This window comes from Paraburkholderia sp. J67 (assembly GCF_905220265.1).
In the GTDB taxonomy this organism is placed as follows: domain Bacteria; phylum Pseudomonadota; class Gammaproteobacteria; order Burkholderiales; family Burkholderiaceae; genus Paraburkholderia.
This window is the reverse complement of the sequence record NZ_CAJMZK010000010.1, coordinates 57,672-115,342: the sequence shown is the minus strand read 5'-3', so window position 1 is coordinate 115,342 and position 57,671 is coordinate 57,672. Positions and strand designations below refer to the sequence as shown.

Annotated in this window: 49 protein-coding genes and 1 riboswitch (2 of these 50 cut by a window edge); of the genes, 25 read left to right on the top strand and 24 right to left on the bottom strand. The window is 65.2% G+C overall.

The features are described from left to right. Positions 1-1,032: the 3' portion of an exonuclease subunit SbcD gene (gene sbcD, locus U5782_RS19780; protein ID WP_322045568.1), read on the top strand. Its footprint begins 219 nt before the window's first position; 1,032 of the gene's 1,251 nt are visible here — the last part of the coding sequence; its start codon lies off the left edge, out of view; its stop codon occupies positions 1,030-1,032. Continuing rightward, positions 1,029-4,523: an AAA family ATPase gene (locus U5782_RS19775; protein WP_322045567.1), complete on the top strand. Its 3,495-nt coding sequence runs from the start codon at positions 1,029-1,031 to the stop codon at positions 4,521-4,523. The genes sbcD and U5782_RS19775 overlap by 4 nt, the downstream gene beginning before the upstream one ends. 17 nt (positions 4,524-4,540) lie before the next feature. On the opposite strand, the gene U5782_RS19770 is transcribed toward U5782_RS19775, so the two are convergent. The 6 genes from U5782_RS19770 to U5782_RS19745 form a co-directional block, all read right to left on the bottom strand. After that, positions 4,541-5,203 carry an FMN-binding negative transcriptional regulator gene (locus U5782_RS19770; RefSeq protein ID WP_322045566.1) on the bottom strand — a complete coding sequence of 221 codons (663 nt, stop codon included), beginning with the start codon at positions 5,201-5,203 and terminating at the stop codon, positions 4,541-4,543. 141 nt (positions 5,204-5,344) lie between these two features. Next, positions 5,345-6,127 carry a DeoR/GlpR family DNA-binding transcription regulator gene (locus tag U5782_RS19765; RefSeq protein WP_322045565.1) on the bottom strand — a complete coding sequence of 261 codons (783 nt, stop codon included), beginning with the start codon at positions 6,125-6,127 and terminating at the stop codon, positions 5,345-5,347. An 85-nt stretch (positions 6,128-6,212) separates the two neighbouring features. After that, positions 6,213-7,211, bottom strand: a complete 999-nt coding sequence (gene pdxA, locus U5782_RS19760) for a 4-hydroxythreonine-4-phosphate dehydrogenase PdxA (RefSeq protein ID WP_322045564.1) — start codon at positions 7,209-7,211, stop codon at positions 6,213-6,215. A gap of 79 nt (positions 7,212-7,290) precedes the next feature. Continuing rightward, complete coding sequence (locus tag U5782_RS19755; RefSeq protein ID WP_322045563.1) at positions 7,291-8,673, bottom strand: four-carbon acid sugar kinase family protein; 1,383 nt, start codon at positions 8,671-8,673, stop codon at positions 7,291-7,293. Continuing rightward, positions 8,670-9,683: a 2-keto-3-deoxygluconate permease gene (locus U5782_RS19750; protein WP_322045562.1), complete on the bottom strand. Its 1,014-nt coding sequence runs from the start codon at positions 9,681-9,683 to the stop codon at positions 8,670-8,672. The genes U5782_RS19755 and U5782_RS19750 overlap by 4 nt, the downstream gene beginning before the upstream one ends. A 522-nt stretch (positions 9,684-10,205) precedes the next feature. Continuing rightward, positions 10,206-10,505, bottom strand: a complete 300-nt coding sequence (locus U5782_RS19745) for a hypothetical protein (RefSeq protein ID WP_322045561.1) — start codon at positions 10,503-10,505, stop codon at positions 10,206-10,208. An 800-nt stretch (positions 10,506-11,305) separates the two neighbouring features. Here U5782_RS19745 and U5782_RS19740 point away from each other — a divergent pair. Beyond that, positions 11,306-12,310: an acyl-CoA dehydrogenase family protein gene (locus U5782_RS19740; RefSeq protein WP_322045560.1), complete on the top strand. Its 1,005-nt coding sequence runs from the start codon at positions 11,306-11,308 to the stop codon at positions 12,308-12,310. A gap of 89 nt (positions 12,311-12,399) precedes the next feature. Here the strand turns inward: U5782_RS19740 and U5782_RS19735 are convergent, their stop codons facing one another. The 3 genes from U5782_RS19735 to U5782_RS19725 form a co-directional block, all read right to left on the bottom strand. Next, positions 12,400-12,942, bottom strand: a complete 543-nt coding sequence (locus tag U5782_RS19735; protein ID WP_322045559.1) for a cysteine hydrolase family protein — start codon at positions 12,940-12,942, stop codon at positions 12,400-12,402. Between the two features lie 225 nt (positions 12,943-13,167). After that, positions 13,168-13,935 carry an SDR family NAD(P)-dependent oxidoreductase gene (locus U5782_RS19730; RefSeq protein WP_322045558.1) on the bottom strand — a complete coding sequence of 256 codons (768 nt, stop codon included), beginning with the start codon at positions 13,933-13,935 and terminating at the stop codon, positions 13,168-13,170. A gap of 38 nt (positions 13,936-13,973) precedes the next feature. Beyond that, positions 13,974-15,164: a thiolase family protein gene (locus U5782_RS19725; protein ID WP_322045705.1), complete on the bottom strand. Its 1,191-nt coding sequence runs from the start codon at positions 15,162-15,164 to the stop codon at positions 13,974-13,976. 413 nt (positions 15,165-15,577) lie between these two features. Here U5782_RS19725 and U5782_RS19720 point away from each other — a divergent pair, with 413 nt between their 5' ends. The 4 genes from U5782_RS19720 to U5782_RS19705 are packed head-to-tail and all read left to right on the top strand — an operon-like array spanning position 15,578 to position 20,201. Next, complete coding sequence (locus U5782_RS19720; RefSeq protein ID WP_322045557.1) at positions 15,578-16,456, top strand: IclR family transcriptional regulator; 879 nt, start codon at positions 15,578-15,580, stop codon at positions 16,454-16,456. Continuing rightward, entirely contained in the window at positions 16,435-17,994 is a 1,560-nt protein-coding gene (locus U5782_RS19715) for an AMP-binding protein (protein ID WP_322045556.1), read from the top strand. Before U5782_RS19720 ends, U5782_RS19715 begins: the two co-directional genes overlap by 22 nt. 42 nt (positions 17,995-18,036) lie before the next feature. Then, a complete protein-coding gene (locus tag U5782_RS19710) occupies positions 18,037-19,167 on the top strand; it encodes an acyl-CoA dehydrogenase family protein (RefSeq protein ID WP_322045555.1) in 1,131 nt (376 codons plus the stop codon). A 29-nt stretch (positions 19,168-19,196) separates the two neighbouring features. Next, a complete protein-coding gene (locus U5782_RS19705) occupies positions 19,197-20,201 on the top strand; it encodes a CaiB/BaiF CoA-transferase family protein (protein WP_322045554.1) in 1,005 nt (334 codons plus the stop codon). Between the two features lie 30 nt (positions 20,202-20,231). Here the strand turns inward: U5782_RS19705 and U5782_RS19700 are convergent, their stop codons facing one another. Continuing rightward, positions 20,232-22,334, bottom strand: a complete 2,103-nt coding sequence (locus U5782_RS19700; RefSeq protein ID WP_322045553.1) for a putative bifunctional diguanylate cyclase/phosphodiesterase — start codon at positions 22,332-22,334, stop codon at positions 20,232-20,234. A gap of 571 nt (positions 22,335-22,905) precedes the next feature. Between U5782_RS19700 and U5782_RS19695 the strand changes: the two genes are divergently transcribed. Then, the gene (locus tag U5782_RS19695; RefSeq protein WP_322045704.1) at positions 22,906-24,009 is read left to right on the top strand and encodes an alpha/beta hydrolase family protein; all 1,104 of its coding nucleotides are present in this window, start codon (positions 22,906-22,908) and stop codon (positions 24,007-24,009) included. Positions 24,010-24,026: 17 nt separating this feature from the next. Here the strand turns inward: U5782_RS19695 and U5782_RS19690 are convergent, their stop codons facing one another. Next, positions 24,027-24,548 (bottom strand): cysteine hydrolase family protein, encoded by a 522-nt coding sequence (locus U5782_RS19690; RefSeq protein ID WP_322045552.1) that lies wholly within the window; start codon positions 24,546-24,548, stop codon positions 24,027-24,029. A gap of 226 nt (positions 24,549-24,774) precedes the next feature. Here U5782_RS19690 and U5782_RS19685 point away from each other — a divergent pair, with 226 nt between their 5' ends. Continuing rightward, the gene (locus U5782_RS19685) at positions 24,775-26,625 is read left to right on the top strand and encodes an acyl-CoA dehydrogenase (RefSeq protein ID WP_322045551.1); all 1,851 of its coding nucleotides are present in this window, start codon (positions 24,775-24,777) and stop codon (positions 26,623-26,625) included. 270 nt (positions 26,626-26,895) lie between these two features. On the opposite strand, the gene U5782_RS19680 is transcribed toward U5782_RS19685, so the two are convergent. The 6 genes from U5782_RS19680 to U5782_RS19655 all read right to left on the bottom strand — a co-directional run bounded on the left by U5782_RS19680 (position 26,896) and on the right by U5782_RS19655 (position 30,488). Continuing rightward, positions 26,896-28,074, bottom strand: a complete 1,179-nt coding sequence (locus U5782_RS19680; RefSeq protein ID WP_322045550.1) for a porin — start codon at positions 28,072-28,074, stop codon at positions 26,896-26,898. Between the two features lie 478 nt (positions 28,075-28,552). Then, positions 28,553-28,948, bottom strand: coding sequence for a VOC family protein (locus U5782_RS19675; protein WP_322045549.1), 396 nt, complete (start codon positions 28,946-28,948; stop codon positions 28,553-28,555). Continuing rightward, positions 28,945-29,649, bottom strand: a complete 705-nt coding sequence (locus tag U5782_RS19670; protein WP_322045548.1) for a class I SAM-dependent methyltransferase — start codon at positions 29,647-29,649, stop codon at positions 28,945-28,947. Before U5782_RS19670 ends, U5782_RS19675 begins: the two co-directional genes overlap by 4 nt. A 136-nt stretch (positions 29,650-29,785) precedes the next feature. Continuing rightward, a complete protein-coding gene (locus U5782_RS19665; protein WP_322045547.1) occupies positions 29,786-29,941 on the bottom strand; it encodes a hypothetical protein in 156 nt (51 codons plus the stop codon). Positions 29,942-30,040: 99 nt separating this feature from the next. Continuing rightward, a complete protein-coding gene (locus tag U5782_RS19660; RefSeq protein ID WP_322045546.1) occupies positions 30,041-30,322 on the bottom strand; it encodes a DUF4148 domain-containing protein in 282 nt (93 codons plus the stop codon). Between the two features lie 43 nt (positions 30,323-30,365). Further along, entirely contained in the window at positions 30,366-30,488 is a 123-nt protein-coding gene (locus tag U5782_RS19655) for a hypothetical protein (RefSeq protein ID WP_322045545.1), read from the bottom strand. A 354-nt stretch (positions 30,489-30,842) separates the two neighbouring features. Between U5782_RS19655 and U5782_RS19650 the strand changes: the two genes are divergently transcribed. Further along, the gene (locus U5782_RS19650) at positions 30,843-32,015 is read left to right on the top strand and encodes a porin (protein WP_322045544.1); all 1,173 of its coding nucleotides are present in this window, start codon (positions 30,843-30,845) and stop codon (positions 32,013-32,015) included. Positions 32,016-32,190: 175 nt separating this feature from the next. Further along, a riboswitch (yybP-ykoY riboswitch) is annotated at positions 32,191-32,382 on the top strand. A gap of 50 nt (positions 32,383-32,432) precedes the next feature. Beyond that, the gene (locus tag U5782_RS19645; protein ID WP_322045543.1) at positions 32,433-33,443 is read left to right on the top strand and encodes a sodium:calcium antiporter; all 1,011 of its coding nucleotides are present in this window, start codon (positions 32,433-32,435) and stop codon (positions 33,441-33,443) included. Positions 33,444-33,491: 48 nt separating this feature from the next. On the opposite strand, the gene U5782_RS19640 is transcribed toward U5782_RS19645, so the two are convergent. After that, positions 33,492-34,880, bottom strand: a complete 1,389-nt coding sequence (locus U5782_RS19640) for a HAMP domain-containing sensor histidine kinase (protein ID WP_322045542.1) — start codon at positions 34,878-34,880, stop codon at positions 33,492-33,494. Positions 34,881-35,144: 264 nt separating this feature from the next. Between U5782_RS19640 and U5782_RS19635 the strand changes: the two genes are divergently transcribed. The 7 genes from U5782_RS19635 (at position 35,145) to U5782_RS19605 (ending at position 42,496) form a co-directional block, all read left to right on the top strand. Further along, positions 35,145-35,444 carry a hypothetical protein gene (locus U5782_RS19635; protein ID WP_322045541.1) on the top strand — a complete coding sequence of 100 codons (300 nt, stop codon included), beginning with the start codon at positions 35,145-35,147 and terminating at the stop codon, positions 35,442-35,444. 282 nt (positions 35,445-35,726) lie between these two features. Then, the gene (locus U5782_RS19630) at positions 35,727-36,752 is read left to right on the top strand and encodes an iron ABC transporter permease (RefSeq protein ID WP_322045540.1); all 1,026 of its coding nucleotides are present in this window, start codon (positions 35,727-35,729) and stop codon (positions 36,750-36,752) included. Beyond that, positions 36,742-37,566 (top strand): ABC transporter ATP-binding protein, encoded by an 825-nt coding sequence (locus U5782_RS19625; protein WP_322045539.1) that lies wholly within the window; start codon positions 36,742-36,744, stop codon positions 37,564-37,566. The genes U5782_RS19630 and U5782_RS19625 overlap by 11 nt, the downstream gene beginning before the upstream one ends. Continuing rightward, the gene (locus U5782_RS19620; RefSeq protein WP_322045538.1) at positions 37,563-39,749 is read left to right on the top strand and encodes a TonB-dependent siderophore receptor; all 2,187 of its coding nucleotides are present in this window, start codon (positions 37,563-37,565) and stop codon (positions 39,747-39,749) included. The genes U5782_RS19625 and U5782_RS19620 overlap by 4 nt, the downstream gene beginning before the upstream one ends. Beyond that, positions 39,746-40,717, top strand: a complete 972-nt coding sequence (locus U5782_RS19615) for an ABC transporter substrate-binding protein (RefSeq protein ID WP_322045537.1) — start codon at positions 39,746-39,748, stop codon at positions 40,715-40,717. The genes U5782_RS19620 and U5782_RS19615 overlap by 4 nt, the downstream gene beginning before the upstream one ends. A 172-nt stretch (positions 40,718-40,889) precedes the next feature. Then, a complete protein-coding gene (locus U5782_RS19610; RefSeq protein WP_322045536.1) occupies positions 40,890-42,092 on the top strand; it encodes an MFS transporter in 1,203 nt (400 codons plus the stop codon). Then, positions 42,089-42,496 (top strand): RidA family protein, encoded by a 408-nt coding sequence (locus U5782_RS19605; RefSeq protein WP_322045535.1) that lies wholly within the window; start codon positions 42,089-42,091, stop codon positions 42,494-42,496. The genes U5782_RS19610 and U5782_RS19605 overlap by 4 nt, the downstream gene beginning before the upstream one ends. A gap of 70 nt (positions 42,497-42,566) precedes the next feature. Here U5782_RS19605 and U5782_RS19600 read toward each other — a convergent pair whose 3' ends face one another. From U5782_RS19600 to U5782_RS19585, 4 genes are all read right to left on the bottom strand, one after another. After that, a complete protein-coding gene (locus U5782_RS19600) occupies positions 42,567-43,283 on the bottom strand; it encodes an MIP/aquaporin family protein (RefSeq protein WP_322045534.1) in 717 nt (238 codons plus the stop codon). Positions 43,284-43,440: 157 nt separating this feature from the next. Beyond that, on the bottom strand, positions 43,441-44,946 hold the full coding sequence (glpK, locus tag U5782_RS19595; RefSeq protein ID WP_322045533.1) for a glycerol kinase GlpK: 1,506 nt from the start codon (positions 44,944-44,946) through the stop codon (positions 43,441-43,443). A 126-nt stretch (positions 44,947-45,072) separates the two neighbouring features. Continuing rightward, entirely contained in the window at positions 45,073-46,620 is a 1,548-nt protein-coding gene (gene glpD / locus U5782_RS19590) for a glycerol-3-phosphate dehydrogenase (protein ID WP_322045532.1), read from the bottom strand. 172 nt (positions 46,621-46,792) lie between these two features. Beyond that, entirely contained in the window at positions 46,793-47,227 is a 435-nt protein-coding gene (locus tag U5782_RS19585; RefSeq protein ID WP_322045531.1) for a hypothetical protein, read from the bottom strand. Positions 47,228-47,357: 130 nt separating this feature from the next. On the opposite strand from U5782_RS19585, the gene acnB reads away from it, so the two are divergent. Beyond that, positions 47,358-49,943: a bifunctional aconitate hydratase 2/2-methylisocitrate dehydratase gene (gene acnB / locus U5782_RS19580; RefSeq protein WP_322045530.1), complete on the top strand. Its 2,586-nt coding sequence runs from the start codon at positions 47,358-47,360 to the stop codon at positions 49,941-49,943. A gap of 155 nt (positions 49,944-50,098) precedes the next feature. On the opposite strand, the gene U5782_RS19575 is transcribed toward acnB, so the two are convergent. Both U5782_RS19575 and U5782_RS19570 read right to left on the bottom strand, forming a co-directional pair. Further along, complete coding sequence (locus tag U5782_RS19575) at positions 50,099-50,440, bottom strand: helix-turn-helix domain-containing protein (protein WP_322045529.1); 342 nt, start codon at positions 50,438-50,440, stop codon at positions 50,099-50,101. A 12-nt stretch (positions 50,441-50,452) separates the two neighbouring features. Beyond that, the gene (locus tag U5782_RS19570; RefSeq protein WP_322045528.1) at positions 50,453-51,232 is read right to left on the bottom strand and encodes a DeoR/GlpR family DNA-binding transcription regulator; all 780 of its coding nucleotides are present in this window, start codon (positions 51,230-51,232) and stop codon (positions 50,453-50,455) included. A 169-nt stretch (positions 51,233-51,401) separates the two neighbouring features. Here U5782_RS19570 and U5782_RS19565 point away from each other — a divergent pair, with 169 nt between their 5' ends. From U5782_RS19565 to U5782_RS19540, 6 genes are all read left to right on the top strand, one after another. After that, positions 51,402-53,393: an arylsulfatase gene (locus tag U5782_RS19565; protein ID WP_322045527.1), complete on the top strand. Its 1,992-nt coding sequence runs from the start codon at positions 51,402-51,404 to the stop codon at positions 53,391-53,393. 9 nt (positions 53,394-53,402) lie between these two features. Further along, on the top strand, positions 53,403-54,458 hold the full coding sequence (locus tag U5782_RS19560; RefSeq protein ID WP_322045526.1) for a formylglycine-generating enzyme family protein: 1,056 nt from the start codon (positions 53,403-53,405) through the stop codon (positions 54,456-54,458). Continuing rightward, positions 54,455-55,282: a MetQ/NlpA family lipoprotein gene (locus U5782_RS19555; RefSeq protein WP_322045525.1), complete on the top strand. Its 828-nt coding sequence runs from the start codon at positions 54,455-54,457 to the stop codon at positions 55,280-55,282. Before U5782_RS19560 ends, U5782_RS19555 begins: the two co-directional genes overlap by 4 nt. Beyond that, entirely contained in the window at positions 55,276-56,211 is a 936-nt protein-coding gene (locus U5782_RS19550) for a flagellin N-methylase (protein ID WP_322045524.1), read from the top strand. The genes U5782_RS19555 and U5782_RS19550 overlap by 7 nt, the downstream gene beginning before the upstream one ends. Before the next feature lie 222 nt (positions 56,212-56,433). Then, on the top strand, positions 56,434-57,522 hold the full coding sequence (locus U5782_RS19545; protein WP_322045523.1) for an ABC transporter substrate-binding protein: 1,089 nt from the start codon (positions 56,434-56,436) through the stop codon (positions 57,520-57,522). Between the two features lie 124 nt (positions 57,523-57,646). Further along, positions 57,647-57,671 carry the start of an MFS transporter gene (locus tag U5782_RS19540; protein WP_322045522.1) on the top strand. It continues 1,271 nt past the right edge of the window, so 25 of the gene's 1,296 nt are visible here — the first part of the coding sequence; its start codon is at positions 57,647-57,649; its stop codon lies off the right edge, out of view.

The window sequence follows — 57,671 nt, the reverse complement described above, 5'->3', positions numbered from 1 at the left end:
GGCGTGACGCTGTTGCTGCTGGGCGGCAATCACGATTCGGTGGCGACCTTGCGCGAGAGCAGCGCGTTGCTGGAGCGGCTTTCCGCGCGCGTGGTGCCGCATGCCGATGCGCCCGAGGCGCAGGTGTGTGTGCTGCCGCTGCGTTCAAATGGCGCGGTAAACGCACGAAAGGCGCCGGGCTGCGTGGTGTGCGCCGTGCCGTTCATCCGGCCGCGCGACGTGATGCAAAGCGAGTATGGGCAGAGCGCGGAACAGAAGCAGCAATCCTTGCAGCTCGCGATTCAGGCCTATTATCAGGCTGTTTTCGCCGCCGCCGACGCGCGGCGCAAAGCCCTGGAAGCGGAACTCGGCCACGCCGTGCCGCTGATCGCGACGGGTCATCTCACCACGGTCGGCGCAAGCGCGAGCGAATCGGTGCGCGAGATTTATGTGGGCGCGCTCGAAGCGTTTCCTACCAGCGCGTTTCCGCCCGCGGATTACATCGCGCTCGGCCATATTCATCGGCCGCAAAAAGTGGGTGGCCTCACGCATATCCGCTATAGCGGCTCGCCCATCGCGCTGAGTTTCGATGAAGCCACGCAGCAAAAGGAAATGCTGCTGGTCGATCTGAACGAAACCGGCCTGCAGGCCGTCACGCCGCTGCCCGTGCCGGTCTTTCAGCCGCTCATTGCGCTCAAGGGCAATCTCAAGACGCTGCCGGCCAGCTTCGCTCAGGCCGCGCAGGACGCCACGCCCGAGTGTCCCGCGTGGCTCGAAGTGACGGTGGCCGAGGACGACTATCTGGCCGATCTGCCCGCGCGCATCCAGACCATGACGGAGGGCCTGCCGCTCGAAGTGTTGCGCATCCGTCGCGAACGCGGCAATGCCGTCGCACACTTGACGGCCGATGCGGGCGTCACGCTCGACGAACTCGATCCAATTGACGTGTTTGCGCGCCGCCTCGCGCACGAAACGCTCGACGACGAGGTACGCGACGCGCTCACCACGCGCTACAAGGCCGTGGTCGCGGCCACCGTGGAGGGCGACGCATGAAGATCCGCAGCCTGCGCCTGAAGAACCTCAACTCGCTCAAGGGCGAGTGGGAAATCGACTTCACGAAAGCGCCTTTCGCCGATAACGGCCTGTTCGCCATCACCGGCCCGACCGGTGCGGGCAAATCGACGCTGCTCGACGCGATCTGCCTCGCGCTCTATCACGAGACCCCGCGTCTGAAGACGCTGTCCGCATCCGCGAACGACATCATGACGCGCCACACGTCGGACTGCCTCGCGGAGGTGGTGTTCGAAGTGAAGGGCGAGGTCTATCGCGCGTTCTGGAGCCAGCGCCGCGCGCGCGACAAGGTCGATGGCGCCTTGCAGCAGCCCAAGGTCGAACTCGCGAGCGGCGACGGCACGATCCTCACCACGCATATCAGCGAAAAGCTGCGGCGCGTGACCGAGATCACGCGGCTGGATTTTCCGCGCTTCACGCGCTCGATGCTGCTCGCGCAAGGCGGCTTCGCGGCCTTCCTCAACGCCACGGCGAACGACCGCGCGGAACTGCTCGAAGAACTCACCGGCACCGAAATCTACGGGGAAATCTCGCGCCGCGTGTTCGAGCGCGCGGGCGAAGCGCGCGATGCGCTCAAACAGTTGCGCGCGAAAGCCGAGGGGATGGAACTGCTCGACGCCGATCAGCGCACAGCGATCGAGCAGGAGATCGGCACGCTGACGGAGCAATTGAATGCATCAACGGCGCAGGCCAAAACGTTGCACGCGCAACGGCAATGGCGGCGCGATCTCGCCCAGGCCGAGGCGGATGTGCAAACAGCGCTTACGCGCGAGGCGACGGCGGCAACGGCGCTCGCCGCTGCCGCGCCCGAGCTAGAAAAGTTCGCCGCGAGCGAGCCCGCCGAGGCGCTGCGTCCGGCGTATCAGGCCGTGCAGCAAGGCGACGCCGCTTGCCGTCAATCGGATGCCGATCTCGCCGGGATGCGCCGCGAGCGCGCGGAACGTCTCACCGCACAGCAACGGCAATATGGCGCGACGGCCACGCTCGCGGGCCGCATCGTGCGTGACGGCGACGCGCAACTTGCGAAGCTCGAAGCGGACCAGCGGCGCCACGACGGCTGGTGCGCCGCAAACGGCCACCTCGCGCAACTGGGCGAGCGGGTTGGCGCATGGCGTCAGCAATTCGAGCAGCGCAAACGCGGGGCTGCGGATCTCGCCACGCGCGCGAAGCAGCTTGCCGATGTCGAGCAACAACAGCATGAGCAGCGCGCGCAGCGTGAGCAACATGCCGCGACGCTCGTCGCCGCCGAGGGCGCGAAGAAGGAATCGGACGCGAGCCTGCTAGCGCTGCAAACTGCGCAGCAAACGCGGCTCGCGGGGCAGACGCTCGCGCAATTGCGTGATGCCTGGCAAGCGGGTCAAACCCACTTCGCGCGCTGGCAGCAACTGGAGACCGTGGCCGAGCGCCGGCGCGCGCTCGCTGGCGAGGAACAGACGCTCGCCGCCGCGTTGACGCGTACGCAAAGCGACATCGACGCGAAGGCTGCCGAAGCGCAGGTACACCAGCAGTCGCACGCGCAATTATTGGCTCGCGTAGACGATAAGCAGAAGCTGCTCGAACAGGAGCAGGTGATTCGCAGCCTTGCGCAGCACCGCGAGCAATTGCGCTCCGGCGAGGCGTGCCCGTTGTGCGGCTCGCACAAGCATCCGGCAATCGACGCATATCGCGCGCTCGATGAGTCGGCCACGCAGACCGCGCTGCAAACCGCGCGCGCCGAGTTGCAGGCTTGCGCGCAGCGATTGAGCGGTGCGCAACAGGCTTTGTCGGCGCTGCGCGCCACCTTGGCACAGCACCATACGCAGCACGAAAAGCTGGCTGCGCGCAGCAGTCAGCATCGCGAGGAATGGGATACGCTGGTCAAGGCGCTGGCTACGACAAAGGCTCTGGACGACGATGCCTGGCAACACCCCGAAGCGCTCGCCACCGCGCGCGAGTCTGCGGACCACGCCGCGCAGCAGATCAAACAGCACGTCGATGCCGCCGAACAGGCCGAGGCCGAACTTGGCCGCGCACGCGAAGCCAACGCGCGTTGCGCCGACGCGCTTCAAGCCGCGCGCGCCCGCGCCGAATTGCTCGAACACACGCTCAAGAGTCTTCAGGCGCGCAGCGAAGACATCGCGCGCGAACGTGGCGCGCTGCAAACCGCTCACGATGACGAGAGCGCGAGCCTGCTCGACGCGCTGCGCGCGAGCGGCTACGCGCTCGACGCGCTGCCCGAGGACGCCGCCGCATGGCTGCAAGCGCGCGACGCCGAATGGCGCCAATGGCAGGAAACGCAACAGCGCCTGCACGCGCTCGCACAAGCGCTGGTCCGCCAGCGGAGCCAATGCGAAGCCGCACGTACGCAGTGGCAATCGTGGCGCGAGCGTTGCGCCAGCATCGGCGTGGAAACGGCGCACGCCACGGCCACTCGCGACAATCGTACGGCATCCTTATTTGATGACGAGGAAGAAGACGACGGCGACGCCTCGCCAGAAGCCTTCGAAGCCAGCGCCACACACGCCGATACCCTCACGCGCGAACTCGTCGCGCTCGACGGTCAGGTGACGCATCTCGAACGAACGCTCGCGCAGCAGCGCACGGCCTTCGACGAAGCGAGCAAGGCCTGGCAAGCCGCGCTCGCGCAAAGTCCGTTCGCCGATGCGGAGCGCTTTCTCGCCGCGTTGTTGCCCGCGGAAGAACGCAAGCGCTTGCAAGCCCTCAAGCAACAACGCGAGCAGGACAAGCAGACCGCCACCGCGCTGCTGCAAGGCGCGCGCGACAAGCTCGCGCGCCTTCAGGCCGTGGAATCGCCGGTGCAAACCGACGCCACGCTCGAAGCGCTCGACGCCCAGCTCGTTGCACTGGACAAGGAAAGCGCCACGCTCAATGAGCGCCTGGGCCATCAGCGCGGCGTCCTGACGCGCGACGCGCAGCAACGCGGAAGCCAGCGCGCCCTGTTCGAACAGATCGAGGCGCAAACCCACGACGCCGATCTCTGGCAACGGCTCGATTCGCTGATCGGCTCGGCCAGGGGCGACAAGTTCCGCCGCTTCGCGCAGGGGCTCACGCTCGATCATCTGCTGGCGCTCGCGAACCGGCATCTGGATCGCCTGCACGCGCGCTATCTGCTGCGCCGCAAATCGACGGGTGAACTGGAACTGGAGATCGTCGACGGCTGGCAGGCGGACGCCACGCGCGATACGCGCACGCTCTCGGGCGGCGAGAGCTTCCTCGTGAGTCTCGCGCTGGCGCTCGCGCTATCGGATCTCGTGAGTCACAAGACCTCGATCGATTCGCTGTTTCTCGACGAGGGCTTCGGCACGCTCGACGGCGATACGCTCGAAATCGCGCTGGACGCGCTCGATACGCTCAACGCGAGCGGCAAGATGATCGGCGTGATCAGTCACGTCGAGGGTTTGAAGGAGCGCATCGCCACGCAGATCCGCGTGGAGAAAGGCGGCGGAATCGGGCATTCGCGGCTGGTGTTCTAAGCAGCCGCACGCGGGTTTCAGGGCTTCTTTTCGAGGCCCGCGAGATGAGCGAGCATCGCGTCGCCGATCATTTCCCCACCGATGCCGCCGCGCGCGACGAGCGCTTCGCCCGCGCCGCGAATATCGCGCGCCTCCTTGTTCTGGCCAAGCTTGCGCTTGCCCACGAGGCGCGTGATCTCGATCTCCAGCCCGACGATGGCCTTGAGCATGGTGTCGAGATAATCGGTGGGGGCGTCGCCCATTTTCCAGGGCTTCGGCTCGCCCGCTTCGTGGGTGCGCGTGAGGCGCGCGACCACGCCGCGCACGAACTTCTCATCGTCGCGGATACGGATTCTGCCGTGCGCGTGCACCACGACATAGTTCCACGTAGGCACCTGGCGATGCGTTTCGTGCTTCGACGGATACCACGTGGGCGAGATATAGGCGTCGCCCGCGCGGAAAATAGCGAGCACTTCGTCGCCGTCCTTCACGTCCTGCCACAGCGGATTGGCGCGTGCAACGTGCGCGTGCAGCGTGCCGAATGTACCAGGCGCGCCCTCATTGGGAAGGAGTTCGAAGGGAATGTGATTGGCGTCCAGGCCGCTCGCGCCATGCGTGACCAGCGTGCCGAACGGATGCTGCGCGATCAGTTCGTGCAGGACTTCGGGACGGGATTCGTCGAAATGGGCGGGGACGTACATGGCGGCTCCACGTTGCGAAGTGGCGCGCGGCGGCCGGGCCGGGCGCGGGTGGGGAAGCCGCTATTGTCGCGCTAAAGCGCGCGGGCTTGTAGAGCCAGCGATTCCCGCAAACGGGGAACCAGCCCTGCCATGCTCCTGACTTCAGCCGCGCACGCCCTCGCCCGCCAGCTCGATCTCGACGCGTTGCAGCTCGCGAAACGGTTCGAGCGCCGCCTCACTCGCGCTTGCCGAGGTAATCAGACGCCAGTCGCGTTCGAGCGGCGTCCAGTGCTGCTGGCGCGCGCGGCCGAGCTTGTCCGAGTCCGCCAGCACGATCACCTGCGCCGCGCGGCGGATCACGCAGTCCTTCAGCGAAGCCTGCTGCGCGCTCGCCTCGCACAGGCCGAAACCGGCCACCACGCCATCGGCGCCCAGAAACGCGGTATCGACGCTCACGCGCGAAAGCAGCAGTTCCGCGAGCGGCCCGAGCGTGCTCATGCTCGAACTGCGCAGATCGCCGCCGATCAGCGTGACGTCAATGCCCGGCGCGTTCGCGAGCGTCATCACGGCCAGCAGGTTGTTGGTGATCACATGGAGATCGCTGCGCGTGAGCAGATGGCGCGCGAGCGCCGCGCAGGTGGTGCCGCCGTCGAGCATGACGGTGTCGCCGTCGCGCACGTGCGCCGCCGCGGCAAGCGCGATCAGCTCTTTCTGTTCGCGCTGCGCGGCCTTGCGCTCTTCGAGCGAGGCCTCCGGCTCGTGCACGCCGACCAGTGCCGTCGCGCCGCCATAGGTGCGCACGAGGCGGCGCTGCTTGTGCAGCACCGAAAGGTCGCGGCGAATCGTGGCTTCCGACACGCCCAGCGCCTCCGTCAACTGTTCGACGTTGGCCTCGCGCGTTTGCACGAGTTCGAGGATGGCGCGGTGACGGTCGGACGCTTTCATTGCATAAGTCGGGGCTGAACGGACCCGGCGATCTTACACGATGGTGCGATCGATCCGGGCTGTGCCCCTTCCGGCACGTTGCACCTCAACGGCGCGTGGCCAACTCCGCGCCCTGGCGCAGCGCTTCGAGCAGACTGCCTGCATCGACCACGCCCTTACCCGCGATATCGAACGCCGTGCCGTGGTCGACCGAGGTGCGGATCACTTCGAGACCCACCGTCACGTTCACGCCGGCTTCGAGGCCCAGCACCTTCACGGGACCGTGCCCCTGGTCGTGATACATCGCCACCACGAGGTCGAAGTCGCCACGGCCGGCGCGGAAGAACAGCGTATCGGCGGGCAGCGGGCCGGTCACGTCGAGGCCGCGTTCCTGCAACAGCTTCACCGCCGGAATGATCTTCTCTTCCTCTTCGCCATAGCCGAACAGACCGTTTTCGCCCGCGTGCGGATTGATCCCGCACACGCCAATGCGCGGCTTCGCAATGCCCGCCTTCACGAGCGTGGCGTTGCCGCGCTCGATCGTGCGCTGCACGAGGCCCGGCTCGATCTTGCGGATCGCGTCGATGATGCCGATGTGCGTCGTCACGTGGATCACGCGCAGTTGCGGCGCGACCAGCATCATCGACACTTCCTCGACGCCCGTGAGGTGCGCGAGCATTTCCGTGTGGCCCGGATACTTGTGGCCGCCCGCGTGCAGCGCTTCCTTGTTGAGCGGCGCGGTGCAGATCGCGTCGATCTGCTTGCTCTGCGCGAGTTCGACCGCGCGCGCGATGTACTGGTAGGCGGCGTCGCCCGCGAGCGCCGAGAGTTCGCCAAAAGGCAGATCGTCGGGGATCAGGTTCAGGTCGATTATGTCGATCGTGCCCGGCTCGTAGCGCGCCTCGGACGGGTCGTTGACGCGACGCACCGCAAGCTTCAGCCCGCAGATGTCGATGGCGCGTTCGAGCCGGCGCGCGTCGCCGATCACGACCGGACGGCACTGCGCGTAGACCTGCGCGTGCGTGAGACTCTTCGCGATCACCTCGGGGCCGACGCCGGCGGCGTCGCCCATCGTGATGCCGATGACGGGGATATAGGTGCTCATAAATTCCTCAAGGGTGCTGAATGGGCGTCGGCGCGCGGCTCAATGCGAGGCGTCGCGCGCCGTTCGCGCGTGTGTCTGTTCAGTGTGTCGTGCTTTGTGTGGGCGTTTCGCGCCGCATGTCGCCTACGCGCATGTCGCCTACGCGCATGTCGCCTACGCGCATGTCGCCTACGCGCATGTCGCCTACGCGCATGTCGCCTACGCGCATGTCGCCAAGATGGCGCCACGCGGCGTACAACGCGTCATCGGTGCCGAACGCGCCCGCCTTGGTGACGACGGCGGGGCGATGCGAGCGGCCTTCGGTCTGCATCAGCGGTCGCGCCACCGCCACGCCCGCCTCGATCTCGGCGATCAGGCGCAGACTGCCGATGCCCGCAGCGTCGAGCATCGCACGCGCGGTTTCGCCACCCGTGGCGATCAGGCCGCCGAGCGTCGCGAAATGCGGCACGACCAGCGCAGCCAGCATTGCCGAGAGATGCGCGCCTTCGGCAGGATCGAACGCTTCGTCGCGACCGATGCGCAGGAGCAGGTCTGCGCGCGTGTCCGATCCGGCCGCGCCCAGCGTCGCACCAATGCGCGCCGACCAGTGCGGCCAGTCCGCGTGCGCCTCGCCCGCGCGCAACACTTCGGGCGGCACCACGAGTTCGACGAGACCCACGCGTTCGCGCAGCACGGCACATTGGCGCTCGCCCACGGCCGACAGGCTGCCGACCAGCACGAGAACCGGGCCGCTGACGCCGTGGTCCTCTGTTTCGGTATCGCGTGTGTCGTCCGCACGCGGCAGATCGAGCGTCGCAAGCTCGCGCGCGAGTCCACCCGAGCCAACCCAGAAGAACGCGCTCTCAAGCGCGAGCGTCGCGTGAGCCAGCGCGCGCAGATCGTCCGCGCTCTGTGCATCGACGATCAGCGCCTGCGCGCCGTCCGCGCCTTCGGCCGCAATCAGCGCCGCGCGGCGCGCAAGCGCACGCGGTTCGTGATGCAGCAGCGCCGCGTTGAAGCGCTCGCTCTTGAGGCCCGCCGCCGCCAGCATCGCGGCCATGTCGGCGCTGCGGCCCGCGTGTTCGAGCTGCCAGGTTTCGGTCTGTTCGAGCGGCACGCCATGCACGAGCAGCGCGCCGCCGCGCACCGTGCGGCCCGTAGCCGGAAACGCGGGCGCGACGATCGCGAGGCCCGCATGCGCCTGCAGGGCGGCGACCTCGGCGGCCCAGTTGCCGCGCAGCGTCGAGTCGATCTTCTTGTAGAGGCGACGTTCGCGCCCCAGCGCGGCGAACGCCTGCGCAGTGCGCCCGGCGGCGTCGGCGGGCGTGAGGCGGCGCGTGTCGGTGTCGGCGGCGATCACATCGGCGGCGTGCGCCGCGTCGGACGGATCGAGCGTCACCACCGTGCGATGGCCCGCGTTGGCGAAGCCGATCGCGCAATCGGCGGCGCCCGAAAGATCGTCGGCGATGATCAACAGCTTCATGGTGCGAGCCTCTTGCCTTCGCAGGATTCACCGGGATTCGGGTTGCGCGCGGCGTCGCGCGCGTGGGCCCGCTTCGCCACCCAGGCCGTAAGCACCGGCGAGACGATCGCCGTCACCACCACGCAGGCCGCGACCAGCAGCGTCGCGCTCTGCGCCGCCGCGTTGTACACCGGATTGGCCGCCGCGACCAGCGCGGGCACGGCGGCGGCATTGCCGGCCGTGTTGGCGGCCGCGACACCGGCCACGCCCGTGCCGCCCGTCACGCGATCGGCGAAATACAGGGGAATGCCCGTCACGATCACGACGGCAATGCCAAGGCCGATACCCAGCACGCCGGCCTGCCAGACCTTGTGCAGATCGAGACCTGCGCCCAGCGCGAGCGCGAAGAACGGGATCATCACCGGCACGGCGCGCGCGAGGAAGGCGCGCATTTCGCGGTCCAGATTGCCCAGCAGCATGCCCGCGCACAGCGGCAGGATGCTGCCCACCAGCGTCTGCCACGGGAACGCGGAGAGCCCCGCCACGCCCAGCGTGACCATCGTGAGGAACGGCCCCGACTCCAGCGACATGATGGTATAGGCGCCCACGTCTTCCGAGCGGCCGTACTGCCCCATCAGCGCCATATAAAGACCGCCGTTGGTGTCGTTCATCGCGGCGACCACGGCCAGCGTGGACAGGCCCGCGAACAGACCCGAGGCGATCGGCTGCTCACCGAGCGTATGTCCCATCAGAATGCCGACCAGGATGGCCGCGCAAACCTTGGTCGCGAACAGCGCCCCGCCCTTCTTGAGCAGATACGGCGTGGCCTTCACGTCGATGCTCGCACCCATGCAGACATAGAACACGGCGAGGATCGGCAGCGCGCCGGTGAAAAGCGCATTCGTGAAGGAGCCGAAGAACTTCGGCAAGCCGGGCACGAAGGTCGCAACGAGCGAGCCGACGAGCAGCGGCACGATCATCATGCCGCCGGGAACGCGCTCGATCGAACGCTTGATGGGAATCTGGGCCATGCGAGTCTCCTCAATGATGATCCGATCGGCGCACGCCTTGGTCCGGCGGGGTCGCTCTGGGATTTGATCGGTTTGCTCACTGTTTTGATTGAAACGATCATGGCGGAGTGTAAACGCACGCACGGATTTGCGCAATTCGATCATTTGAATGATCGAAACGATCAAAATAGGGACGGGTGATGGCGGGGGAGATCGCGGCGGCGCGGATTGCCGGCGTGGACAGCGCGGGAGCGAACGGCTTCGGCGGGAACCCGGCGGCCGACACGCGATGTATCGGCAACTACGGCACACCCAGGATATCGAGCGGGCACGTGTCGTCGGTGGTCAGGACGAGGGGGGCGGAGCGTTGCGTGTTGGGTCGGGCCGCTCGACGACGGCCTGCGCATGGGCGCGCCCGACCGTCGTCAGATCGACGCATGGAAGGCGTTCTTCGTCACGCCTCATCCTCAGGACTACTGGTGGAATCGTGGGCGCCCGTTCCCCACTTTCCGCTTCGCCGGGCGGTGGCAACGCGCGCGAGCGCTACAACATAAAGACATTGCCTGCCGTCGTAGCGGCAGACACCTGAGCGGCGCCCGCCTCCAGCAACTCAAACAGTCTCGTAACACGGCTGCGCTGGCTCGCGACGAGGTCGTACGTCGCTTCGAGCATGCGCAGGCGTTTTTTCCAGTATTCGCCGTCGATGCCGCGCGGCATGTGCGCGGCCTGTGCGCGGCTCGTGTATTGCACCATGCGCTCGACGTGGTCGAGTTCGGCGTCGGCCAGGATGGCGGGCAGCAGACTACCGCTCCTGGGCAGGCTGGACTTCGGTATGGCACTCATTTTTCTCTCGCTTTTTATTTTGCCGCTGTTCGTACATCCACATACGTCCGGATTAACCGGCAAGGCGTCTGCGCGGGCCTTCTATCCCCGGGGCCCAGTTCGCGACGCAAGATTTCGGCATAGCTTGCAATGTTTGCTATCGCCGATGGCTTCTCCCTTTCGTCGTATGACAATACCCAGGTTCGATTGCCTCGCTTGACCATGCGTCTCAGTTTGCGATTTCGCGCAATCCGCGCTCAATCCGTGCTCAATATGTGGGAGCAAATCGCCAACCGAGGTGGTTTGTCGTACTACGAATGCGCCGTCTGCTATCGCGACAGCGCGTCGGCGGCGGCGATCGCCCCGGTTCGATCGCGCCCGCTCCACACGCACGCCCGATGCGCAATCGTCACGCGATTGCGGAAAGTCCTTGCGCCCGCAACGAGTCCTCGCTCTCCTCGCCGCGCTATTTCCGATTCCGCAATGGATTCATTCGTTACACGGAACAACGCTTGAGTGATCACGCGCGGCCTGAGCGCATGCCCCGACAATACGGGCGTTACGGGCGTTTTCCCGTTTCGAATCAACAGCGCTCGCGCGCCAAAATTCGAACTGCAGGGTTTTTATCGGGTTTTTTTCGGGTTGCCTGAGCAGGATCGCGCTTCTAGAATCGGTACGGATTAATACGGCGCGGCCAGAGCTATCGGGCAAGCGCCCATAAAGACAGTCAGAGCAGCATCAGGAGGACGACGCATGACGACCGCGCAGCAAGCGCAATATCGAGCGGGCGCATGACGCCAATCAGGGAGAGACACACCACCATGAACGACATGCTAACGACATCGGCGCAAACCGTGCTCGCCGATCTCTGCACGCCGCAATTCGTGCGCGGCGTGGAGTTGACGCAGGACCGCCGCGCGGGCCGCGAACTCTGGCGACAACTCGAAGCGCTCGGCCTGCTCGATGCGCTCGTGCCCGAAACCCAGGGCGGCGCCGATCTGCCGCTCGCGCAGGCCGCGGGCGTGCTGTTCGCGTTCGGCCAGCACGCGTTGCCGCTGCCCGCCGCCCACACGATGATTGCGCGCCATTTGCTCGCCGCGGCCAACGTGGCGGCGCCGCGCGGGCCCATCGCGCTCGCGATCGCCGATGCCTCGCAGCGCGCGGCCTTCGTGCCCTACGGTCAGGTGGCCGACGCGGTAGTCGTGGAAACGTCGGCCGGCACCTGGCTGGTTTCGCTCGCCGCCGCCTGCGTGGAAAAGCACGGCGATGGGCTCGACGCCACGGTGCGCTTCGATACCCGTACGGCGCAGGCGCTGCCCGCGCGCGGCATCGCCGAACTCGGCGCGATCGTGACCGCCGCCACCATGGCGGGCGCGATGCAGCGCGTGCTCGACATCAGCACGGCCTATGTGAATGACCGCGCACCGGCAAGCCGTTCGTGCAGCACCTTTCTCGCGCTGGAGCGCCAGCTGAGCGTGATGGCCGGACACGTCGCGGCCACGCGCGTGGCCGCGGAGCAGGGCTGCGCCGCGCATCGCAGCGACGAGCAGCGCATCGCGAGCGCGATCGCCAAGGCGCGCGCGAGCCGCGCCGCGCCGCTGGTCGCCAATGGCGCACACGGGCTGATGGGCAGCGTCGGCGTTGCCGCAAAAGTCGATCTTCAGCTCTTTACGCGCCGTCTGCACGCGCAACGATTGCAGTATGGGTCGGAGGCGTTCTGGGACGAGGTCGTCGGCACGCATGCGCGCGACCATCGCTCTGTGATGGACGAAGGCGTGGTTGGGATTTTTGATGCGCTCGACGAAGCAGCCACCTTGCGGCATTGACGTCGCTGCGGTTTGCCCAGACAAAAACGCGCCGCTTTTTAGCGGCGCGTTTTGTTTTTCGGGTTGCCGCGCTGAATCTGGAGCGTTGATCAGAACGCGAAATCCGCCGTGCGCGCAAGCGATACGAAGGGGCCGTTCAGCGTGCGGTTGTGATGCGCGATGATGTCGCGCGCGTCCAGTGCGGGCGTATTCGCGGTGCTGTGCGCGTCCTCGATCAGCACGGCGCGCAGGCCCAGATCGAGCGCCGCGCGGCAGGTCGCATCGACGCAATATTCGGTCTTCATGCCCGCGATCACGAGTTCGGCCACGCCTGCTTCCGCAAGCCACTGCGCCAGCCCCGTGCCGACGAAGCAATTGGGCCGCGTTTTCACGAATACGTGGTCGCGTGCAGGGTCCACAGCGAGTGCAGGCAACAGTTGCGTGAGCGCGCTGTCCGGCGCGAGCGGCGAACCAGCGGGCCCGGTGTGGCGAACCGCGTAGATCGGCGCGCCAGCCGCGCGTGCTCTCGCGATCAGCGTGTTGATGTTCGCGAGCACGCGCTCGCCTTCGAAGGGTGGCGGATGGCTGCTGAACATGCCGACCTGCATGTCGATGATCAACAGGGCGCGCGGGTTCGATGCGCTGGCTTGCATGGCGTTTCTCCTTGTCGAGCCGATAAGGACGGGAGAAACGACAAGGCCCCGTCCGTTACCGGCGGGGCCTTGGGGCGGATACGTTTGAACCTTTCGCGCACCGACCTCACGACCCGCCTGAAGCGGTCGTGGTCGTCGTCGTGGTGGCGCGCGCAATGCGATCGAGGTTCATGCGGACCATCATGCCGTACGCACTTGCGATGCGTCAACCCGCTATTTCAGCCGCTAGCGCGGCTGCATACGGATCGCGCCGTCGAGCCGGATCGTTTCGCCGTTGAGCATCGGATTGTCGAGAATGTGTAGCGCGAGCGAGGCGAATTCGTCGGCCTGACCGAGACGCGGCGGAAACGGCACAGTCTTGCCGAGCGACGCGCGAATCTCGTCCGGCAGGCGCGCCAGCATCGGCGTATCGAACAAGCCGGGCGCGATCGTGCACACGCGGATGCCCTTGCTCGCGAGGTCTCGCGCGGCCACCAGCGTCATGCCCACCACGCCCGCCTTCGACGACGCATAAGGCACCTGGCCGATTTGCCCTTCGTACGCGGCCACCGATGCAGTGAGCACACACGCTCCGCGCTCGCCTGCCGCGTTGGGTTCGTTGCGCGCCATCGCCGCCGCCGCGAGACGCAGCGCGTTGAAGGTGCCGACCAGGTTCACGCGCACGATGTTTTCATAGGCGTCGAGCGAGCCCGGCGAGCCATCCTTCTCGATCAGGCGCACTGCACCGCCACGACCCGCGCAATGCACGAGCCCGCGCAGCGCACCGCGTTGCGTGGCCGCTGCGAATACGGACTGCATGTCCGCTTCGCTCGTGACGTCGGCGGGCACGAACGAGGCCGCCGGGCCCAGTTCGTCGGCGACGGCCGCGCCGCGTGAGCTCGCGAGATCGGCGAGCACGACTTGCGCGCCCTTCTCCAGCAACTGTTTCGCGCTCGCCAGGCCGAGACCCGATGCGCCGCCCGTGACAACCGCTACCGCTCCTTTCCATTCCATGCGTGTTCTCCTTGTCGCTGTCTTTGTCTGTTCGCTATTTAAAGGCGTTCGATGAGCGTGGCGTTGGCCATGCCGCCCGCCTCGCACATCGTCTGCAATCCGAATCGTCCGCCGCTGCGCTCGAGCGCGTTGAGCATCGTCGTCATGAGTCGCGCGCCCGAGGCGCCCAGCGGATGCCCGAGTGCAATCGCGCCGCCGGCAGGATTCAGGCGCGCCGCATCGGCGCCCAGCGCCTTTTGCCAGGCGAGCGGCACCGATGCGAACGCCTCATTCACTTCGAAATGCGAAATATCGCCGATCGTCAGGCCCGCCTTCTTCAGCAGGCGCTCGGTTGCGGGGATCGGCGCGGTGAGCATCATCAGCGGATCGTCGCCGCAGACGTCGAACGAAACGATGCGTGCGCGCGGCTTCAGGCCCAGTTGCGCGGCCTTCCTCTCGCTCATCACCAGCAGCGCCGCCGCGCCGTCCGAGATCTGCGAGGCGTTGCCCGCCGTCACGTTGAAGCGGATGCCAGGAAAGCGCTCAGCGAGCGCGGCGTCTTCGAACGAGGGCGCGAGGCCCGCGAGGCGTTCGGCCGTGGTGCCCGCGCGTATCGTTTCGTCGACGTCGATGCGACGCGTGCCGTCAGCGCCCGGCGCCTCGATCGGCACGATCTCGCGCGCGAAGTGCCCGGCGCTGCGCGCGGCATCGGCGCGGCGATGCGATTCGGCCGCATACGCGTCCAGCACTTCGCGCGTGAGGTCCCACTTCTGGGCGACCAGGTCCGCGCTCACGCCCTGCCCGACCAGTCCCTGCGGATAGCGCGCCTGAAAGCGCGCGCCGTACTGGTCGCGACCGATGCGCGACGAACCCATCGGCACGCGGCTCATCGACTCCACGCCGCCCGCGATCACGATTTCGTTTGCGCCCGCCATGATGGCCTGCGCCGCGAAATGGACGGCCTGTTGGCTCGACCCGCATTTGCGCTCGACCGTGGTGGACGGCACGTGCTGCGGATAGCCCGCCGCGAGCCAGGCCACACGCCCCGGCGTGGTGGCCTGCTCGCCCACCTGGCTCACGCAGCCGATGACGATGTCGTCGACGCTGCCCGGATCGAGGTCGTTGCGCTCGACGAGTTGCTGGAGCACCTGCGAGAGCAGGTCGGCCGGGTGGAGTTCGACGAAAGCGCCGCCGGCCTTGGTCCGGCCCATAGGACTGCGCACTGCGTCGACGATTACCGCGCTCTGGATCATGGTTCGCTCAATGGTTGGAGGTGAAAGATGCTTTGCGCGATGTCAAAGATGCTCGATTTACTGCGTCGCGCATGAAAAATGAAACACCAGGATCAAAATACACCACCACATCTCGAAATTTCAATAGTGGTTAACATTTTTTGATCCACAAAGATCATTTCTATTGATTTTGACCATCGAATCCGCAACACTGGTTTCATTGTTCGAACCCGAGAGACCGAATTCCCACACTCTGAGCGCCGCCAATGGCCCGAAAGGGCGCGGCATAGCGTCGCGTTTTCCGAAAAATGAGCCTGTCGTCTTGAAAAAAATGTTCCAGCCCGCGGGTGAAAGCTAGAATGCCGGGTTTGCCGCGCAGCGCGCCAGTTCGACCCGGCTGCGCCGCCCTCATCCCGACGAAGGAACCCGACATGAAAGACCCGCTCAGCCGCGACCGCGAGATTGCCGCCCGTGCCGACGACGCAGCCGAATCGTCCGGTGACGCGCAGATCGTGAGCGCGCTCGCCCGGGGCATCCGGATCCTGCAATGCTTTTCGATGGGGGCCTCGGAGCTGTCGGCGCGCGAGCTGGTAGAGCGCACCGGGTTGCCCAAGCCCACGGCGCTGCGGCTCATCAATACGCTGGGCGAGTTTGGCCTGTTGCGCTACTCGGAGCGCATTTCGAAGTACGTGCTGGGCACCGAGATGCTGAGTCTCGCCGCACCGGCGCTCGGCCGCATGACGATCCGCCAGATCGCGCGGCCGATGATGCAGGAGCTGGCCGATTACTGTCACGGTCAGGTGTCGCTCGCGGTGGGCTACCGGCTGAACATGGCCTACACGGAAGTGATCCAGGGGTCGGGCAGCGCGGTGTATCGCTCGGAGATCGGCACGCGGCTGTCGCTGTCGCGCACGGCGTCGGGCCGCGCGTATCTGTGGACGGTGCCAGCCGCGGCGCGCGAGCAGTATCTGCAGGAGACGCTGGCGCGCGATCCGGCCAAGGGCGAGTTGCTCGCCCAGCGCCTCGCGCAGGCGCAGCAGGAGTTGCGTGAAATGGGCTGCACGGTGTCGCACGGCGACATGCAGCGCGAGATTCATTCGGTGGCGATTCCGCTGGCGTCGCCCATCGACGACGAGTACTGGGTTTTCAGCTGTTCCATTGCAGTATTCAATCTCAGCGGCAACCAGTTGACCGATGACATCGCCCCACGGCTGATGTCGCTGGTCAGGCGCGTGGAGGCAGCGCTCGGCAGCATGACTGGGGCCGCGCACGACATGGAGACAAGACCGTGGAGCGTGTCCGCGAATTAGCAGTCGCTACACCCGGCAAAGAGGCTTTGCGCTTTGCCGACACCAACGAAATCCTCACTTACGCCACACTGAACGAACGCGCCGACCGGGTGGCGCACTGGCTGATCGGCCTTGGCCTGCAACCCGGCGACGGCATCGCGCTGCTGTTCGAGAACCACCCGACGCTTGCCGTCATCGCCGTCGGCGCCGAGCGCGCCGGTCTCTACTACACCCCCATCAGCATCCAGTTGAAAACGCGCGAGGCGGCCCACGTCCTGCGCGATTGCGGCGCGCGCGTGCTGATCGTCTCACACGCACTGCATGAGCTTGCGCAGTCGCTGGTGGCCGAAGGCGCCACGCAAGACGTCGCCTGCTTCATGGCCGAGGCGGGCGATGCCCAGACGCCACCGGGCTTCGCTTCCCTCGATGCCGCGCTCGCTTCTGTGGACATCCGCGAGCCCTTGCCCGAGCGCCCTCAAGGCCGCGATTTCCTCTATTCCTCCGGCACCACGGGCCTACCCAAAGGCATCCTCAAACCGCTCATCCCGTGGGAGGAGCGCACACTCGACGACACCGAAACCGCGTCATGGCGCAAGAGCTTTGGCTTCGACGAGAACGCAATCTATCTGAGCACCGCACCGCTCTATCACGCCGCGCCGCTGCGCTATCTCGTGCGCATGCTGCGCGTGGGCGGCCAGACCATCGTGCTGCGCAAGTTCGACCCCGAAGCCGCGCTCGATGCGATCGCGCGCTATCGCGTGACACATAGCCAGTGGGTGCCGACCATGTTCGTGCGCCTGCTCGCGCTGCCCGAAGCGGTGCGCCGGCGCTACGACGTGAGCAGCCTGAAAGTGGCGATCCATGCCGCCGCGCCCTGCCCGCCGCTCGTCAAACAGCAGATGATCGACTGGCTCGGCCCCGTGATCTACGAGTATTACGCGGGTTCGGAAGGCGTGGGGCTCACCGCCATCGGCGCGCAGGAATGGCTCGCGCATCGCGGCTCGGTGGGACGCGCGAAATTCGGCAAGCTGCATATCGTCGATGATGAGGATCACGAACTGCCAACCGGCGAGATCGGCCGCGTATTTTTCGAGGGCGGTCCGCCGTTCGAATATCACAACGACCCGGCCAAAACGCAGAGCGTGTTCAACTCGCGCGGTTGGGCCACCTACGGCGACATCGGCCATGTGGACGCCGAGGGCTATCTGTTCCTGAGCGATCGCCGCGTGGACCTCATCATCAGCGGCGGGGTGAACGTGTATCCGCAGGAAGTCGAGAACGTGCTCGCCGAGCATCCGGCGGTTGCCGACGTGGCGGTGATCGGCGTGCCGCATGCGGAGTTCGGCGAAGCGGTCAAGGCCATCGTGCAACTGCGCGAGCGCGACGCTGCCAGCCCGCACCTGGTCGAGGCGTTGCAGACGTTCTGTCGCGAGCGGCTGTCGTCGATCAAGGTGCCGCGCTCGATCGCCTTCGAGGACGCGCTGCCACGTCACGACAACGGCAAACTGCTCAGGCGAATATTGAAGGAGCGTTATCGGCAGCCCGAGCGTACCAATTAATTCGTTATCCATATCGAATAGATCAAGACAGGAGACACCCGCATGCGCAGCGTATTCCGCGAAGATCACGAGCTGTTTCGCGAGCAGGTCCGCCGCTTCATCGAGAGCGAGATCGCACCGTTTCATCAGCAATGGGAGAAGGACGGCATCGTGCCGAAGGCGGTCTGGCTGCGCGCAGGCGCGGAAGGCCTGCTGTGCTGCACGATTCCTGAGGAATACGGCGGCGGTGGCGGCGACTTCGGCCACGCCGCCGTCCTGATCGAGGAGCTCGCGCGCGTGAACGCAAGCGGTATCGGCTTTCCGCTGCATTCGGATATCGTCGCGCCCTACATCTACGCCTATGGCACCGAAGAGCAGAAGCGCGAATGGCTGCCCAAACTCGCACGCGGCGAACATATCGGCGCGATCGCGATGACGGAGCCGGGCACCGGCAGCGACCTGAAGTCGGTGCGCACCACAGCGCGGCGCGAGGGCAACGACTACGTCATCAATGGGCAGAAAACCTTCATCACCAACGGCCAGAATGCGAGCCTCGTGATCGTGGTCTGCAAGACCGCGCCGGATCTGGGTTCGAAGGGCGTCTCGCTGATCGTGGTCGAAGACGGCACGCCGGGCTTCGCCAAGGGCCGCAAGCTGGAGAAAATCGGGCTGCGCGCCCAGGACACCTCGGAGCTGTTTTTCGACGAGGTGCGCGTGTCCGTCACGCAGCGCCTGGGCGAGGAAAACGCGGGCTTTTCGTATCTCATGCGGGAGCTTGCGCAAGAGCGGCTCGTGATCGCCGTGCGCGCCGTCGCCTCGATCGAGGGCATGCTCGATCGCACGATCCAGTACACGCGCGATCGCAAGGTGTTCGGCCAGGCCATCTTCGACTTCCAGAATGCGCGCTTCAAGCTCGCGCACGCACGCGCCAAAGCCGAGATGGCGCGCGTCTACGTGGACGACTGCATCGCGCGGCATCTGCGCCGCGAACTCTCGCCTGTCGATGCTGCGATGGCCAAACTCAACGCCACCGAACTACAGAACCAGTTGCTCGACGACTTCCTGCAACTGCATGGCGGCTACGGTTATATGTCGGAGTACGTAATTGGGGGCGCGTGGGTGGATGCGCGCGTGATGCGCATCTACGGCGGCACCGACGAGATCATGAAGGAAATCATCGCGCGCACACTTTGAGCGCGAGGCGCAAGGAGGAGACCATCGAGATGATCGAACCGCTAAAAGGCGTCACCGTTGTCGAATTCGCGGGCCTGGGTCCCGCGCCGTTCTGCGGCATGCTGTTCGCGCAGATGGGCGCGCGCGTGATCCGCATCGGCCGCGCGGGCGAGGCGCTACCCGTTGGGCCGCTCGCACGCGGGCGCGAGCATATTGCGCTCGACCTCAAGCGCGCCGACGACGTGGCGCGCGCGCTCGACCTGATCGCGCAGGCCGACGCGCTGATCGAGGGCTTTCGGCCCGGCGTGATGGAGCGTCTGGGACTCGGTCCAGACGCGTGCCGCGCGCGGCGGCCCGCGCTGGTCTATGGACGCATGACGGGCTGGGGGCAAACGGGTCCGCTCGCGCAGACGGCCGGGCACGACATCAACTACATCGCGATTTCCGGTGCGCTGCACGCAATCGGTCTGGCCGATGGCGAGCCCGTCGTGCCGCTCAACCTCGTGGGCGACTTCGGCGGCGGCGGCATGGTGCTCGCGTTCGGCGTGATCGCGGCGCTGCTGCGCGCCCGCGCGAGCGGCGAAGGCTGCGTGGTGGACGCCGCGATGACCGACGGCGCAGCCATGCTGATGAGCATGATCTATGGCTTTCGCGCAGCGGGGGACTGGCAGGATGTACGCGGGAGCAACCTGCTCGACGGCGGCGCGCCGTTTTATCGCACGTATCGCTGCGCCGATGGCCGATGGATCGCCGTCGGCTGCATCGAGCCGCCGTTTTACGCGGCGTTCATGAAGGGCATCGGCGCGCAGGATCTGCTGGCGTTGCCGCAACGCGAGCGCACGCACTGGCCGCTGATCGCCCAGCGCATCGCACAGGCCGTGGCCACGCGCACACGCGACGCATGGGTCGCGCGCTTCGAGGGCAGCGACGCGTGCGTTTCGCCCGTGCTAGATCTGGCCGAGGCGCCCCGGCATGCGCACAACGCCGCGCGCGGCGCGTTCGTGGAGCAGGACGGCGCGTGGGTGCCAAAGTGTGCGCCGCGCTTCAGTGCTTGATTGAGCGCTCAAGCGCGAGCGCCAATACGGTCAAACCGTCGCCACCGCCGGTTCTGGCTCGGCCGTCAGCTTCAGCTTGCCGCTCGCCACCAGTTGCGCGAGCGGCACGGGGCGGCCCAGCAAAAATCCCTGCACTTCGTCGCAGCCTTCGCCCGCCAGCAGGTCGAGCTGGTCCTGGGTTTCGATGCCCTCGGCCAGCACGGGAATGCCCAGACTCTTGCCGAGTGCGAGCACGGCGCGGATGATCGCCGTCGCCTGGCGGCTCGACTCGGCTTCGCTCACGAAGGACTGGTCGAGCTTGATCTTGTCGAATGGGAACGAGCGCAGCGTATCGAGCGACGAATAGCCGGTGCCGAAGTCGTCGAGCGCGAGGCTCACGCCCAGCGCCTTGATGCGCTGGAGCGTTTCGAGCGAGCGTTCGCGGTCGGCGAAGATGGTCGACTCGGTCAGTTCGAGTTCCAGGCGTGCGGGCGGCAGGCCGGTTTCCGCCAGCACCTCGGCCACGAGCGCGGGCAGGTCCGCGTGCGCGAACTGCACCGGCGAGAGATTCACGGCCACCTTGCTCGGCGGCTGCCAGGTGACGGCGCGCGAGCAGGCTTCGCGCAGCACCCACGCGCCAATCGCCAGAATCAGGCCATTTTCCTCGGCGAGCGGAATGAATACGCCGGGCGAAATGAAGCCCTGGCGCGGATGTTCCCAGCGCAGCAGCGCCTCGTAGCCGCAGATTTCGCCGCTCGCGATCGAGGTCTGCACCTGGTAGTGCACGCTCAGTTGGCCGCGCGCGAGTGCATCGCGCAGGTCGGCCGCGAGCGTGCGACGCGCGCGCGCCGTCTCGTCCATCTTCGGCTCGTAGAAGCACACCGAGCGCGTGAGATCGGCCTTCGCGCGGTACATCGCGAGATCGGCGTTATTGATGAGCACGGTCTGGCTGGTGGCGTCGTCGGGGTAGATCGCCACGCCCATGCTCGCGCCCGACATCACTTCCCAGTCGTCGTAGCGGATCGGACGGAACAGCGCCGCCTCCAGCCGGCCGAGGAAATCGTCGAGTGTTTCACGGCGCGTGAAGCGGCGCAACGCGACGAACTCGTCGCCGCCCACGCGCGCGACGAATTCGTCGTCACGTACGAGGCTCTTGAAGCGCAGCGCCAGGATGCGCAGCACTTCGTCGCCGGCGTGATGGCCGCGCAGGTCGTTGATGTCCTTGAAGCGATTCAGGTCGATGTTGACCAGCGCGAGCTTGCCGCCGTGCGCTGCCGTGCGTGTGATTTCGGCGTCGAGCCGTTCCTTGAAGCCTGCGCGGTTCGGCAGGCCGGTGAGCATGTCGGAGAGCGCCATGTTGCGCAGATGTTCGACCGACTCGGCACGCACGCTATCGTCGAGCAGATAGCTCACGAGACCCGCGCCCGCGATGATAAATGCCATGCCCGCCACCGCCAGCGCGAGCGCCTGAAGCGCGGCGGGATCGGCGGAACGCGCGTCGATCGCAAGCGGTTCGACCTGAAACGCGCTCATGCCGATGAAGTGCAGCGTGGCGATGGCGGCAGCCAGCAGCGCCGCCACCGTGCCCACCTGGGCGCGCGTGCCGGACACGCGAATGAACGAATGGCTTTCGTTGTGCGCGTTGCGAGGGCGCTGCGAGGCGCGCTCGAACGCCAGCGCGCTGAGCGCGACCGAAAGTGCGATCGAGACCACGAGATACGGCCGGTTCCAGCTAACGATGCCGTCGACGCGGTAGGCCATCATGCCGATGTAGTGCATGAGCGTGATGGCCAGCCCGACCAGCGCGCCGCCGATCACGGGCGCGGCGCGCGTGAAGCCGCTGCACGCCACGAAGATGCCAAGGAAGCTGCCGCCCAGCGCGATCAGCAGGGAAACAATGGTCAACACCGGATCGAAGCTCACGGGCACGCCCGGCTCGTAGCCGAGCATGGCGACGAAGTGCGTGCACCAGATCGCCACGGCCGCCGTGGTGGCCCCGAGGAACTGCCAGCCCGCGCATTGCAGTCCGCGCGTGGCGAACGCGCGCCGCACGAGGCGCGCGGTCACCCACGAGCCCACGCCACAGATCAGCACGGCCACGAGAACGAGCCACGGGTTGTGCTTGTAGACGATGCAGCCCAGCACGTTCGTCACGGGAAGGCCTCCTTTGAGCCTGAGTAAATAAGCGATGTTTCTCGCGCAAACCGGCTATTGCGGCCGGCTTGCGCGGCGCGCGCGACGATAACACGGCAAAACACCGCAAGGTGAAGCCGCAGCGGCAGTCGAAGCGGGGAGTCCGGAACGGGCGAGCCATGCGCGGCGCGCACGCGGCCCGTTCGCCAGTCTACGGCAGGTATGCGCCATAACTTTATAAAGCCCCTTTTTTATTCGAGTATTTGCAAACGTCGAGCGGTTTATTTAGACGATTTGCCTGGATTTTTCATCGATAGCGGCGAAAAACGCCATGCGGCAGCGGCCGTTGCCGATTCTTCATTAGAATCGGGCTCCTTAGCGAATGGACTTGAGCGGACTCGAGCGGATTATCTGCGCATTTTCTGCGCATTTTCTGTTTACGCTCGCTGCCCACCTCTTGAGCGACTGACTTCCTGCCAGGGATGTGACTATGCCGCGCGACATCAATGCCTCCCGCTCCCGATTGGCGCCCGTACACTTCGTTCGTCGCGCGCTGTTCGCGCTCGGCGTGGCCGGCTTGCTGGCGGGGCAGATGGCGTGCGCCTCGGCGGCGGATGCAGGCGAAGCTGCGCCCTGGCACGTGGGCCTCGCCTCGCGCTCGTTCCACCCCGCCGCCGAACGCAACTGGCGCGGCGCCGCCAGCGAACAGCTCGTCACGCAGGTCTGGTATCCCGTCGCGCCGGATACGCCATACGCGCCGAATACGCCTGAATCACCCGAATCGCCCAGGCCGCCGCACGACACCGCCTCGTCGGGCGAGCCGGTGTTTCGCCACCTGAGTGTCGCCAGCAACGCCCCGCTGGCCGGCGACGCGGGCGCACGCTATCCGCTCGTGCTGCTTTCGCACGGCACGGGCGGCACCGCCAACGATCAGGAGTGGCTCGCCGGTGCGCTCGCCGCGCACGGCTATATCGTGGCGGCCGTCAATCATCCGGGCAACAACCTGCTCGCGCCGCTCACGCGCGAAGGGTTCCTGCTCTGGTGGGAGCGCGCGACCGATCTGAGCAACGTGCTGGACGCGCTGCTCGCCGATCCGCAGTTCGGGCCGCATATCGACCGCTCGCGCATCGGCGCAGCGGGATTCTCGCTGGGCGGCTATACCGTGCTGGAACTCGCGGGCGCGCGCACCGACGTGCAAGCCTTCGACGCCTTCTGCCACTCCCCGGCCGCCGACGCCATCTGCCATCCGCCCGAAGTGAAGCGTCTGGCCGGCGCCGCCAGCGCCGTCGCCGCGCCGCCCACGCCGGCCATGCGCGACTCGCTCGCGCACTCGGGCGACTCGTTGCGCGACGCGCGCGTGCGCGCCGTATTCGCAATCGCGCCGGCCTTGGGCGAAGCCTTCGACGCCCAGTCCTTCAAGGACGTGACGATTCCGGTCGCCCTTATGGCGGGCACGGCCGATATCACCGTGCCACCCGACACCAATGTGCGGCGCATCGCGGGCTTTCTGCCACAAGCCAGCCTGACGATGGTGCCGGATGCGTCGCACTACACCTTTCTCGCGACCTGCCTGCCGGGCGCGGTCGAGCGGCTCGCGCGCGTCTGCAAGGATGGCCCTGGCGTGGATCGCGACGCCGTCCATGCGCTCGCGGCCAAAGAAGCGCTGACGTTCTTTGGGCGCAACCTGGCGAACTGATTGCGCGAGCCGCCAGCTCAGATGGCCTCGTCGGTCGGTGCGAGCGTCACGCGCGTGGAGAGCCCGTTGAGCGCGATCGCGTGGATCATCGGGCTGACCGTCGTGCAGGCGTCGCTCAGCACGGTCACTTTCTTGTAGTCGTCGGCGCGGCGGGACAGGGCCGTATGCGTCACGCAGTTCTGGGTCATCATCCCGCAGAGAATCAGTTCGTCGGCGCCGAGGCGTTGCAGGGTTTCGTGCAGCGTGGTGCGCTCGAAGGCATCGGCGAAATGCTTGACGACCACCGGCGCGTCGGGCGCGGCGGCCTTGATGCGCGCGTGCGTTTCGACGCCTTCGGTGCCCGCGTTGAAGAAGGGAGAGATGCCTTTGGAGGCATCGGCCACGTGCTGGATATGGACGACCGGGATGCCTTTCGCCTGCGCCTGGGCGATGGCGCGCTCGACCGTGGCGAGCGTGGCGTCGGCGTTCCAGAGTTCGAACGCGCCGCCCGGAAAGTAGTCGTTCTGGAGGTCGATGACGATCAGCGCGGGTTGGCTCATGCGGGTGCTCCTGAGGTGAGTGGATGAAAACCGTGCCGATGGCGGATGGGTCTTTCCCGGCGGATTCGGCGCGGCGCGCACCATTGTTTCCGCGACACGACGCTCGCGCAAGACGCCAGGCCGAAAAGCCCTTCGGCACGCCCGCGCAATCCCCAATAGTACGATCGTTCTATTTTAGTGTAGGCTGACATCCTTACTCGTCACCTTCTTCGCGAGACCGCCTGCCATGTCGCTGATCTTCTCCCGCCGTGACCTGAATTTCCTGCTCTACGAATGGCTCGATGTCGAGCGCCTGACGCGCATCGCGCGCTATGCGGACCACTCGCGCGAGACCTTCGACGCCGCGCTCGACACCTGCGAGAAGATCGCCACCGACCTGTTCGCGCCGCACAACAAGAAGAACGACCAGCAGGAGCCGCACTTCGACGGCGAAACCGTCACGATCATCCCCGAGGTGAAAACGGCGCTGAAGGCGTTCTGCGATGCGGGCCTGATGGCCGCCGGCCAGGACTACGACTACGGCGGCATGCAGTTGCCCGTGGTGGTCGAAAAAGCGGGCTTTGCCTGGTTCAAGGCCGCCAATGTCGGTACGAGTTCCTACCCGTTCCTCACCATCGGCAATGCGAACCTGCTGCTCGCGCATGGCACGGAAAAGCAGATCGAGACCTTCGTGAAGCCCGAGCTCGAAGGCCGCTACTTCGGCACGATGTGTCTTTCCGAGCCGCAGGCCGGTTCGTCGCTCTCGGACGTGGTCACGCGCGCCGACTTCGAAGGCGATTCGCCGCTGGGCGCGCAATACCGCCTGCGCGGCAACAAGATGTGGATCTCGGCCGGCGAGCACGAACTGTCCGAAAACATCGTGCATCTCGTGCTCGCGAAGATTCCCGGCCCCGATGGCAAGCTCATCCCGGGCGTGAAAGGCATCTCGCTTTTCATCGTGCCGAAGTATCTCGTCAACGAAGACGGTTCGCGCGGCGAGCACAACGACGTCGTGCTCGCGGGGCTCAATCACAAGATGGGTTATCGCGGCACCACGAACTGCCTGCTCAACTTCGGCGAAGGCACGAAGTACACGCCGGGCGGACGTGCGGGCGCGATCGGCTATCTGGTGGGCGAGCCGCATAAGGGCCTCGCCTGCATGTTCCACATGATGAACGAGGCGCGCATCGGCGTGGGTCTTGGCGCGACGATGCTCGGCTACACCGGCTATCTGCATGCGCTCGACTACGCGCGCAATCGTCCGCAGGGACGCGGCATGGGCGCGGCGGGCAAGGACCCCGCTTCGCCGCAGGTCAAGCTGGTCGAGCACGCCGACGTGCGCCGCATGCTGCTCGCGCAGAAGAGCTATGTGGAAGGCGCGCTGGCGCTCAATCTGTGGTGCGCGAAGCTGGTGGACGAAGCCCGCGCCATCGACGACGACGCTGTGCGCGCGCCGCTCACGCTGCTGCTCGACCTGCTCACGCCGATCGCCAAGAGCTGGCCCTCGCAGTGGTGTCTGGCCGCCAACGATCTCGCGATTCAGGTGCACGGCGGTTACGGCTACACACGCGAGTACAACGTCGAACAGTTCTATCGCGACAACCGGCTCAATCCGATTCACGAAGGCACGCACGGCATCCAGGGGCTCGACCTCTTGGGCCGCAAGGTGACGATCAAGGATGGCGCGGCGCTCAAGCTGTTCGCGCAGCGCGTGCAGACCACGCTCGATCGCGCGCGTTCGAACGGCGAATCGCAGGACGCGGCGCATGCACGCGCGCTGGAAGCGGCGCTTGCGCGACTGGTCGATGTCACGCGCGCGCTGTGGGCGGCGGGCGACCCGAACGTCACGCTGGCCAACGCTTCGGTGTACCTGGAAGCGTTCGGTCACGTCGTGGTGGCGTGGATCTGGCTCGAACAGGCACTCACTGCGCGCGCGGCGCTCAAGCACGCACAAGGCGACGACGCCGACTTCTATCGCGGCAAGCTCGCGGCGGCTACGTACTTCTTTGCGTGGGAATTGCCGAAGACCGGCGCGCAGTTCGATCTGCTCGCGTCGCTCGACCGCACGACGCTCGATATGCAGGACGCGTGGTTCTGAGGGTGCTGATGGCCCGACCTTGAACAGGTCGGGCGCCTGGACCAGCGGGTGACCGAGTCCTTCGGTCTTGATCGTGAATGTTGTTCTTGGGTCCGCCACATTCTAGCGCCACGTCCGCGCAGGGAACCGACGGCGTGACGCCACTTGCTGGGTACATAAAAAAGCGCCATGCGGGCGCGAAATCATTCGCGCGCCCGCATGGCGCAGCGTTGCGGTGATGTAGCGGCAGCGGCCCTGAAACCGCCGCCGCCACATGCAACAACGAAAGGCTTAGAAGCGGTGACGGATACCCGTGGTCACGACGACCTGGCTGCGGCTGGTCGACGGTGCGTCGGTGCCGTTGACTTGCGCGACGTTCGTGCCGTTCGCATTGTTCGCGCCAAGCTGGAACACGCTCGCGGCATAGATGTCGGTGCGCTTCGACAGCGAGTAGTCAGCCATCAGGCTGAACTGGTTCCAGTGAGCCGAGCGGTTGTTCGAATCGCCGCTTGCCGGCGTGTTGCGCAGAGCCTGCGTGTAGGTGTACGCGCCACCCACGAAGAGCGCCGGCGTCAGATCGTAGCGAGCGTTGACTTCGATGTTGTTGTAACGCAGCGAGATGTCGTCGATACGGTCCTGGAAGCGGCTTTGCGTGGCCACCACGCCCACCAGCGCCGGGCCAAAGGCGTAGTTCGCGCCGACGCCCCAGGTACGCTGGCTCTGCATGCCGCCCAGTGCCGTCAGCACGCCCGAATTCTGGACCGCGCCATTGGGGTTGCTCTGGTTGATGGCGCCCAGATTCTGGCCCTGGACCTGAAGATAGCCCGCGGCAACCTGAAGGCCTGCGTACTTGTACCCTGCGCCCACGCTATACGCGCGGTTGTCCGCAAAGCTGCCGGCCTTGTTCGAAAAGCCATACTGGCCGCCGAACGTGAAGCCCGAGTAGTTCGCGCTCTGATACTTGACCGAGTTGTTGATGCTGAACGTGCTGTTCAGGTTGTCGTTGTCGAACGGGTGCGCGAAGTAAGTGCCGCCCCACGAGCCCGTTGCCGAGATCGGGCCGAGGTAATCAGCGACCAGATCGTATTGGCGGCCGAGCGTCAGCGTGCCGTAGTCGTTGCTCGACAGACCCACGAACGACTGGCGATTGAACAGCGAGCTCGAAACGGTGCTGCCGTTATTGACGTTAAAACCGCTTTCGAGGGTGAAGACCGCTTTCAGGCCGCCGCCGAGATCTTCCGCACCGCGCATGCCCCAACGGCTTTGCTGGACGTTGCCGCTCGTCATGCCAAACGTTGCCTTGCCGTTCGACAGGCCGTTGGGCGTGATATCCGAGGTCTTGCTGGCTTCGTTGCTCACGTAGCTCAAGCCTGCGTCGATGACGCCGTACAGCGTCACGCTGCTCTGGGCGTGTGCGCCAGTAGCCATAGCTGCCGATACTGCGGCAAAAATCAGAGTCTTCTTTTTCATCTTTCGTCCCGTAAAGAGCTTGATGGTTGAACCATGAATGCCTCATTGCGCAAGCGCCCCATTCCGGCATTCCATATCCGAAAATATGGCGGCCGGGTAAGTCCGCTCTTGCGTTGGACGAAATATAAAGATTGGTTACCCCCTCAACTACAAAGAAACATGAATAGATACTTTGATAATCTCAAATGAGTGGCTATTTTCTTATAAAAATCAAATGGATGAATAATTATTAAAATGTGTTATCTCCAATTAAAATGCACTCGATATATTTCCCTTGTTGCGACATCACAACATCGCCATCGCACCGCGAAGCAAGTTCCGCTCGCATATTTAAAGAAATATGATTGAATAAACTACAATTGATACGTCATTTTCCTTAAAATAATAAGGAATATCCCTACAATTATATTCCCCTTCACCCCGACCTTACCCGAGCCGCCATCACCCACCGTATCGTGCTGCCCAAGGCGCAGCATCTTCAACCAGTGGCGTCGTGGCAGCAGACGCACAGTTTGTTGCCTTCGGGATCGCGAAAATAGGCACCGTAATAGTGATCGTGATAGTGCGGCCTGAGGCCAGGCGCACCTTCATCCCGACCGCCATTAGCAAGTGCCAACGCGTGAACCGCGTCCACCGTTTCGCGCGTGGGCGCAAGCCATGCGACCATCTGGCCGTTGCCGCTTTGGGCTGGCTGGCCATCAAACGTGCCCCCCACGATGAAAAGCGGACGCGCCGCGCCGGGCGCCATCCATCCCGCCCAGGGATGGTCGCGCTCGCAGAATTTAAGCGTATGACCGAGCGTCGCCATGATGGGCGCATAGAACGCATAGGCGCGTTCGAAGTCGTTCGTGCCGATATAAACGTGCGAAATCATCGTATGTCCCCTGTCTTCGTTAATTGCGTCTGCGCGATAAACATCACTGACGCCGGCTTCCCGGTGCGCGGATCGAGTGGCTCGCGCAACGCGCGCAGCGTCAGCCCACTCGCGTCGAACAGCGCAATCCAGCTTTCCAGCGTGCGAAAGTACCAGGGCGGCGCGTCATCGAACGCACCGTCGATCCCCACCCACGACCCTGCGCGCCAGCCATCGACATAGGGATGATCGCCACACGCCATGAGCGGATGCAGCGTCTGCACGATGAGCGCGCCGTTCGCTTCGAGCAGCGTGGGCACTGTGCGCAGCAGATCGTCCACGCATCCGGCGCCAAGCAGCGAAAAATTGCAGACGACCACATTGGCGCGCAGTTCGAGCAAACCTCGCGCGATGTCTTCATAGGTCAGCAGTCGGGTATGGATGAGGCCCGCGGCTTGCGCGGCTGCGATCAATTCGGGCACGGCGTCCACACCCGTTACGTCGATACCGTGTCGCATCAGTTCGCAGGCGAGCCAGCCTTCGCCACAGCCGAGATCGATAACCGTGTGCGGCTTGCAGGCAAGTGTTGCGTCGAGCACGGCCGCATCGGTCGCCAGCTTGCGGCTCGCGATCGCGCCGCCGCGCACGGCGTCGATCCACGGTGCAGCGTTGCGCTGCCAGGCATCGAGGATCGCGCGATCGCTCAGGGTATGACTTTGCATGGGCCTCCTCGCATCGGTAGCCGTGTGTGGTCGCGACCCAGCGCCGCGCCGCCAGCCGTTGCGTATTATGCGCGCGACGCGGGAGGCCCCCACGCGTTGCGCCGGTTCGTACCGGTCAAGCGAGTCGCATTGACGCTCACGAGCCGAAGAACGGCACGCAGTAGTCGGGCGGGCCGACGCAATCGCCGGGGCCATTCGGTTGCGGATGCAGGTTCGCGCAGCCGGACATGGCCGCCGTGGCCACGACGCACAGCGCCGCGCGCACGAGATAAGTGACAATGCGTGATTTCATGAGATCGAAACTCGGATGATTGGCCGCGATGCGGATTCCCGCCACGACGCGCGGCCCGGCCGGCGTGACGGCTGCGTTCGATGACGCATCGGCGATGCGTCAGTGATGCGCGTAAAGCGTGCTGTTGAGCGTCTTGAGTTCGCCATCGTGTTGCGCCTGGACGAGCTCGCCGTACACCTGGGCGCGCGTGATCGATGCGCCGCCGTCGGCGTTCCAGGCGGTGCTCGCGGGCGCCGTAGCAGACGCATTCAAGGGCGCCGACACGGCTGCGGATAGCGGCGCCTCTTCGGCGTGCGGATCGCCGGGCATACCACGCGCATGGGCCAGCCCCGACATCGACACCAGTAGAACGGCGACCGCGCCACTCCAACTCTTCCTCATTTCAAGCTCCTTTCCAGCCACCTGGCCGGCGCCGTTGAACAATTCATGCGGCAAGGATAGAGGTGCGAACCTGCGTGAATATCCGCAGGAAAATGAAGAAATGTTTAATCGCCTGCTCTGCGGCAGCACGTGTTTCGATGAACGCCCGTTTTTTCAATTCGCTCAAGTGTCCTTATCATCTTGAATGACTTCACATCGCGTTGGCGGCACGCGCTGCGCCTTCCGGCTGGCTTTTAAAACACGCGGACCACAGCGCAATGCCGTGCACATGCACACTCCATCGCGCAACGAATAGCCGCAAAAAAACAACACCATCGTGCGCCAGGCGCTTGCGGCGCCGTCCAGACGGGAGCTACGCAGCACGGCGTTTTTTGAAACTCAGTCTTTCAGCTTTTCAAATTCGTCCACCAGGTGCGTTACGCATAATCGCCGCTGAACCCGGCTGATGTGCCTCCGTCGCCGGGGTTCGATTTCATGAAGCGCATGCTCTCTCACGCAACTTTTTAATGAACATCCATCAATGAAAAAAACCACTCTCGCTCTCGCGGCCACGCTGGCGTCATTCGCCTCCCTCGCACATGCACAAAGCAGCGTGACGCTCTACGGCGCGCTCGACACCTCGGTCGCGTTCTTCGGCAACCAGGCCGGCAAGAATGGTTCGGGCAATACGTTCCAGATGATGTCCGGCAACGTTTCGCCGAACCTGTGGGGCTTGAAGGGCACGGAAGATCTGGGCAACGGTCTGTCCGCGATCTTCAAGATCGAAAGCGGCTTCAATATCGACAACGGCAAGCAAGGCCAGGGCGGCCGCATCTTCGGCCGTACCGCGATGGTCGGCCTGAATTCCAACACGGCGGGCACGGTTTCGCTGGGTCGCCAGTACGACCCGCTCATCGACCTGCTCCAGCCGATGACCGACGACGTCAACTTCGGCTCCGCCTTCGCGACGCCGGGCGACATCGACAACTACGACAACAGCTATCGCACCAGCAACTCGGTCAAGTACACGAGCCCGAACATGGCAGGCCTGCAAGTGAGCGCGATGTACGCGTTCGGCGGCCAGGCAGGCAGCATCGCCGCGGGTCAGACCTGGGCAGTGGCGGCAGCCTATAACCACGGTCCGTTCGGCTTCGGCGCGGGCTACTTCAAGGCCAACAGCAACAGCGGCACGGCCGCCTCGTTCGACGGCCTGAGCCCGAATAGCGACGTCGACGTGGATTCCTCGGCCATTTCGGGCGGCTTCGTGACGGCTAACTCGCTGCAGATCATCCGCGCGGTGGGCAACTACAACTACGGTCCGTTCCAGGTGGGCCTCGGCTACAGCAACGTCGAGTACGCGAACTACGCGAGCGCAGCCGGCGCGAACAGCGACACGAAGTTCAACACGGGACAGTTCTTCCTGAACTACCAGGTGACGCCGATGGCGCTGCTGGGCTTCGGCTACAACTACACGAAGGGTAGCGGCAACGGCGTGAACGCCAGCTACAACCAGTTCAGCCTGGGCGGCGACTACTTCCTCTCGAAGCGCACCGACATCTACGTGCTCGCCGGTTACCAGAAGGCCTCGGGCCGCACGATCGACGCCGATACGGGCGCGCTCGTGAACGCCACGGCTTCGTTCGGCGACTTCGGCAACGACGCATCCACCAACAAGCAGGCGATGGCGATGGTCGGTATCCGTCACCACTTCTGATCGGACAAAAGCGACCACGATCACCCAGGCGGCGCGCGAGTCTCGCGCGCGGCTCATTCGAGCGCATGACGTCACCCGGCGGCATGCGCTTTTTCATGGTCATTCGCGACCCGTCGCCCGCGCTTGCCGGGTGATCGCGCTGGCGGGACTCGGCAGCGTCATATTCGTGCGCTATAATGCGCGGGTCTTAGGGGAGTAGTCTGCCTTGCGCGCAACGCGCGGGGCGCCGTCGTCAACATAATTGGCAGATTTGCCATGGCGCCGGCAGCCGTTCTTCGGCCTGACGAGACCTATGACGTCATCCCTTACACCCGGGCTGGGCGGGGGGATTGCGTCATTGGTCCTACCGTCCGGCCCGTGGAATGTCACTACAACAATGTCTCCCAATTCCCGCATCCACACCCCGGAGCGTGCGTCATGATCTGGACGTTCGCCCTGCTCATTGCCGCTGCCGGCATCATTTACCTGTCCTGCGAGACCTTCGTCAACGCCGTCGAATGGCTCGGTCAGAAGCTCAACATCACGCAGACAGCCACCGGCACAATCCTCGCGGCCTTCGGCACCGCCTTGCCCGAAAGCGTGGTCACGCTCGTGGCCGTGGCGTTCGGCGGCGATGCCGCGCACAAGGAAATTGGCATTGGCGCGGCCATTGGCGGCCCGCTTGCGCTTAGCACCATCGCCTACGCGGTGGTCGGCGTCGCGCTGCTCGCGACCGCCGCACGCGCAGGCCGTGCGCGCGCCGGCACCGTGGATGCCGACACACGCCGCCTGCGCCGCGACCAGCTCTGGTTCCTCGCGATCTTCGTCGCCAAGATCGGGCTCGGCCTCGTGGTCTTCCACTTCAAGCCGCTGCTCGGCATTGCGTTTCTCGCGGCCTATGCGTTCTACTGCTGGAAGGAATTGAGCGACGACGGCAGCGAAGAGGCAGACGAAGGCGGCGATCTCGAACCGCTCAAGCTGCGTCCGCATGACGCGAATCCGGCCATGGTGTGGATCGTGTTGCAGACGATCGGCGCGCTGGTCGTGATCTTTTTCGCCTCGCATCTGTTCGTGCAGCAGATCAGTGCCGTGGGTCCGTGGCTGGGCTTGAGCCCGCAGTTGACCGCGTTGCTCTTCAGCCCGATTGCCACCGAACTGCCTGAAATCATGAATGCGATTATCTGGGTGCGCCAGGGTAAGGAGCGCCTTGCGCTCGCGAATATCAGCGGCGCGATGATGATCCAGGCGACCATCCCCACTGCGTTCGGCTTGTTCTTCACGTCGTGGCACCTGGGCGCGCCGTCGATCCTCGCCGCCGTGATGACGATGCTCGCGATCCTGTTCCTGCAATGGTCGTTCCGCGCCCCGCAGGTGAAGAGCCGGCAACTCACGCATGTGGGCTGGCTATACGCGGTGTTTGCGGCGATGTTGTTTGTGATTCCGAAGTAAGGTGCGGTTTTAACGAGCACGAGCGCCGCTATCACTGAATAGTGGCGCTCACCCCCACTCCTGCTCCCGCGTACGCGCCCCCGCATAAGCCCAGCAATCGAGCGTCACACGCAAGCCCGGCCGCTCGTGCGCGAGCACGAGGCCAAAGCCGTGCATGCGCATCACCGCCTGCACCAGCGACAATCCAAGGCCCGAACCCGGCGCCTCGCGCGTGCGTTCACTGCGATAAAAGCGCTGAAAAACAGCCATGCGTTCCGCCTCGGCGATACCCGGGCCGTTGTCGCTCACATGCACGCTCGGCCCGTGCGGCCCCATCGTCACACGCAAACCCACACGCCCGCCTTCAGGCGTGAACTTGATGGCGTTGTCGAGCAGATTCGCAAGCGCCTCGAACAGCAGCGCGTAATCGGCGCGCACGAAGGCCACACGCTCAAGTTGCGGCACGAGATCGATCTGCTTTTCAGCCGCGAGCGGCTGATAGAGATCGGCCACTTCGGCGCACAGCACGTCGAGCGCGACATCGCCGAAGCCCGCACGCCGCCGCATCGCTTCGATCTCCGAAATACGTAGCATCGCCGAAAAGCGCCGCAGCACGTCGTTCACGCCGCGTGTGGCCTGATCGACAAGATTGGCGTGCTCGCCGTCGAGGCGCTCCAGCGGCACGCGCGCAAGATGCGAGCGCACGCGCACGAGCGGCGTGCGCAGATCGTGCGCGATGCCATCGCAAGCGCCCTTGACTTCGTGCATGAGGCGCGAGACTTCGTCGAGCATGTGATTGATGATCTGCGAAAGCCAGCTGATTTCATCGCGGCCGCCGTCGGGCAGGCGCGCGTCGAGATCGCCCGCCGCGATCTGCTGCGCCACGCGGCGCACCGCCTTCACGCGGCGCAACTGCGACGTGGACACGAGCACACCCACGCCGAGGCCCCCGAGCATGATCACCGCCGCGCTACCCGCGAGCCCGCCCAGCATCGTCTCGCGCAGACGCGCCATTTCTCCCACGTCGCGCGACACCACGAGCAGGTTGCCGTCCGGCAGGCGCGTAACGCGCGTGCGCAGGTACTGGGGATGCCCGGTGACGGGGCCGATCAGCAGCGGCCGGTCCCAGATGCCCGCGCCGTTCTCGGTGAGGTGATGCGGCATCCGCGCGATATCGCCAGCGAGCCAGCGGCGATCGGGCGTGAAGAGGCCATAGAAGTTCACGGGCCGCTGGATCTGGCTGCGAATATGGGCATCCAGCTGGGCCGGCACCTGCCCGGGTGCGAGCGCCGAGAAATACGCGAACTGCCAGTTGATGTTGTAGTCGGCCTCGCGCGCGGTATAGGACGCCGACTGCCAGTAATTCAGATAGACGAGCGCGGACATGGAAGCCGAGAACACCAGCGCATAGATCATCAGCAGCCGGAATGTCGTGCTGCGCCAGAGACTCATTTTCATCGTATTTCCCCGCATTGCCGCCCAGTATCGCAAACCGCACATGCACGAACATGAAAATTTATTTAACTTCGTGATGACTCGCGTGCACGGCGTAAATGCCGCTAAATAAAGTTTAATTCTTCGGCTATGACCTTGTTGTGGCACATCGTCAAAATGGGCTTTGCGGGTGGGCGATTTTCTCGTCGCGTTTATTTGCTGACCGCCTTTACCTGCTTCATCTCAGCCTTGTTGTGCCCTTCGCAGTTCTTCTAACAGGAAATCACCATGAAACGCCTGGCCTCACTATGCCTCCTTTCGCTGGCCGCCGCGCTGCCCGCCTTGACCTCCGTATCGGCTCATGCCGCGGCGGACCCTGCCGGAAGGCATGGCGTAGCGCCCATTCAAGTGAAAGCGCAGCTTTATCGCGCATGGCTCAACGGCACCACCGCCGCAGACGAAAAGAGTTCATATCCCTTCGCGCCTTCCGATCGCGCGGAAGTTTCCGCGTCGCGCTGTGGTTATGTACTGGGCCATCCTGGCGCATCGGAATTCCCATCGATCACCCGCGCGGTGTGCAATCAATAACGCACCGGGTTGAAGCATTCGATTATCGGCGCGCTGATTTGTCGCAGTTCAATCCTGTCGTTTCAAAATCGCTATATCCGGTAAGATATTTCGAAATCGCAGGCGGCATGGGCCGTTAATCCCTGGCTTTTAGCCGATTTCAATGAGATTCGTGGCGCGCGCCGCGTCACCTCTCTCATCGCAATGCCGATATCGAAGTTTCTCTCCTTCTCTCTATCCGCTTTCAGGCCGCTATCGCTATGCGTCACACGCGGCAATGCGCGTGCAGTCGTCGCATTGTGCATGGCGCTCGCGGGCGTGCCGCTGGTCGTCTGGCTGGGACTCTGCGTCGGGCGTCTTCCGCTCGCTCCCGCGCAAGTCGCGCTGACCGTATTGGCGGCGCTTCATCTGCACGCGCCGCCGGGCCTTGGCGCGCACGGCGCGCTGCTGCATGCCGTCGTGATGGAGGCGCGTTTGCCGCGCCTCGTGGCGGCGGCGCTGATTGGCGCTGCGCTCTGCACGTCCGGCGCGACCTATCAGGCGGTCTTTCGCAATCCGCTCGTTTCGCCAGGCTTGCTGGGCGTGCTCGGCGGCGCGGCCTTCGGTGCGGCGCTGGCCATCGTGGCGGGCAGCGGCAACGCGCACGCCGCATGGATCGAGGCCAGCGCCTTCGTCGGCGGCATCGTTGCGATGGCGGTCGGCGTAGGCGCCGCCGCGCTGATCGGCGGCACGGCCGACAAGCATGGAGAGCGCAGCAGCGTGCTCACGTTGCTGCTCGGCGGACTCATCAGCAATGCGCTGTTTTCGGCGCTCGTTTCGTTGCTCAAGTACGTGGCGGACCCGCTCAACCAGTTGCCGGCCATCGTGTACTGGCTGCTCGGCTCGCTCGCGCAGACCGGCTGGCACGACCTGGCGTGGGCGGCCGCGCCGCTCGCGCTGGGCACGCTATTGCTGTGCCTCGCGGCTCCGCTCGTCGACGCGCTCACGCTCAGCGACGACGAAGCGCGCAGCCTGGGCGTGCCCGTACAGGCGATCCGACTTGGCGTCATGGTGCTCGCCACGCTGATCAGCGCGCTGACCGTGGCGCTCGCCGGTATGATCGGCTGGATCGGCCTGTTGGTGCCGAACCTCGTGCGTCCGCTCGTGGGCGCATCGAATCGCTTCGTTCTGCCGATGAGTGCGCTCGTGGGCGCGATCGCGCTGATGCTTGCGGACACCTGCGCCCGCAGCGTCGCGAGCGCGGAGATTCCGCTAGGCGTGGTCACCGAACTGGGCGGCGCTGTGGCGTTCGTATTCGTCTTGCGTACGCTGCGTCGCGATGGTCGTTGAGCGCTCCATCGAACCGCCCTCGCTCGCCTGCCACGGCGTCGTGGTACGGCGCGCACATGCCTGCGTGCTCGACGGCGTCAATTTCCGCGTGCGTTCCGGCGAGCTTGTTTCGCTGCTTGGCATCAACGGCGCGGGCAAGAGCACGCTGCTGCGCGTGCTGCTCGGCCTGCTCGCGCCTGCGGCGGGAGCGGTGCATCTGCATGGCAAGCCACTGAGCCGCCATACACGCCGCGCGATTGCCCGGCACGTCGCCTGGGTGCCCCAGCAGCACACACCGCAATTCCCCTACACCGTGGAGCAGATCGTCGCGCTCGGGCGTTTGCCGCATCGCGGCGTCATGCGCGCGCCGCGCGCCGAAGATCGTGAGGCCGTCGCCATCGCACTCGACGACATGCAGATCGCGCATCTCGCGCAACGCGACTATGGCGCGCTATCGGGCGGCGAACGTCAGCGCGTGATGCTTGCGCGCGCGCTCGCTCAGGGCGCCCGCATCCTGTTGCTCGACGAGCCGTTCGCCGGCCTCGACTACGGCCACCATCTGCGCCTGCTGGAGCGCCTTGCCGCGCTCGCGGCCAGCGGCTACGCGATCGTCAACACGAATCACCGCCCCGACGACGCCTGCAATATCTCCACGCGCGTGGCCCTGCTCGATGGCGGACGCATCGTCGCCGACGGCCCACCGCGCGATGTGCTCGACGCCCAGACCGTGAGTGCGCTCTACCGCGCGCCGGTCGAACAGCTCGACGTCGACGGCCAGCGTTTCTTCCGCGCCGCCGCACCCCATTCCCCACTCCCGCCTTCGAGCACCCGATGAATCACCGTCATCCGTCGCGCTGCGCCGCCTTCGCGTTCGCAGCCGCGTGCGCTTTCGCCGCTACGTCTTCCGCACGCGCGCAAAGCACGCCGTCCGTTTCATCCGATCAGAACAACGACACCCACAATGCCGGGCAAACGGGCACTACCACGCTTCCCGCCGTAGCTGTGAGCGCAAGCGCGCAACCCGACGGCGCGAACAGCCCACGTAGCGACAAAGCCTCGCTGGGGCCGCTGGGCACGCTCAAGCGCGTGGACACGCCCTATACGGTCAACGTGGTGACACAGGAAGTCATCGCGGATCAGCAACTGAAGAGCATTCCCGACGCGTTGAAATTGCTGCCCTCCGTACAGGGCGATGGCGCGCGGCCGCAGAGCCGCGGCATCCAGGGCAGCGTGGTGCAGAACAGCCGCATCGACGGTCTTAACGTGGTCTCGACCACCGACTACCCGCTCGAACAATTCGATCGCATCGAAGTCCTGAATGGTTTGGCGGGTGCGCTGTACGGCCCGGCCAATCCGGCGGGCACCTTCAATTACATCCAGAAGCGCCCCACCGACGATCGCGAGCTGCACTTCACGCTAGGCTATGGCACGCAGACGCGCTTCACGCGCGGCCTCGACGTATCGGATCGCGTGGGTCCGTCGAAAGCCATTGGCTATCGCCTCACGCTGCTCGACGAGACCGGCACCGGCTACACCGACCATAGCTCGCTGCGCCGCCAGCTCGCGAGCGTGGCCTTCGACTTCCACCTCTCGCGCGACACGGTACTGGAGGCTAACTACAGCCACTACCACTACGTCACCAAGGGATTCCCGGCCACGTTCGCACTCGCGAGCGGCGCTCATTTTCCGGCAGCGCTCGATCCGACCAACCCGGCATGGGGCTCGCCCAACGGCGGCAACGACGACACCACCGACACCGGCTCGCTGCGTCTGAAGCACGCCTTCTCGCCGAACTGGCATCTGGAAGCGGCCGTGCTGCGCCAGATCGCCGACCGGGAATCGACCACGCCCACCGACACCATCGACACGTCGGGCAACTACAAGACCACGATTTCGACGGCCACCGCTAGCCGCTTCACCATCACGAGCAATCTGCTCTATCTGCGCGGCCATGTGGAAACGGGCAGCGTGCAGCACGATATCAGCGTCGGCACGAGCGGCTTCGTGTGGGACAACTTCAATCCCGTTGCGGGCGCAACGGCCACGCTCGGCAGCGCGAGCCTCGCGAATCCGCAGTCGTTCATGGTGACCGGCGCGCCCGATTTCGAACATCGCTACCAGTCGGCGCAAAGCTCGCAGCAGTCGCTGATCGCGAGCGACAATATCCGCTTCTCGCCGCACTGGTCCGTGTTGCTCGCGGGCAGCCAGAGCTGGCTCTCGACGCACAACTACAACGTGCAAGGCACGCAGACGAGCGAGTCGGCCAATCAGGGTTTGTCGGGGGCCGCAAGCCTGATCTTCAAGCCACGCGAAAACCAGAGCCTCTACGTGACGTACGCGGACAGTCTCCAGCAGGGCGACACGGCGCCCGCGGGCTCGACCAACGCGGGCAATATCCTCGATCCCTATCGCAGCAAGCAATGGGAAGTCGGCTACAAGCTGGCGCTCGCGCGCGTGAACGCCTCGATCGCGGCGTTTCGCATTACGCGGCCCTATGCCTATACGCTCGCGAACGGCGTCTATGGCACAGCGGGCAATCAGGTCAATCGCGGGATCGAGGTGATGGTGGACGGCAACGCCACGCGCGATCTCTCGGTGTTCGGCGGCTTCACGTGGCTCGATCCGCGTCTGTTCGATACGGGCAACGCAAGCACCGAAGGCAAGCGCATCGTCGGCCTGCCCGAATTCGCGCTCAATGTGCTGATGCAATACAAGGTGCCACAAGTACCGGGCCTCTTCACGAATCTCAATGTGCACTACGTGGGCGCGCGACCGACCGATAACGCAAATACGTGGTCGGTCGGCTCCTATGCGACGCTCGATCTGGGCGTGGGCTATCTCGCCGATATCTACGATCGCGCAGTGACGTTCCGGCTCTCCGTCGACAACGTCACGAACCGGCATTACTGGACCAATATCGTGCCCGGCGGCCTGAACGGCTACACGGGATCGGGCAACGCCACCGCGCAGCTCGGCGCGCCGCGTACGATCACGGCTTCGGTGGAGTTCGATCTGTGAAGCTCGCCCGATTTGTCACCGCGCTCGCGCTTGGTGCCTGTGCCTTCACCGCGCACGCACAGCCTAAAACCCGCATCGCCGATCTCTGGTACGCGCACAACGCCGTGGTGACGATGCTCGGCTCCGCCAGTGACGTCGTGGCGACCGTCGCGCGGCCTCAAGCGCTGCCGTGGATGTTCCGCGTTGCGCCAGCGCTCGCTCACGCACAAGCGGTTGCGGGCGCAACGGTCAACGCGGAGGACCTGCTGCGCCTGAACGCCGATGTCGTGTTCGCGAGCGCGGGCGACCCCACTATCGGCGCGATGCGTCGGCTTGGCCTCGATGTCGTGCCGGTGGGTTTCGATGACTACGACTCGATGCTTCGTTGCATCGACCTCACGGCGCAAGCGCTCGACACGCCGCTCGCACGTGCGCGCGCGAGCGACTATCGTGCGTACTTGCAAGCGACGCTGAAAGACACCGCGCAGGCGCTCGATGCGCGTGGCTCGCATACCGCACCCCGTGTGCTGCACGTTGCGTCGCTCATGCCGCTGAAAGTGGACGGCACAGGCACGATCGTCGATCACTGGATTCGTGCGGCAGGCGCACGCAATGCCGCCGACGGCCTTACCGGCAATCTCAAGCCCGTGTCGATCGAGCAGGTGCTGGCATGGCATCCCGATGTCGTGATACTCGCGGCCAATGCGGGCTCGATCGAAGAATCGCCGCAGCGTGCGCTCTGGCAGACGCTCGACGCCGTGCGCGATGGCCATGTCTATCGCAATCCGACGGGCGTGTTTCCGTGGGACCGCTATGGCCCGGAGGCCGCGCTTGAAGTGCGTTGGGCCGCAAGGACGCTGCATCCGGAGGCCTTCCCGCACGACGGTGCTGCTTCGATGGTCAGGCAGACGCAACAGTTCTATCGGCGCTTCTACGGTTACGCGTTATCCACGGCCGAGGCACAGCGGATGTTGAGCGGCGGAACCTGAAGCGGCAACCGGGCGGCTCGAAACAACGCGCCCTGTACAATCGAGCCTCGAGGTTCCATTCAATCGTTCCCTCGCGGCCCCGTGCAGCACCCAACCTCCTCGCCAGACGCGCCTTCACGGCGCGTCGACGTTTCTGCTCGCACCCCGCGGATTTCACCCACTCTACGCTTCAATGTCGCAAATCGAATGCGCGCAGCCTTCGCGCGCGACTCGCACCAAAAACAACTGGGGGGCCGTCTGGTCGCTCGCGCTCGGCTCGTTCGCCAGCGTCACGACCGAGTTCCTGCCCGTTGGCGTATTGCCCGACGTGGCGCGCACCTTTGGCATTTCGGATGGCCATGCCGGGCTGATGATGACTTCGCCCGCGCTGTTCGCCGCCATCGCCGCGCCCGGCGTCATGCTGGCCGCGGGCCGCGTCGATCGACGGCGCGTGCTGATCGGCCTGTCCGTGATACTGCTCGCGGCGTGCCTCATTGCAGCCTTCGCCAGCAGCTTCCCGATGCTGCTGGTGAGCCGCGCGATGGTGGGCGCGAGTCTCGGGGCGTTCTGGTCGCTGGGCCTTGCCGTCGCGGGACGGCTCGTCGAACCGGCACAGGTGCATCGCGCAGCGGGCACGATCTTCGGCGGAGCCGCGCTCGCGATGATCGTGGGTCTGCCCTTCGGCACCTTCCTCGCGAGTTTCTTCACCTGGCGTGGGGCATTCATCGGCGCGGGCGTGCTAGCCACCGTCGCATTGATCGCGCAGATCGTCGTGCTGCCGTCCATGCCCGCACACTCGCCCTTGCGTTTGGGCGGCTTCGTCGCGTTCGCGCGGCAGCGTAAGGCGCAGGTCAGTCTCGCGCTCACGCTGCTAGTGTTCATCACGCACTTTGGCGCGTACACCTATCTGATGCCGCTGCTGATCCAGGCGGGCGTAGCAGGCGATTCTGGAACCTGGGTGCTGCTCGCCTACGGCTTTTGCGCGCTGGTCGCGAATTTCGCCGCGGCGCGCTACGTGGGTCGTGCGCTCCACGCGGCGATGCTCGGCAACATCGTGTTGCTCGCCGCCGTGCTGGCTGTTCTGCCGGCGCTCGACCATTCGCGCTTGACGGTGCTCACGGGCGTGATGGTCTGGGGCATCGCATGGGGTGCGCTGCCGCTGTGCCTGAACGTCTGGCACCGGCGCGTAGCGGATGGCGAGAGCGAAGCCGCCGCTGCGCTCTTCACGCTCGCCACGCAGGTGGCGATCGCGCTCGGCTCGGTGGTGGGCGGCGTGATCGTCGATCACCAGAGCGTGGGCGCCGATTTCCGCTACTGCGCAATCATCGGCTTCGTCGCGGCGGGCATCGTGCTGCGCGCCCGGGCGCAACGCAAACCTTCGAAGGATCACTCATGACAGACCGCGAACGGATCGTCCCGGCCGGTATGGAAGCTATCGTGGAGCGCGCCGGTTACGTGCCCGCCGTGAAAGTCGGTGCAACCGTGTATTGCGCGGGACAGGTCGGGCGCACGCCCGATCTCGAAGTGATCGCCGATCCGCAAGCGCAGTTCGTCGCCTGCTGGGAGAACCTGCGTATCGTGCTGGAAGCGGCGGGATGCACGTTCGAGGACGTCGTCGACATGACGACCTACCACGTGCAGATGAGCGAGCACATGCCGGTCTTTCGCGCAGTCAAGGACCGCGTGTTTCCACGCGGCACCTGTGCATGGACGGCGATCGGCGTATCCGAACTCGCGCGTCCGGGCCTGCTCGTGGAGATCAAGTGCGTGGCAGTGAAGCGGGATTCGAAGGCGGCGTAGCGTTGCGCGATGCCACCTTCAGACACGATGGCTTCGAGATGACGCGCACCCCGAAGCCATCGCTCACACCTCAATGCGAGGCGTGCAGATACAGATACAGCGACGAAGCGGCCACGCCACCCAGCAGCGGGCCGACGACCGGAATCCACGCATAGCGCCAGTCGCTGTCACGCTTGCCCGGAATCGGCAGCAGGGCGTGCATGATGCGCGGCGAGAGATCGCGCGCGGGGCTCATCGCGTAGCCCGTGGGGCCGCCCAGCGAAATGCCGATGCCGAGCACGAGCAGACCGACCGGCAGCGCATCGAGCGCACCGAGGCCCACTTGAGGCGCGGCCAGATACAGCACGCCGAGAATCAGCACGAAGGTGCAAATCGCTTCGGTGATGACATTGTGGCGCACGCAACGAATCGCCGGCCCCGTGCAGAACACGGCGAGCTTGAGATCGGCATCTTCTTCGTTCGCGAAGTGCTGGCGATAGGCGAGCCATACGAGGAATGCGCCGGCCATGCCGCCGAGCATCTGCGCGGCGATGTAGCCGCCCACTTTCGACCAGGCGAACTTGCCGGCGAGCGCGAGGCTGATCGTGACGATCGGGTTCAGGTGCGCGCCGCTGTATGCGGCCGTCACGTAGACGGCCACGAACACGGCCATCGCCCAGCCCATTACGATGACGATCAGGTCCGCGCCGCGGCCTTTGGTCTTCGCAAGCAGCACGTTGGCGACGGCGCCGTTACCGAGTAGCACGAGAATGGCCGTGCCGATGAATTCCGCAATATAGGGTGACATGTTGGTTGTCTCACTTATTGTGCAGCGGGCGCGCGTGGCCGATGCTCCGGCCCGCTGCCCGCTGAATATTGTTGTGTGATTCGGTTAAGTTGGGATGCCCTTGGGTTTACTGCTGTACTGCTACTGCTCCGACCACGCGTCGGTTCAATGCGCTGCTTCAATGCGAATCGTCGGCCCACGCCTTTGCCGCGCGCACCGCACGCTGCCAGCCTGCGCGGCAGGCATCGACCTGAGATGCGACCATCGCGGGCGAGAAACGCTTGTCCACGTGCCACTGGCTTTGCAGTTCGTCCACGCTGTTCCAGTAGCCGATCGCGAGACCCGCGAGATACGCCGCGCCCAGCGCGGTCGTTTCGGTGATCTGCGGACGCACTGCATCCACGCCGAGCAGATCGGCCTGGAACTGCATGAGCAGGTTGTTCGCGCTCGCGCCGCCGTCCACGCGCAGCTCGCCCACGCTGATGCCCGAGTCCGCTTCCATTGCGGCGAGCACGTCGAGCGACTGATACGCGATCGAATCGAGCGCCGCGCGCGCGAGATGCGCCGAGGTCGTGCCACGCGTCACGCCGAAAAGCGAACCGCGTGCGTGGGCATTCCAGTGCGGCGCACCAAGGCCCGCGAACGCCGGCACGAGATAGACGCCGTCGGTGTGCGGCACGCTCGCGGCCAATGCTTCGATTTCCGCTGCCGTCTTGATGACGCCCATGCCGTCGCGCAGCCATTGCACCACCGCACCCGCGATAAAGATGCTGCCTTCGAGCGCGTAGTTGACCTGGTCGCCAATCTGCCAGGCGATGGTCGTGACGAGGTTGTTCTTCGATTCGATGGGCTTGTCGCCCGTGTTCATCATCAGGAAGCAGCCCGTGCCGTAGGTGTTCTTCACCATGCCGGTGTGCGTGCACATCTGGCCGAACAGCGCTGCCTGCTGGTCGCCCGCAATGCCCGCGAGCGGAATCTTCGAAGCGAACACCGTCGTCTTGGTCGGCCCATAAACTTCGGATGACGAACGGACTTCGGGCAGCATGCTGCGCGGGATGTCGAGCGCTTCGAGCAGATCGTCGTCCCACTGGCGCGTGTGGATATTGAAGAGCATCGTGCGCGACGCATTGGTCACGTCGGTCACGTGCAGTTCGTGCTTGGTGAAATTCCACACGAGCCAGCTATCGACCGTACCGAACGCGAGCTTGCCCTGGCGCGCTTTTTCACGTGCGCCTTCGACGTTGTCGAGAATCCAGCGGATCTTCGTGCCCGAGAAGTACGAGTCGATCGGCAGACCAGTCTTGGCACGCACTTTCTCTTCGAGGCCCTGGGCCTTGAGCTGATCGCAGAAGTCGGCCGTGCGGCGGTCTTGCCAGACGATGGCGTTGTAGATCGGGTGACCCGTTTCGCGATCCCACACGATGGTGGTTTCGCGCTGGTTCGTGATACCGATGGCGGCGATGTTGGTGCCGTTCATGCCCGCGCGCGTGACCGCTTCTGCGGCCACACCGGCCTGCGTCGACCAGATTTCCTGCGGGTCATGTTCGACCCAGCCCGGACGCGGATAAATCTGCTCGAACTCCTTCTGGGCGACCGAAACGATGCGGCCCTGGCGGTCGAACAGCATCGCGCGCGAACTGGTGGTGCCCTGGTCGAGCGCGAGAATGTATTGTTGATCCTGCATGTCTCTCATCTCCATCCGTACGTAGTTGTGATTCGCGCCGCCTGGGGCGGCGCGTGGCGTTGCTACCGGCTGTACTGCATGCCGTTACTGCACGTTCTCAACAGCGCCTGAGCGCCTTGCTGCCTTTCAATGCGGCACGGCCGTGCGCGTGCGGCTCGTGGCGAACCACGCTTCGAGCGCGGCCGTGACGGCCTCCAGCGTGCCCGGCGATACATGCAGGCCGAGCTTCGAGCGGCGCCAAAGCACATCCTCGGCGCAGGTCGCCCATTCGGTATCGCGCAGATAGCGCAGTTCGGCCTCGTAAATGCCGGGCGCGATCTGCGGACCCAGCGCATCGAGCGACCTGGCGTCGCCGATCAGGCGTTCGGCGCGCGTGCCATAAGCGCGCGCATAACGCAGCGCGAGCGGCGCGGGCAGCCATGAGAAGCGCTTCGCAAGACTTTCCGCGAACGGCGCGAAGCGTGCATGGGCGATATCGCCGCCGGGCAGCGGTTGACCAGCGGTCCACGCGGGCGCCGTGCTGCCGAGCACGCGCGCCAGCATGTCGCCGGCTTCTTCCGCCAGCTTGCGGAAGGTCGTGATCTTGCCGCCGAACACGGAGAGCAGCGGCGCGCCTTCGGTGTCGTCCAGATCGAGACGGTAGTCGCGCGTGACCGCCGAAGCGTTCTTCGCGCCCTCTTCTTCGAGGAGCGGGCGCACGCCCGAGTAGGTCCAGTGCACATCGGAGGGCGAGATCTTACGCTTGAAATAGCGGTTGATCGACTCGCACAGATAGCGCGTCTCGTCGCCGTCGATCGAAACCTTGGCGGGATCGTTGCGATACTCCACGTCCGTCGTGCCGATCAGCGTGAAATCGTGCTCGTAGGGAATCGCGAAAATGATGCGCTTGTCGGGATTCTGGAAGATGTAGGCGTGATCGTGCTCGAACAGACGCTTCGTCACGATATGGCTGCCCTTCACGAGACGCACGCTATGTTGCGCGCCGCGTCCGAGCGGGCCGCGCAGCACCTCGCCCACCCACGGACCTGCCGCATTGGCGATCGCACGGGCGCGCACGTCGAAGGTGCTGCCATCGGCGCGGCGCAGCGTCGCTTGCCATTCGCCTTCGCCGCTGGCGCTTTTCACGCGCTGCGCGGCCACGAGTTTCGTGCGCGTGAGGATGTTCGCGCCGCGCTCCTGCGCATCGAGCGCGTTGAGCACGACGAGGCGTGCGTCGTCCACCCAGCCGTCCGAATAGACGAAACCGCGCCGGATCGAATCGATCAGCGGTGCGCCCGCCGCGTGGCGGCGCATGTCGATGCCGCGCGAACCGGGCAGCAATTCGCGCTTCGCGAGGTGATCGTAGAGAAAGAGGCCGATGCGGATCAGCCATGCCGGACGCAGGTTAGGCATGTGCGGCATCACGAAGCGCAGCGGCCACATGATGTGCGGCGCCGCGCGCAGCAAGGTCTCGCGCTCTTGCAGCGCCTTGCGCACGAGCCCGAACTCCCGGTACTCGAGATAGCGCAGCCCGCCGTGAATCAGCTTGGTACTGGCCGACGAGGTATGGGAAGCCAGATCGTCCTGCTCGCAAAGGAGCACGGACAGCCCGCGCCCGGCCGCGTCGCGCGCGATGCCCGCGCCGTTGATCCCGCCGCCCACGACGAGCAGATCGTACCGATTCTGTTGAGTCACCTGCGTTTCCTGTTAGTGGCCTCGCTGGAAACCCTGTGATCGGGCCCTATGCAAGTCCAGATGCGAACCAGAAATGTTCGAATGCGAAATCTAACGAACAAAATCGAAAAAGTAAAGTTCGTTTGCAGAGGGGCTTGAAGCGGTGAGGTGGCGACCGGATCAGGAAAGCGTATCAATCATGAAATATGGGATTTATTCTAATTTTTATTCGAAATTTCACTATTTTTGGAATTTTTTCACCATCTTTCGATTCGCTTAAACATTGCTGTCGCGAACGCATACCCTTCGCAATCGCCACCTTGTGGACGATTCGCCGCCCGAGTTTTGATTCGAAAACGAACATTGCGGTTGGATTCATTCGCGCGACGATAGCCGCGAGCCCAAACGCGAGGGTGAGAAAGCATTGAAATACCCGACCAAACTGTTCAACCGGCGGTTGCCCGTGCAGGCCAAAGTCAGGCCAAAACGCTGTCGAACGCCCGTCGCCGCAAAACTCAAAATCCCCCGCAACCCCTTGTACGACAAGGCTCCCGGCCGAATTACCCGCTTCCGCGTGAAAAGGACCATTACGCCCCGCAAGCTTGACTTTCGCTTTTTTGCTTTCCAAGTCTTATATAAGACATAAGACATTTGACGGTGCAGGCCAATACCACTAGAATCGCGATCAAAGTGGTACCCGGCCAGCCTCGGCTTGCCAGGAAAACCTTCCCCTGAAACGCAATACCAGCAGGTTCCCCATGCTTGAAAATTTTCGTGCTCACGTAGCCGAACGCGCCGCGCTCGGCATTCCCCCCCTGCCGCTCACCGCTAAGCAAACCGCCGAGCTGGTGGAACTGCTGACGAACCCGCCCGCAGGCGAAGAGCAAACCCTCGTCGACCTGATCACCAACCGCGTGCCCGCAGGCGTGGACGAAGCCGCGCGCGTGAAGGCCGGTTTCCTGGCCGCCGTGGCCAAGGGCGAGACCGCATGCGCGCTGATCTCGCGCGAGCGCGCTACCGAACTGCTCGGCACGATGCTGGGCGGCTACAACATCGAGCCGCTGATCTCGCTGCTGGCCGACGCCGCCGTGGGCGCCGTCGCCGCTGACGCGCTGAAGAAGACCCTGCTGATGTTCGACCAGTTCCACGACGTCAAGGAACTCGCCGACAAGGGCAACGCCAACGCGAAGGCCGTGCTGCAAAGCTGGGCCGACGCCGAATGGTTCACGAGCCGTCCGGAAGTCCCGCAAAGCCTGACCATCACCGTCTTCAAGGTCACGGGCGAAACCAACACCGACGACCTCTCGCCGGCACCGGACGCGACCACCCGCCCGGACATCCCGCTGCACGCGCTGGCGATGCTCAAGAACGCACGTCCCGGCATCACGCCGGAAGAAGACGGCAAGCGCGGCCCGGTCGCGTTCATCGAATCGCTGAAGGAAAAGGGTCACCTGGTTGCCTACGTGGGCGACGTGGTCGGCACGGGCTCCTCGCGCAAGTCGGCGACCAACTCGGTGCTGTGGTTCACGGGCGAAGACATCCCCTTCATCCCGAACAAGCGCTTTGGCGGCGTGTGCCTCGGCAGCAAGATCGCTCCGATCTTCTACAACACGATGGAAGACGCCGGCGCACTGCCGATCGAACTCGACGTGTCGCAAATGGAAATGGGCGACGTGGTCGAACTGCGCCCGTACGATGGCAAGGCACTGAAGAACGGCGCAGTCATCGCCGAATTCCAGGTCAAGTCCGACGTGCTGTTCGACGAAGTGCGCGCAGGCGGCCGTATTCCCCTGATCATCGGCCGTGGCCTGACCGCCAAGGCGCGTGAAGCGCTGGGCCTCGCCCCGTCGACCCTGTTCCGCCTGCCGCAACAGCCGGCCAACAGCGGCAAGGGTTTCTCGCTGGCGCAGAAGATGGTTGGCCGCGCATGCGGTCTGCCGGAAGGCCAGGGCGTGCGCCCGGGCACGTACTGCGAACCGAAGATGACCTCGGTGGGCTCGCAGGACACCACCGGCCCGATGACGCGCGACGAACTGAAGGACCTGGCGTGCCTGGGCTTCTCGGCCGACCTCGTCATGCAGTCGTTCTGCCACACCGCCGCTTATCCGAAGCCGGTCGACGTCAAGACGCACCAGACGCTGCCGAACTTCATCAGCACGCGCGGCGGTATCGCGCTGCGTCCGGGCGACGGCGTGATCCACTCGTGGCTCAACCGCATGCTGCTGCCCGACACCGTCGGCACCGGCGGCGACTCGCACACGCGCTTCCCGATCGGCATCAGCTTCCCGGCGGGTTCGGGTCTGGTCGCCTTCGCGGCCGCCACCGGCACGATGCCGCTGGACATGCCGGAATCGGTGCTGGTGCGCTTCAAGGGCAAGATGCAGCCGGGCGTCACGCTGCGTGACCTCGTCAACGCGATCCCGCTGTACGCCATCAAGCAAGGTCTGCTGACGGTCGCCAAGCAAGGCAAGAAGAACATCTTCTCGGGCCGCGTGCTCGAAATCGAAGGCCTGCCCGACCTGAAGGTCGAGCAAGCGTTCGAACTGTCGGATGCTTCGGCTGAGCGCTCGGCAGCGGGTTGCACGGTTCATCTGAACAAGGAACCGATCATCGAATACCTCAACAGCAACATCACGCTGCTGAAGTGGATGATCGCCCAGGGCTACCAGGACCCGCGCAGCCTCGAGCGTCGTATCAAGGCAATGGAGCAGTGGCTGGCCAAGCCGGAACTGCTGCAACCGGACGCAGACGCGGAATACGCGGCCGTCATCGAAATCGACCTGGCCGACGTGCATGAGCCGATCGTGGCCTGCCCGAACGATCCGGACGACGTGAAGACGCTGTCGGACGTCGCTGGCGCGAAGATCGACGAAGTGTTCATCGGTTCGTGCATGACCAACATCGGTCACTTCCGTGCCGCTTCGAAGCTGCTCGAAGGCAAGCGCGACATTCCGGTCAAGCTGTGGGTCGCGCCGCCGACCAAGATGGACCAGAAGCAACTGACCGAAGAAGGCCACTACGGCGTGTTCGGCACGGCCGGCGCACGTACCGAAATGCCGGGCTGCTCGCTGTGCATGGGTAACCAGGCACAGGTGCGCGAAGGCGCGACGGTCATGTCGACGTCGACCCGTAACTTCCCGAACCGTCTGGGCAAGAACACGAACGTGTACCTCGGCTCGGCGGAACTGGCGGCAATCTGCTCGCGCCTGGGTCAGATCCCGACCAAGGAAGAGTACATGGCCGACATGGGCGTGCTCAACGCGAACGGCGACAAGATCTACAAGTACATGAACTTCGACCAGATCGAAGACTTCAAGGAAGTGGCTGACACCGTGCAGATCTAAATCTGCTTCGTAGCACCACGTAAAAACGCCGCAGGCTTGATGCCTGCGGCGTTTTTTTATTGGTGGGTATGAGTCGGCGGATTATCTGGAACGGAGGGCGGCGCATGTGCGTGACGGCGCAAAAGGTAACCGCTAATGGGAAACGGCGAATCGGCTCACTCGCTGCCAGGCACCTGAATCGCCGCCCGGCCTTTCAGCCACAACCCAAACTCCCGCATCACCTCTACGACCGGCAGCAAGCGCAGCCCATCCTCGGTCAGCCGATACTCAACCCGCACCGGCACTTCCGGAAACACCGTGCGCAGCACCAACCCCGCCTCTTCCAGCGCACGTAGGTCGAGCGTGAGCATACGTTGTGAAATCCCCGGCATGTCGCGCCGCAGATCGTTGAAGCGCTTCGGCCCATCGAGCAGATACGACACCAGCAAGAGACGCCAGCGGCCGCCCAACAGACGCATCGACTCTTCGACCGAGCAACCCGTCGCGCTCTGTTTCATTTCAGCGCGTGCTCACTGCGCGACATACACCGCCGTGCCCGCCTGCGCGATGGTCTCGCTCATTTCGTCGGGCAGCGGCTTGTCGGTAAAGAGCGCGTGAATCTGGTTCAGATGCCCCTGGCGCACCAGCGCAGGCCGTCCAAACTTCGAGTGATCGGTGACGAGATAGACGGTGCGCGCGTGCTGGATGATCGCCTCGGCCACCCGCACTTCGCGCGTATCGAAGTCGCGCAGGGTGCCGTCGGTCTCGATCGCCGAGGTGCCGATAATCGCGTAATCCACCTTGAACTGGCGGATGAAGTCGATCGTCAATTCGCCCACGATGCCCTTGTCCCAAGGCCGCACGATGCCGCCCGTGATGAGCACCTCGCACTCGGGATAGCCGCTCATCATGCTCGCCACGTTGAGGTTGTTGGTGATGACGCGCAGGCCACGATGCCGATTGAGTGCGCGCGCAACTTCTTCGGTCGTCGTGCCGAGGTTGATGAAAAGCGAAGCCTGATCGGGAATATGCGAAGCCGCGAGCGCACCGATGCGGCGCTTCTCGTCGTGGAACATCTGCTGGCGTGCGCTATAGGAAACGTTCTCGGCGCTCGTGGGCAGTGCAGCGCCGCCGTGGTAGCGGCGCAGCAGATTCATGTCGGCGAGCCAGTTGACGTCGCGGCGGATGGTCTGCGGCGTCACGTCGAAATGCGCGGCCAGATCGTCGACGGTCACGAAGCCGTCACGCTGCACCCATTCGAGCAGCTCCTGCTGGCGCGCGTTGAGGGTGAGGCGGGGGTCTCGTGTCATGGTCTCGTGGGGTGCGGGTAAGGGGTGTCGTCTATTGTAAGGGCTGTCGCGCAAGGCGTTGCGCCCATAGCAGATCCAGCGCGAAGCAACTGACGAATCCGACTTTGGGTCCCGCGCCGCCGCCGCTAAGATCGCCGCTCCAATAAACAAAAGTACTAGAACAACGACGATGAGATACACGGCCGCCCTTCGCGCTTCCTCCCGCACTTCCCGACCATCCCAGCCATCCATACCGCGCCTGCCGCGCCTACGTCTGGCCGCCGCCGTCATCGCAGGCGCGCTCGCGCTTGCCGCATGCGGCGGCTCCGATAGCGTCACCTCCCAGGTAAGCGCGGCGGCCACAGCGCACAAGCAACCGAACATTCTGTACATCATGGCCGACGATCTCGGCTACTCGGACATTCACGCGTTCGGCGGCGAAATCAACACGCCCAATCTCGACGCGCTGGTGGCCTCGGGCCGTATTCTCACGAATCACCATGCGGGCACGGTCTGCGCGATCACGCGCTCGATGCTGATCTCGGGCACCGATCACCATCTCGTAGGCGAAGGCACGATGGGCGTGCCCACTGACGAGCGCAAAGGTCTGCCCGGCTACGAAGGCTATCTGAACGACCGTGCGCTGTCGGTCGCGCAACTACTCAAGGACGCGGGCTATCACACCTACATGGCGGGCAAGTGGCACCTGGGATCGGGCATCGTCGGCAGTGCCTCGGGCAGCGGTCAGACGCCCGATCAATGGGGCTTCGAACACAGCTATGCGCTGCTTGGCGGCGCAGCCACGAATCACTTCGCGCACGAACTGGCGGGCTCGCAGAACTACACAGAGGACGGACAGTACGTGCAGCCTGGGCAACCGGGTCAGCCCGGCGGTACGGGCGGCAACCCCGCTGTGTTCTACTCGACCAACTTCTATACGCAGAAGCTGATTTCCTATATCGATTCGAACAAGGGCGACGGCAAGCCGTTCTTCGCTTACGCGGCCTTTACCTCGCCGCACTGGCCGTTGCAGGTGCCGGACCCGTGGCTGCATAAATATGCGGGCGTCTACGATGCGGGCTATGACGCCATCCGCAATGCGCGCATCGCGCGACAAAAGGCGTTAGGTCTGATTCCCGCCGACTTCCAGCCGAATCCGGGCCTGGCCGAAACGCTCACACGCTCGCCCGCCACGGCAAACAACGGCACCGCAAGCGCGAAGTACATCAGCGCGGTGCATCCGGCATCGGCGGGTTATTCCGATTATGGCCAGGGCAACGTGGACAAACTCTGGGCCAGCCTCTCGCCCGCCGAGCGCAAGTCGCAGGCGCGCTACATGGAAATTTATGCGGGCATGGTCGAGAATCTCGACTACAACATCGGACTCCTGATTCAACATCTGAAGGACATCGGCGAGTACGACAACACCTTCATCATGTTCCAGTCGGACAACGGCGCGGAAGGCTGGCCGATCGACTCGGGCGCCGATCCCACGGCCACCGACACGGCCAACTCGCAGGAGCCCACCTACTCGGCGCTCGGCACCGACAACGGCAAGCAGAACGCGCAGCGTCTGCAATACGGCCTGCGCTGGGCCGAGGTGAGCGCAGCACCGTTCCGCTACACGAAGGGCTATTCGGCGGAAGGCGGCGTATCGGTGCCGACGATCGCGCATTTGCCGGGGCAAACCACCCAGGCGGCGACGCTGCGCGTGTTCACGCACGTCACCGACGACACCGCGACCTTCCTCGACGTAGCCGGCGTCACGCCGCCTTCGACGCCCGCGCCCGCGCTCGTGAGCGCGCTCACCGGCGTCGACCAGAACAAGGGCAAGGTGGTCTACAACAACCGCTATGTGTACCCGGTCACGGGCAAGTCGCTGCTGCCGCTCATCCAGGGCACGAGTACCGCCGAAGTCCACACCACCGCGTTTGGCGACGAGGCTTATGGCCGCGCCTATCTGCGTAGCGCCGATGGCCGCTGGAAGGCGCTCTGGACCGAGCCGCCGCTCGGACCGGCGGACGGTCACTGGCAGCTCTACGACATTAGCGCCGATCGCGGCGAAGTCAACGATGTGTCCACGCAGAATCCTTCGGTGATCCAGTCGCTCATCCAGCAATGGAACGACTACATGACGAGCGTGGGCGGCGTGGAACCGCTGCAGCCGCACGGCTATTACTGAGGACCGGCGATGCGCTTCTGGTTCACCGGCGCGGCGCTCGGCGCCGCGATCTTCGCGGCGGCCTTCGCCTTGACCTACGAAACGCATGCGAGCGCGCGCACCGCGCCGGGTGCGGCGTTCGACACGCTCAACGAAGGCCGGCCGCTCGCCGCGCTCGGCAACGATCGGCAATGCGAGCGCTACAGCGGCCTGCCCGCGCGCTGGCGTGACGATCCGAAGGCGGGCATGGTGCATCTGCACAGCGGCGCGTTCCTGTTCGGCAGCACGCGCGGCTATCCGGACGAGCGTCCGGATAGCGGTGGCGGCACGACGCGTGTCGGCGGCTTCTGGATCGATCAGCATGACGTAACAATCGCGCAGTTCGCGGCTTTCGTCGCGGCCACGGGCTATGTGACGGAAGCCGAAAAGCAGGGCGGCGCAGCGGTCTTCCACGTGCCGACGCGCGACGAGATGAACACGCGCGATCTCGCGTGGTGGTCATGGGTCGATGGCGCGTCGTGGCGGCATCCGCAAGGGCCCGCCAGCAACGTCGACGGCAAGGGCAATCTGCCCGTGACGCTCGTCACGCTGCACGACGCGCTCGCTTACGCCCAGTGGCTCGGCCGCGACCTGCCCACCGAGGCCGAATGGGAGTACGCGGGCAAGGCGGGTCACAACGACGCGAGCCTCGACGCCGCCCCCGTGGATGCGCAGGGCAAGCCCGCTGCGAACTACTGGCAAGGCGTGTTCCCCGTGCTGAACACCGCCGAGGACGGCCACGCCGGGCTCTCGCCCGTGGGTTGCTATGCGTCCAATGACTTCCGCCTGTACGACATGATCGGCAACGCGTGGGAATGGACCAAGGACGTCTATAGCGGCCCGCACCAGTCGCACACGAACGGCGACACCGCCGCCGTGGCGCCCGCCTCGCATCGGCACGATACGGCGATGGTCATCAAGGGCGGCTCGTTCCTGTGCTCGCGCGATTACTGCGTGCGTTACCGGGCGTCGTCGCGCGAGCAGCAGGAGGCGGATCTCGCGGCATCGCATATCGGCTTTCGCACGGTGTTGAGGGATCCGGCATGAAGCGCGCTTCGACTTTCATGGCTTCATGCGCGCTCGCGCTCGGCGCCACGTGGCCGCTGGCTTATGCATCGGCACCGCCTGGCAACGGCGCGACACAGGTTGCGCCCGCAACGATCCGCGTGGGCGTGACGCCCGGCACGCACGCGCAGATCATGGACGAGGTCAAACGCGTGGCGGCCGCGCGCGGCTTGCCCATCGACGTGATGGTCTTCGACGACGCTTCGCGTATCGACGCGGCGCTCGCCGCGGGCCGTATCGACGCCGCCAGCTTCGAGGACAGCACGCGCCTCGACGCCACACGCGCCGCGCACGGCTACGCGCTCGCCAGCGTGGCGCCGACCGTCACCTTGCCGATGGCGCTGTATTCGCGCCGTTTGCGCAGCCTCACGCAGTTGCGGCCCGGCGCGACCGTGGCGATTCCCGCCGATGCGCCCGGCACGGCGCGCGCGCTCGTGCTGCTGCAGAACGACACGCTCGTCATGTTCCGCGACAGCGCGGGACTGCACGCCACGACGCGCGATATCACGGGCAACCGGCTGCATCTGAAGATCGTGACCGTGCCGCGCGAGCGGCTCGTGAAAGCGCTCGATTCGGCGGACGTCGTGGCGATCACGAGCGAGGATGCCGCGCACGCGGGCCTCTTCCCCGCGCGCGACAGCATCAGCTTCGAAGATGCGCGCTCGCCCTACGCGGATGTGCTGACGGTGCGCGATGCGGATCGCTCGGCACCTTGGGTCGGTGCGCTGGTCTCCGCTTATCACTCCGATGATGTCGCGCGCTTCATCCTCACGCGCTATCAGGATTCGGTGCGGCGGCCGTGGTAGAACGCACCTGGTCACTTGCCTGCAACGCCTGCGGCAAATGCTGCAATAGCCCGCCCGCGCTCTCGTTGCGCGAGTGGTTCGCGCATCGCTCGGTGTTCATCGGCAGCGTTGCAATCGAGCGCGTCGCGCCACGGCGCGCGGGTGAGCGGCTTGTCGCGGGCGGCATCGAACACGTGCTCGATGCGCAGGATGTCGAGGATCACGACGCGCTCGCCAACACGCTCTTTCATCGTGCGAGCGGGCGCGAAGCGAGCTGGATTTCGGTGACGCTGCAGGGCTACGACTATCCTTCGTCGGCCCGTTGCCCGGCGCTGGCCCAGGACGGCCGCTGCACGTTGCACGACGCGGGCAAACCCACGCGTTGTGCCGCCGTGCCGCTCGATCCGCTCGTGCCGGACGGCTGGCAGGCGGTGGCGCTGGGCGCGCGGCGCGACGGCATCCGTGCGCTTGGCGCCGACTGCATCCGCGAGGGAGTCGAAGCGCTTGCCATCCCCTTGCTCGATGGCGCGCGCGTGATCGACAAGCAGGCGCTCGAACGCGACCGCGCAGCGCTCGTGTTTGAACGCAAGGTCTGGCGCGATGCGTTGGCTGCGGCGCTATCCGCAGCACCCGCCTCGCTCGCGGCGCTTGCACCCGGGGCGCGACTCACTATGCCGCCCGTGCCCGCGCTGCTTACCGTGGCGCGCGTATCGCCCGCGTGCCACGCGGCGTGCCTCGATATCATCGGCAAACAGCGCGCGCTGATCGAAGCGAGCGTCGCCGCCGCGCTCGTGCGACGCCGTCACGACGAGCGCGCCTTCACGCAGGAGTTACGCGGCTTCGCGCAGGCATACGCGCGCGCGTTCGACGAACTATCACGCTCGCCCACGCCAAACTCGTCCGATCCGCCATTCGCACGCGACGTGGAAAGCTGGCTCGGCGTGAACTAAAAAACGGGCGGGATCGCTCGCCCGCCTGACAGAACCCGTTCCCCTTCCCAGGCGCGGCCCTCGCTCGCGCACGCCCCGCAAGAGGGTAAATACCGACAAAATCCCTTCACGCCAGAAAGCAACCAGAAGGGCTCTTTTTTTTATACTTGCCACCAATCCGAAACTACCGATGGGCCGCCGTAGCCCGCCGGAGCACCGTCCACCAAGAGGAGACACGCCCCCATGCCTTTTCGCGCCCAGCATCCCGGTCGCGCCCTGTTGCTCTGCATCGCGCTAGGCGCGGCTGTGGCAGGCATCAGCGCGCCGGTGTGGGCGCAGGCGCAGCCGGCCGCTCCTCAGCCGGCCACCCCCATCCGGCTGATGATGGGTGGCATGTCCAAGATCGTCTATCTGCCGGTGGTGCTGGCCGCGCGGCTGGGCTATTTCCGCGACGAAGGGCTCGACGTCCAGGTGGTGTCCGGCCCGGCGGGCATCGACACCTCCACGGAGCTGATCGCAGGCGCGATCGAAGGCGCAGTGGGCTTCTACGACCACACGCTCGATCTGCAAAGCCGTGGCCAGGACGTGCTCTCGGTGGTCGTCTTCCAGCGCGCCGCCGGGCTGGCCGAACTGGCCTCCACGCGCTCCGAAGGCGGCCGCGCGCTGGCCCGCTCGGGCTCGATGCGCGAGGCCAAGGGACGGCGTCTTGGGGTGACAGGCTTCGGCTCCTCCACCTGGGTCGTCACGCGCTTTCTGGCGGCGGGCGCCGGGGTCGCGCCGGGCGACTACACGGTGGTGCCGCTCGCGACCGACACGCGCTTCATCGAAGCGATCCAGCAAGGCAGCATCGACGCGGGCATGGTCGAGGAACCCACGGCCACGCGCCTCTTGTCGAGCGGCGCCGCGCAGATGGTCGCCGACATGCGCAGCGTGGAAGGCTCGCAGCGCTGGCTGGGCGGCCCGTACGCGGGCGCCTGCCTGTACATGCGCCGTAGCTGGGTGGATGCCCATGAACACGAGACCGCGCAACTGGTGCATGCCTTGGTGCGCGCGCTGCGCTACCTCGACACGCACTCCGCGCAGGCCATCGCCGACACCCTGCCGCCCGAGCTGACCGGCGCGGATCGCGCGGGTTATGTCACCGCGCTCGCCTCGGCGCAGCCCGCGTTCTCGCACGACGGCCAGATGCCGGAGGGCGCGCCACAGACCGTGCTGCGCGTGCTGATCGCGGCGGGCTCGGGATTGACGGCGCGGCACGTCGACCTTTCGAAAACCTGGACCAACGCCTTCGTCACCGGCGCACAGTCCGATGCGCCCAAGGGCGCGCCGTAGCAGCCCCAGCAGTTCAGCGAACACTACCAGCGTCGAATGCAGCCACAAGGCGAGCGGCACGGCGGTCCGTCAGGTCATGGCGGCCGCTGCGGGCGTACTCGTCTCTCATCAAAGGATGTCCAACATGTCTACTGCCATCAACACCGCAC

Coding starts and splice junctions, on each gene's coding strand:
- U5782_RS19720 (WP_322045557.1), top strand. CDS start 15,578: ATGAAAGACCCGCTCAGCCGCGACCGCGAGATTGCCGCCCGTGCCGAC.
- U5782_RS19660 (WP_322045546.1), bottom strand. CDS start 30,322: ATGAGGAAGAGTTGGAGTGGCGCGGTCGCCGTTCTACTGGTGTCGATG.
- U5782_RS19675 (WP_322045549.1), bottom strand. CDS start 28,948: ATGATTTCGCACGTTTATATCGGCACGAACGACTTCGAACGCGCCTAT.
- U5782_RS19775 (WP_322045567.1), top strand. CDS start 1,029: ATGAAGATCCGCAGCCTGCGCCTGAAGAACCTCAACTCGCTCAAGGGC.
- U5782_RS19705 (WP_322045554.1), top strand. CDS start 19,197: ATGATCGAACCGCTAAAAGGCGTCACCGTTGTCGAATTCGCGGGCCTG.
- U5782_RS19670 (WP_322045548.1), bottom strand. CDS start 29,649: ATGCAAAGTCATACCCTGAGCGATCGCGCGATCCTCGATGCCTGGCAG.
- U5782_RS19645 (WP_322045543.1), top strand. CDS start 32,433: ATGATCTGGACGTTCGCCCTGCTCATTGCCGCTGCCGGCATCATTTAC.
- U5782_RS19740 (WP_322045560.1), top strand. CDS start 11,306: ATGAACGACATGCTAACGACATCGGCGCAAACCGTGCTCGCCGATCTC.
- U5782_RS19730 (WP_322045558.1), bottom strand. CDS start 13,935: ATGGAATGGAAAGGAGCGGTAGCGGTTGTCACGGGCGGCGCATCGGGT.
- U5782_RS19750 (WP_322045562.1), bottom strand. CDS start 9,683: ATGGCCCAGATTCCCATCAAGCGTTCGATCGAGCGCGTTCCCGGCGGC.
- U5782_RS19695 (WP_322045704.1), top strand. CDS start 22,906: ATGGCGTGCGCCTCGGCGGCGGATGCAGGCGAAGCTGCGCCCTGGCAC.
- U5782_RS19570 (WP_322045528.1), bottom strand. CDS start 51,232: ATGACACGAGACCCCCGCCTCACCCTCAACGCGCGCCAGCAGGAGCTG.
- U5782_RS19640 (WP_322045542.1), bottom strand. CDS start 34,880: ATGAAAATGAGTCTCTGGCGCAGCACGACATTCCGGCTGCTGATGATC.
- U5782_RS19770 (WP_322045566.1), bottom strand. CDS start 5,203: ATGTACGTCCCCGCCCATTTCGACGAATCCCGTCCCGAAGTCCTGCAC.
- U5782_RS19650 (WP_322045544.1), top strand. CDS start 30,843: ATGAAAAAAACCACTCTCGCTCTCGCGGCCACGCTGGCGTCATTCGCC.
- U5782_RS19600 (WP_322045534.1), bottom strand. CDS start 43,283: ATGTCACCCTATATTGCGGAATTCATCGGCACGGCCATTCTCGTGCTA.
- U5782_RS19690 (WP_322045552.1), bottom strand. CDS start 24,548: ATGAGCCAACCCGCGCTGATCGTCATCGACCTCCAGAACGACTACTTT.
- U5782_RS19635 (WP_322045541.1), top strand. CDS start 35,145: ATGAAACGCCTGGCCTCACTATGCCTCCTTTCGCTGGCCGCCGCGCTG.
- U5782_RS19555 (WP_322045525.1), top strand. CDS start 54,455: ATGAAGCGCGCTTCGACTTTCATGGCTTCATGCGCGCTCGCGCTCGGC.
- U5782_RS19685 (WP_322045551.1), top strand. CDS start 24,775: ATGTCGCTGATCTTCTCCCGCCGTGACCTGAATTTCCTGCTCTACGAA.
- U5782_RS19665 (WP_322045547.1), bottom strand. CDS start 29,941: ATGAAATCACGCATTGTCACTTATCTCGTGCGCGCGGCGCTGTGCGTC.
- U5782_RS19735 (WP_322045559.1), bottom strand. CDS start 12,942: ATGCAAGCCAGCGCATCGAACCCGCGCGCCCTGTTGATCATCGACATG.
- U5782_RS19560 (WP_322045526.1), top strand. CDS start 53,403: ATGCGCTTCTGGTTCACCGGCGCGGCGCTCGGCGCCGCGATCTTCGCG.
- U5782_RS19755 (WP_322045563.1), bottom strand. CDS start 8,673: ATGAAGCTGTTGATCATCGCCGACGATCTTTCGGGCGCCGCCGATTGC.
- U5782_RS19545 (WP_322045523.1), top strand. CDS start 56,434: ATGCCTTTTCGCGCCCAGCATCCCGGTCGCGCCCTGTTGCTCTGCATC.
- U5782_RS19765 (WP_322045565.1), bottom strand. CDS start 6,127: ATGAAAGCGTCCGACCGTCACCGCGCCATCCTCGAACTCGTGCAAACG.
- U5782_RS19630 (WP_322045540.1), top strand. CDS start 35,727: ATGGCGCTCGCGGGCGTGCCGCTGGTCGTCTGGCTGGGACTCTGCGTC.
- U5782_RS19605 (WP_322045535.1), top strand. CDS start 42,089: ATGACAGACCGCGAACGGATCGTCCCGGCCGGTATGGAAGCTATCGTG.
- acnB (WP_322045530.1), top strand. CDS start 47,358: ATGCTTGAAAATTTTCGTGCTCACGTAGCCGAACGCGCCGCGCTCGGC.
- U5782_RS19565 (WP_322045527.1), top strand. CDS start 51,402: ATGAGATACACGGCCGCCCTTCGCGCTTCCTCCCGCACTTCCCGACCA.
- glpK (WP_322045533.1), bottom strand. CDS start 44,946: ATGCAGGATCAACAATACATTCTCGCGCTCGACCAGGGCACCACCAGT.
- U5782_RS19680 (WP_322045550.1), bottom strand. CDS start 28,074: ATGAAAAAGAAGACTCTGATTTTTGCCGCAGTATCGGCAGCTATGGCT.
- U5782_RS19745 (WP_322045561.1), bottom strand. CDS start 10,505: ATGAGTGCCATACCGAAGTCCAGCCTGCCCAGGAGCGGTAGTCTGCTG.
- pdxA (WP_322045564.1), bottom strand. CDS start 7,211: ATGAGCACCTATATCCCCGTCATCGGCATCACGATGGGCGACGCCGCC.
- U5782_RS19710 (WP_322045555.1), top strand. CDS start 18,037: ATGCGCAGCGTATTCCGCGAAGATCACGAGCTGTTTCGCGAGCAGGTC.
- U5782_RS19610 (WP_322045536.1), top strand. CDS start 40,890: ATGTCGCAAATCGAATGCGCGCAGCCTTCGCGCGCGACTCGCACCAAA.
- U5782_RS19620 (WP_322045538.1), top strand. CDS start 37,563: ATGAATCACCGTCATCCGTCGCGCTGCGCCGCCTTCGCGTTCGCAGCC.
- U5782_RS19575 (WP_322045529.1), bottom strand. CDS start 50,440: ATGAAACAGAGCGCGACGGGTTGCTCGGTCGAAGAGTCGATGCGTCTG.
- U5782_RS19625 (WP_322045539.1), top strand. CDS start 36,742: ATGGTCGTTGAGCGCTCCATCGAACCGCCCTCGCTCGCCTGCCACGGC.